Here is a 57,671-nt window from a genome sequence, read left to right as displayed (position 1 = left end):
AACACAATAAACATGAGGCCCCCCACCACACTCTCCAGCCAGCGGAACCCCCGAGCCTGCAAAAGCAAAATGATAAAAACATCAATAATTGTAATTGCCACCCCCCAAGTCAAAGGAATCCCAAACAAAAGATTAATCGCAATCGCCGTCCCTATAACCTCCGCCAAATCCATGGCTGCAATGGCAATTTCGCAAAACAGCCAAAGCAAAAAATTAACCTTAGGACTAAAATGATCCCGACAAGCCTGTGCCAAATCCCGTTCGGTGGCAATTCCTAATTTCAAAGCCAAATGCTGCAAAACAATTGCAAACAGATTGGAAATAAGAATAACCGCAAGCAGTGCATAACCGAATCGTGCTCCTCCCGCAATATCCGTTGCCCAATTTCCCGGATCCATATACCCCACGGCAATCATAAGCCCCGGCCCGAAAAAAGCCAGAAACTTTCGCCAAGATGAGCCCGATTCCGGAATAGGAACGGACGAAAACACCTCCGGCAACGAATTAATATGTTTCTCTCTTCTCCAAGGTTTTTTCATAGTCCAATAATAAAAATGTTAGACAAAACTAACAAATAAAAAACAATATTGCTAAATTTATTTTCCATGCTTGAATTTCCTTATGGCTTTTAGAGAAAGAATTAAATTTCTCTGTAAGGAGTTCGCTCGGCATTTTTTACCGGAATTCACCGAAAATCCTTTTCTTCATTCGCTAATTTTTCCGATATTTGTAGGTCTTATTTCTTACAGAGAAAAAGAGGGCGGCATTGCTAAAAAGGCACCGCTCCAATAAAAAAATAACAAAATTATGAGTCAAAAGCAATATACAGCAAGCAGCATACAGTCCTTGGAGGGGATTGAACACGTGCGCTTAAGACCTTCGATGTACATTGGAGACGTAGGGATCCGAGGGCTTCACCACTTGGTTTATGAAGTTGTGGATAACTCCATTGATGAAGCTTTAGCCGGTTTTTGTGATACCATTACCGTTACCATTCACGAAGGCAATGGCATTTCCGTAAGCGATAACGGACGGGGGATTCCGGTCGATTTCCACGAAAAGGAACAAAAATCGGCATTGGAAGTGGTGATGACCAAAATCGGAGCCGGAGGAAAATTTGATAAAGACTCCTACAAGGTATCGGGAGGTCTTCACGGCGTCGGGGTATCTTGCGTTAATGCCCTTTCCACATCGCTGATTGCCACCGTCCACCGCGACAATAAAATGTACCGTCAAAAATACTCCAAAGGGCGCGCCCTAACGGAGGTGGAAGAAATCGGAAGTACCGAAAAAAGAGGAACGGAAGTATTTTTCCAACCCGACGGGAGTATTTTTCAAGAATTGGTGTATAACTACGATACCTTGGCTGCCCGTCTCCGCGAATTGGCCTACCTTAATAAAGGCATCCGAATCACCTTGACCGACGAACGGGAAAAAGACGAAAACGGAACCCCACGCAGCGAAACCTTCTACTCCGAAGGCGGTCTGAAGGAGTTTGTCGAGTACATCGACGGCAACCGGGAAGCCATTATGGAAAACGTAATCTTCATGGAAGGCGAACGCGAAGGCATCCCCGTGGAAGTAGCCATGCGTTATAACACGTCTTTCAACGAAAACCTTCACTCTTACGTCAACAACATCAATACGCACGAAGGGGGTACGCATTTGGCCGGTTTCCGTCGGGCACTCACCAGAACGCTAAAAAAATTCGCCGATGAATTAGGACTTCCTGCCAAAGAAAAAGTAGAAGTTACCGGGGACGATTTCCGTGAAGGGCTTACGGCTATTATTTCGGTAAAAGTCATGGAACCTCAGTTCGAGGGACAAACCAAAACCAAATTAGGAAACTCCGAGGTTTCCGGTGCAGTGGACAAAATCGTGGGCGAAATGTTGAGCAATTTCTTGGAAGAACACCCGAACGAAGCCAAACAAATCGTCCAAAAAGTAGTCCTCGCAGCCAAAGCCAGACAAGCCGCCAAGAAAGCAAGAGAACTGGTACAGCGCAAGACCCCGATGGGCGGTGCCGGACTTCCAGGAAAACTCTCGGACTGTTCCTCCAAAGACCCTGAAATTTCCGAAATTTTCCTCGTCGAGGGAGACTCAGCAGGAGGAACGGCCAAACAGGGAAGAGACCGTCATTTTCAAGCCATTCTTCCACTAAGAGGTAAAATCCTTAACGTGGAAAAATCCATGCTTCACAAGGTGTACGACAACGAAGAGATTAAAAACATCTACACCGCATTAGGCGTTTCCGTGGGCACCGAAGAAGACAGCAAGGCGCTTAACTTAAGCAAATTAAGATACCACAAAATCGTCATCATGACCGATGCGGACGTGGACGGCTCCCACATTTCCACCCTGATCCTCACTTTCTTCTTCCGTTACATGAAAGAACTGATTGAGCAAGGGTATGTCTACATTGCCTCTCCGCCGCTTTACCTCCTTAAAAAAGGGAATAAAAAAATCTACGCTTGGAACGAAAAAGAGCGCGAACAAAAAACCCTGGAGATGTCCGCCGACGGAAAAGGAGTGGAAGTACAGCGTTACAAAGGTCTCGGAGAAATGAACCCCGAACAGCTTTGGGAAACTACACTTAATCCGGAAAACCGAATCTTAAAACAGGTAACCATCGAAAGTTTGGCCGAAGCAGATAACATCTTCTCCATGCTTATGGGCGATGAAGTTCCGCCAAGACGGGAATTTATCGAGAAAAACGCCGTTTACGCCAATATCGACGCCTAATCTTGTAAACCTTCTAAAAAAACAAAATAAAAATGCCTTCGTTTCGGAAGGCATTTTTTATTTTTGCACCGATGCAACGGGTCGCTTTTATCATTAATCCGAATTCGGCAAAAAAGAACTACCTTCCTTTTCTCAACGAGCTAAAAGCCAAGGTGGATTCACCGAATTATTACGTCTCCGAATCCATTGAAGGTACGGAAGAATTCATCCGTACCCACTTTGATTCAACAGACGTTTTCGTTGCCATAGGAGGCGACGGAACCATCTCTACCGTGGCCCGAAATCTCATCCATACCGATAAAATTTTGGCCATTTTCCCCGCCGGTTCGGGCAACGGTTTTTCCAACGAAACCAACTTCAGAAAAAACCTCGACGAGCTTCTGGAAAAAATCCGCCTCGGAAAGTCCCGAAAAATCGACACGTTCACCGTCAATGGAAAGCTTTCCATCAATGTATCGGGGACAGGTTTTGACGGCAAAGTAGTCAAAGAATTTGAGAAAACCCAACGAGGTTTCAAAAACTACATTAAGGTTTCCATCCAAACATTCTTTAATTACAAACCCATCAAAGTCAAATTCTTAGATCCTGCCTTTCAACAATACAACGGCCGCTACCTGATGCTCAACATCGCCAACACCCGACAATTCGGCAACAACGCCTACATCGCCCCTCACGCCAGTAAAAGTGACGGATTAGTGGATTTGGTTTTGGTAAAAAAGTTTCCTCTTTCGTATTCGTTGTTTTTTGCCTTTCGGATGTTCACCAAACGCCTGAAAAACGACGACTACCTCACTTATCTTCCCGTATCCGAAGTCCGCTTCAAAGTCAGCACCAAAAACTGGCATCTGGATGGGGAATTCAACAAAATAAAATCTCCCATCACCCTAAAAGTTCTTCCCCAAAGCCTGCGGATCCTGACCTAAAAAAGAAAAAGCAGCACAAATCGAAACGTTTGCACTGCTTTTATTGGTATTTTTGACTTAAATTCTTAAATCCAAAAACGACGGATTACCTTTCCAAAACTCTTTTGACGGCCGCCTGAACCGCTTCCGAATCAATACCGTATTTGCGCATTAATTCCGCCGGTGTAGCCGATTCGCCAAAACTATCATTAACCGCCACAAACTCCTGAGGTGTAGGCCTTCTCCTTGCCAGCATACCCGCTACGGATTCGCCCAAACCACCAAGGTAATTATGCTCCTCCGCCGTAACCAAACGTCCCGTTTTCTCTACCGATTTCAAAATAATTTCTTCATCCAACGGTTTAATTGTGTGAATATTAATCACTTCACAAGAAATCCCTTCTTTTTCAAGAGCCTCCGCGGCCAAAAGCGACTCCCAAACCAAATGCCCCGTCGCCACAATCGTCACATCACGCCCTTCCTGCAAAAGAATACCTTTCCCGATTTCAAAAGGCATATCCTCAGGAATAAAAACAGGAACCGAAGGACGTCCAAATCTCAGATAAACCGGACCATCATACTCGGCTATCGCCAAAGTCGCCGCTTTCGTTTGGTTATAATCGCATGGATTAATCACCACCATCCCCGGAAGCATTTTCATCATCCCGATATCCTCCAAAACCTGATGCGTCGCGCCATCTTCCCCCAAAGTCAGCCCCGCATGGGAAGCACAGATTTTCACATTCTTCCCCGAATAAGCCACCGACTGGCGAATCTGATCGTAAACCCGTGAAGTCGAAAAATTCGCAAAAGTTCCCGTAAAAGGAATTTTACCATTAATGGATAGCCCTGCCGCAATTCCAATCATATTGGCTTCGGCAATCCCGACCTGGTAAAAACGCTCCGGGGCTTTCTCAATGAATTTTTCCATTTTTAGCGACCCGATAAGATCGGCACAAAGCGCAACCACATTCGGGTTCTTATCCGCCAATTCTGCCAGTCCGGCACCAAATCCACTGCGGGTATCTTTTTTTTCTGTATAGGTGTATTTCATTTTTAACTCTTTTAATCTAAATTTTCAACGTATTTTTCTACCTTTCCGGCCTCAAAACTGAGGCTTCCGACAGGAAAAGTCAGCCATTACCACAAAAAATCGCCGCCAGTCCTTTCTCCTCTCCTAAATCTAAAACCAATCGAAAGAACGCCGCCGGTAACCGCTCCTTTCTAATTTAATAATCCTGCACCCGGTCTAAAGAAAGCTGATGCAGTGCCTTTTCAAGCTGTTCGTCGTTAGGCGCTTTCCCATGCCAAGCATGCGTCCCCATCATGAAATCCACCCCGTTGCCCATCTCCGTATGCAAAATAATCGCCACCGGCTTCCCTTTACCAGTCTTACTTTTAGCAAACTCAAGTATATTAATAACCGCTTCCAAATCGTTGCCTTTTTTCTCTTCAATCACTTCCCAGCCAAACGCCTTAAGTTTCGCATTAAGATCTCCCAAACTCATCACCTCATCCACATCGCCGTCAATCTGACGGTTATTAGCATCTATGGTTGCAATAAGATTATCCACCTTATGGTGAGCCGCAAACATCAAAGCCTCCCAAATCTGCCCCTCCTGCAATTCCCCATCGCCATGAAGCGAATACACCAAAGAAGCCTCTCCATCCAACTTCTTACCCAAAGCTGCCCCAATCGCCACTGAAAGCCCCTGACCCAAAGATCCCGAAGCAATCCTAACCCCCGGAAGCCCCTCATGCGTCGTAGGATGCCCCTGCAAACGAGAGTCTAACTTACGGAAAGTACCGAGCTCTTCCACCGGAAAGAAGCCAAACCGAGCCAAAGCCGAGTAATAAACCGGCGAAATATGCCCGTTGGACAGAAAAAACAAATCCTCGCCTTTCCCCTCCATGGTAAAAGGCAATTGATAATTCATCACCTTCCCATAAAGTGCCGTAAAATATTCCACACACCCCAAACTTCCTCCCGGATGACCGGAATTAACGGCATGCACCATTCTCAAAATATCCCTTCGGATCTGCGTAGCGAGCCCTCTGAGCTCTTCAATACTTTTACTCATTTAGTTTAAGATTTACCTGAAGGCGAATTTACGATTTTTTATGCGGTTACGGAAGCCGAACCTCTTGAAAAATCAGCAAAAAAGCGTCCCCGAAAAGAACGCTTAAAACCCAATAACCTACTTGGTTGTTTTCTTGCGAATCAGCCATAAGCCGAAGAACGTCAAAAGTCCGTTAATAATCAGAAGCTCCAAACCAACCTGAAAATCCCCCAACAAATGCGCCTGATACTTATCCAAAAAGAACGACACCAAAGGAGCCGCAACACAAACATAAGGCACCCAGCGGTCTTTAACCCCATAACGGGTAAAAATCCCAAAGGCAAAAAGCCCCAAAAGCGGCCCGTAAGTAAACCCTGCCAATTTAAGAATCAACCCAATCATGGAATTGTCATTGATGATTTTAAAAATCACCACCAGCAGCAAAAACGAAAAAGCCACCAGCAAATGAATCCGCTTTCGGAAAGCTTCCTTGCGAGCATTTCCCCAGTCTTTATCTTTCAATCCCAAAATGTCGATGCAAAGAGACGAGGTAAGCGCCGTCATCGCTCCATCCGCACTGGGAAACAATGCCGAAATTAAAGCAATAATAAAGATAATCGAAATAAAAGGCGGCATATGATTAAGCGCAATCTCAGGGAAAAGACGGTCCCCAACCGCCGAAAGCTGCTCCTGCTGTCCGTACAAATGAAGCAACCCGCCCAAAAACAAGAAAAGGGAAATCACCACCAACATCGTAACCCCTAAAGTTACCATGTTTTTTTGACTGTCCTTGAGTTTAGTTACCGAAAGAGATTTCTGCATCATTTCCTGATCAATCCCCGTCATCGTGATAGTAATGAAAGCTCCCGCCAAAATTTGTTTAAAGAAAAAAGCCTTATCGTTCACATCGGTATTAAACACTTCCGTCAACCCGCTATCGGCCATCCGATGAAAACTCTCCACTACCCCAAGCCCCATGTGATTCATAATATAAGCCGAACAAATCACCAAGCCCAAAAGCATCGCCGAGGTTTGCAAAGTATCCGTATAGACAATCGTCTTAACCCCGCCTTCGTAAGTATAAAGAATAATCATCAACAAAATCACCAACGTTGTCACAATGAAAGGCACTCCCAAGCTGTCTAAAATGGTCATCTGCAAAATATTAACCACCAAGTAGAGCCTCGCCGTAGCCCCCACCAGCCTGGAGACAATAAAAATCCATGCCCCAGACTTATAACTCAAACGCCCCATCCGATGCTGCAAATAACCGTAAATGGAGGTCAGTTTCAAACGATAATACAAAGGAAGCAAAACATAAGCAATCACAATATAGCCGATAAAGTACCCCAAAGTAATTTGCAAATAATGAAATTTATCCGCTCCCACCGCCCCCGGAACCGAAACAAAAGTCACCCCCGAAAGTGAGGTCCCTATCATTCCAAAGGCAACCAGCATCCAATTGGACTTTCGGTTACCGATAAAAAAACTATCGTTATTACTGCCTTTTCCCGTGCGGTAAGCCACCCAAAGCAAAAGCGCAAAATAAACGACAATAATTGACAACAATACAATAGGATTCATAGGATCATTTTTTCTAAAAGCACGGCAAATATAGGTTTTTGCAAAGAAACTTTGCCCCCGAATTCATTCAGACGATAAAATACTTCAAACACTCCCGAAAAGAATAGAACTAAACCTCTTCCCGAAAACGGTCGAGACGAACCTCCGCAGGAAGTTCTGCGCCACTCTCCAAGTGGTTGAAAAGAATACGAGAAAAATAACATCCATTAAGAATCCCCCGCGCTCCCAAACCGTTAAAAACATACAAATCCGAAAAGTCCTTATGCGCTCCTATAATCGGACGGCGGTCTTTGACCGTCGGGCGAAATCCGAAGTTTTTGTGCTCTACCCGATAGCTTTTTTCGTAAAATTCCTCCAAACCACGGGTCAACTGATCCACCGCAGACGCGTCAATTTCATGGTGCATTTGTTCACGATCATACGTCCCTCCGTAATAGTAATGCCCGCCGCCTAAAGGAAACAAAAAATGTTTTTTCTTCAATGTATAGCCCTGCTCCAAGCCTTCGGAAAACGAAACCACCAAATGATGCCCTTTATTCGGATGAACGGGAATAGCCGCAAAATAAGGATTAGACCTAACTCCCATTCCTTCCGCAAAAATCAAACGCCCGTAGCGGTAATTTTTATACGTTTTCTCTGAAGCATTAAGCAACTCATAGTCAAAACGTTGAGTCAGCAAATAACCATTTCGGTCTAAATAACCGAGCATATCCGAGAAAAAAGCCGACACATCCAATCGAGCCGACTGCATAACCTGTCCCGAACCGTAAGGGTTTTTCACCCCTTCCAAAGTGGTAAAGGTTTTCGACAAAAAACCTTCCAATTCCTCAGAATCCGATTTTTTCAACCATAGTGCTTTTTCTTTTTCATCATGGAAAAGCCGACGTATATTTTCCTCTATCAAATAGTTCTTCCCCGTATAAACGGTGATTTCCTCAAGGGTTTCTTTCAATTCATTTATCTGCTCTTGGGCTTTCCAAAACGTGGTAAATTTCTTCAATACCACCGGATTTACGATTCCTGCCGAAACCTGCGAAGCGCTTTTCTTTCCTTCCGAAAATAAAACAAAACGCTTGTTTTCCCGAAGCAGACGGTGAGCAAAAAACAACGCCGCATAACCGTCTCCAACCACTATATAATCTACATTTTCCATCCGAAATAAAATAAAAAAACCTGAATAAAGGTACTCAGGTTTTTGGTATTGTCCAAGCCAAAGGCTTAATAATTCCACATATCGTTCTCCATCTGTAGAATCTGAGCCTTAATTCGCTCACTTTCTTCCAGTTGTTCGTCCGCATCCCGAGGAATATAATCGCTAATCACCCCGGTTCCCAAACCGTTATCCGATTTGTAAATAACCGACGAAAAGCGACGAGCATTCAAAATATCATCGTAAGTAATATCCGATGAAAGGTTCTTACTGTTAAAAACCACCGAATTAGCTAACACTTCTCTCGCATCCGGATAAAAAACCCAAAAAAGGTCAATAAGTTCGTCTTTACCCCCGATCGGCTGACCGTCAGGACCGTACTGTCCCATTGTCGATGGATCCTGCCCCATAGCGGCAATCCCCAAAAGACGGTATTTCATTTGAGAATCTCTACGGTCAATATACCACATTCCCTTGATCTTAAGGAGTTTTACATTCTCGGATTTCGTTTCGTATAAATCCGTTCCGGCCTTACGATCTTCTTCAGAAACCGTTTCTCCTGCATTAATCTTGTCAATCAACCAGTCGGAAACCACCGTGTTATGGGTTCTGGACGCAATAGCCTCTGCAGAAAGTTTGGTCGTAAACATCTCATCGTCGTAAACTTCCGTAATCTTCCCGGAATTAACCGCATCCAAAAGAATTTGGTAAAGCGATTTGTTTTGGGTAACCAAACCGTCGGAGTTATGATACAAAGGTTGGTTAAGACGATCGTTCATATCAATAATTTCCCAAACCACCATGCTTTTAAGGATGTCCTTATCCTCTATAAAGCCGTACTCCAATGGGGTGGTCTTGGTCGAAACCAAAGAGTCGCCAACCTTTTTCTGATTGTCCTCTCTCATCTGACGAAACTCCTCAGGGGATTTTGCATTCAGGATGTTCTGAGAAAAGGCCCATCCCGAAACCAAAACCAAAACACTACTTATTATCTTTTTCATATCCTAATTAAGTCTTAATAACGCCTATTCGTGTTAAACAAAACAGGTCTTATTGCACGTTGATTACTACCGGAGGAATCTGTTTCAAAGCCTGACCGCCAAGCCCCGAAGCCGTTGCACTGATATTATAAATGTAGGCCACATCACCGGACTTCAAATTCTTCGTCAAGCCCGCAACCGAACTAAGCGAACTTCCGCTAACCTGCATCCCCGGCTTGCCCGGAACTTTAAACATAAAGCTGTTAACCGTAAAACTAACAGGGAAATCAAAATCAGGCATAGCCACCGAAACCGTCTGATTCGGGATCGAACTTGCCGGAACATTAATCACACTCTGCCCTCTAATCTGTCCTACCGGAGGTGGAATATTTTTGATTCGGAAAGTAAAAGACTTCGAAATCGGACCTTTAGGCCCTTTGCCCGAAATGGTAAGCGAAGCCGTACTACCCGCTCCTGGTGTTACGGTCCATTGGCCTCCACCAGTCTTGGCAACCGTTGCTCCCGTAGCCGTAAGCGTCGTGCTGCTATTATCCGCACCCAAAATAGAACCTGAAACCGGATTAGGAAGTCCGCGATAAAGTACATTCATCTTATCAGCCGATAAGAGAGCTCCACTTTCAAAAGCCACCTCTTTGGCTCCCGCAATCACATTATAGGTGTGAGAATACGGAAGTTTAATCTCTTTTCCGTTGGCGTCCTTAAATGAAATCTGACCACTAAACGTCTGAGTTCCTACCGAGCTGCTGTTCAGGTTAGCTACCCCTACACCGTTTTGCACGGAAAGCCCAGGCATGGACAATCCCGGAACATTGCTAGAGTAGTTTCCTATGGCCACTTTAGCTTGAGCGGGTTCTCCTACGATCACATTCGTCGGTGCCGATACAATCGCCTGGAAAGCGTCAAACTTAATGTTCGCATCCACTTTCTCTTGCAATAACATGACCAAAGCGTCCGATTGAACATTTCTAACCTCGGATTGGATGACCTCCAAATTGGAAAGTGCCGCAATAAGAGGTTGACCGTAAAATTTATACTGCGTCCATCCTTTTCCGTTACGCTTCTCGCCATTGGGAAACTCCGTCACCAAATTGGCATTGGCACGATTCACCACGTTCTTCATTTCGGGAAAGGCACTAAAACTCTGATTCATAAACTGTCTCAAAGCCTCCACCTTATTTTTCAATTCCATAACTGCCTTGGAAGGCTTGTTTTCATTGGATTCATCAAAAAACAAATTGGAAGAAGGTTCGGTATTATTCAAAGCGGTAAAGTTTTCGTCCACCGATTTATTGGAATCATACCCCGCGTTTTTCTTCAACTCCTGCTTTAGGCCTTCAATATACTTTACAATGTCGTCCGCCTGCCCTTTGAGCTGACCGTAGATAACGTTTGCCTGTCCGTAGGTTTCCGGAGAAGACTCCGCCTTGGCCGCCAACGTCCTCTCGAAAATACGATCGTTTTTATATTCTGTTAATGTTCTTGTCTTCGTAAGGGTATCGTTGGTATCATTGTACGAACGAATGATTTCCTGGTCAATCTGGATCGCCAACATGGCAATAAAAACCAGATACATCAGGTTAATCATTTTTTGACGTTGCCCCTGCGCTCCACTACCTGTAGCTGCCATTCAGTTTAGTTTTTATATCTTTTTTAAATAAATTCAATCGCTTAACCTTTCATGGCATTGAGCATTCCGCCATACACTTTGTTGAGGTTATTCAGATTATTGGTCAAACCTTGAAGCTCTTGGTTGAAACGGTCGGACTGTTCCGCTGATTTCTGAAGATCAGCCACGTATTTCTGATGGTATTCGCTTTGTTGCTTACCGTGATCCAACTGCAAAGCATAAAGTGCATTCATGCTTTCCAAATGACTTGCCGCAAGGGTCAACTGATCGTTATATTTACGTGTCGCCGTAGACACATCCACCGTAGTATTGATCTCTTCGACAGAGTTGGAAAACTTATCGATTCCCGCTTTCAATCTTTCAAACAACGAAACATCCAATTTAGCATCAGCCAACATTTTATCTAATTTCTCGGAAAGGCTCACATCCAAACCACTGGTTTCCACCACCGGAGAAACTTTTCTGGGCTTTGGCTGAGCATTAGGATCTAACAACTCAGGATATACTTTCTCCCAAGCGTATTTTTCTTCCGTCGCCGGCGGATTAAAAGCCGATACGAAGAAAATTCCGGCCTCGAAAAGAAGACCTATCCCCAAAATAAGGTTACCACTAATCCCAAAAGGCAAAGGCCAGTGCGTGATTTTGAAAAGGGCTCCTAAAATAACCACCGCTGCTCCAAGGTTGAACAGTAGGTTAAGCGTTTTTTCGTTTAATTTTAACATTTCTTTATTATTATTCTTTTTTTTCTAATTTGAGTCTCTCTATTTATTTGGTTTTTCTTTTGAACTTAGCTGTTCCTTCAGGAATGTCCTGCACCGTTCTGAAACCGATATAACTTCTTGCCGAATCCTTACGCTCCCAGTCGCGATACCCCGTCATCAAAAGATAACCAACATCCTTCCAAGAACCTCCTCGAACCGTTTTTTTCACCTCGCGGTAAGCCTGATTGGACAAATAAGGATTAAGCGTTGAAGAAAACTGATAAGTCGAATTACTGTATGGCGATTCCGTCCATTCAGCCACGTTCCCCGCCATATCGTAAAGACCAAACCCGTTCTTGGCAAATTGTTTTACCGGAGCCGTATAGGTATAAGTCCCTTTTTTCTCGTCTTCGATATAGTTCCCTCGTTTAGGCTTAAAGTTGGCCAAATAACATCCTCGGTCATCAACCAAATTAGGCCCTCCCCAAGGGTACGTCGCATTCTCCAAACCACCCCGCGCTGCATATTCCCACTCCGCTTCCGTAGGCAAACGGAAAGCCATCGGCTTCTGCTTTTTCTTCTTAAGCCTTTCGTTATAGTCGGATTTCGCTTTAGTCTTATAATTGCAGTAAGCCCGCGCCTGATCCCAAGTTACCCCAACAACCGGATAATTTTTATAGGCGCTATGCCAAAAATATCCATCGTATAAAGGTTCATTATAAGCATAATTAAAATCCTTAATCCACACCGTGGTATCAGGATAAACCGCTATGCTTTCTTTCTTAAGGTATTTGGCTCCTCTGGCATTGTCCTTCACCGCAGACTCAATATCCTCCCACTGGTAAGTATACAATAGTTTGCGGGTATCTATAATTCGCTCGTTATTAATTCGCTCGGCTTTAGGAAGATACATGGATTCCAATACTTCCGCATACTGAACGTCCGGATAATCCGAAGTTTTCCAATGCAACGGAACCGACCAATCCAAACGCTTAGATTCGTCATAACCATCCCGTCCGCCTTGAGACTCCAAAAATTCTTGGTAAGGCGTTGCATTTCCGTCTTTATTTGCCAAATAAGCATAATCCGAAATCCCGGTGCCTTTGCCGCTACCTCCTCCGGAACCCGCAGCTTCAGCCAATAATGTTCGAGCAATGGAATCCCTTACATAATTGATAAATAAACGGTACTCGGCATTGGTAACCTCAGTTTCATCCATAAAAAAAGAGGATACCGTTACGGTTTTAGGCATGGCCTTCTCCGGCATATTCGTCATATCCTGATCGGCAAGCCCCATCACAAAAGAACCTCCCGGAATAGCCACCATACCATAAGGCCGTTCTGCCACGAAAGATTTCGACTTTTCCTTAGGAATCAACTCCCCCTTTGTATCCGGCTTACCTGCCGAGCGCCCGCCCTTAGAACAAGAGACAATAAGCGAGGCCGAAGCCAGTATAAGAACTATTTTTTTCATTCTTAGCACTAAATTATGCGGTAAATATATGATATTATTTGATTAAAATGATTCTATTTTAATTTGCAAACGAAAAAAGCATTAAAATATTTTTTCTTCCCCCTAAAAACTTATTCCACCGTAACCGATTTAGCCAGGTTTCGGGGTTGATCGACATTCGCCCCACGATAAACCGCAATATAATACGCCAAAAGCTGCAGCGGCACCGAAGCCACAATCGGAGAAAAACATTCCGAAGTATCGGGAATTTCAATCACATGATCCGCCATATCCCGTACTTGCTCGTCCCCTTTATTGATTACTGCAATAACTTTTCCTTTGCGGGCTTTTATTTCTTGTACGTTACTCACAATCTTATCGTAATGGCCTTTCTTAGGCGCAATAATCACTATCGGCATATTCTCATCAATAAGCGCAATAGGCCCGTGCTTCATCTCTGCCGCCGGATAACCTTCCGCATGGATATAAGAAATCTCCTTCAGTTTCAAAGCGCCCTCAAGCGCCGCAGGATAATTGTACCCTCTTCCCAAGTAAAGGAAATTGGAGGCATCCACATAAGCCTTGGCGATTTCCTTCACATGATCGTGGGTCAAATCCAAAACCTCTTCAATTTTTTTCGGAATACCATCCAGTTCGGTGATAAGACGCATAAATTCCTGATTACTCAACTGCCCGTTATGCTTACCAAGCTTCAAGGCAATAAGCGTCAAAATCGTAAGCTGAGCCGTAAATGCCTTCGTGGAAGCCACCCCGATTTCCGGACCGGCATGCGTGTAAGATCCCGCATCGGTAATCCTTGCAATGGAAGAATCCACCACGTTACAAATCCCATAAATGAAAGCCCCTTTTTCTTTGGCCAACTTCAGTGCCGCCATGGTATCGGCTGTTTCTCCCGATTGAGAAATCGCAATCACCACATCTTTCTCCGTAATAATCGGATTTCGGTAGCGGAACTCCGAAGCGTATTCCACTTCCACCGGAATTCGGGCAAACTCCTCAATGAGGTATTCCCCAATCAAACCAGCATGCCAAGACGTACCACAAGCAATAATAATGATCCGTCCCGCATTATTGAAACGCTCCAAGTGATCCCATATCCCTGCCATCTTGATAATCCCTTCCTCCACTAGCAAGCGTCCTCTCATGGTGTCATTAATGGATTTCGGCTGTTCGAAGATTTCTTTCAACATAAAATGCTCATAACCGCCCTTCTCAATCTGTTCCAAGCTAAGTTTTAATTCCTGAACCACCGCATCCACTTTGGAATTATCCACAATGCTTCTTACTTCGACCCCTTTTTCGAGCGAAATAGTCGCCATATGCCCTTCTTCCAAGTAAATCGCATCCTTTGTAAACTCCACGAAAGGAGACGCATCGGAAGCAATGAAATATTCATTTTCCCCAAGACCAATGGCTAAAGGCGACCCCAAACGGCCCACCACCAAAAGTCCCGGAAAATCATCATGCATCACCGTGATGGCATAAGCGCCATAAACCTCGTTCAAAGCATACCGCACCGCCGTTGGAAAATCAATCTCCGGCTTGGCATCCATGAAATATTGGATCAGATTAACCAACACTTCCGTATCCGTTTCGGAAACAAAAGTATACCCTTTATCCGTAAGCATGGTCTTAATGGTATCGTAATTCTCGATAATCCCATTATGAACCAAAGCAATTTTTCCATTATTGGAAAGGTGAGGATGGGAGTTTCTATCACTCGGAACCCCATGCGTCGCCCAACGAGTATGTCCCATCCCGACATTCGCCTGCCCCTTCAGCTGCTCCGAAATAGCGACCAAGTCATCCACTTTCCCCTTAGTCTTTGCCACAGAGAACGCTTGTCCTTCCGCATCCAATACAATTCCTGCACTATCATATCCTCTATATTCCAAACGTCTAAGACCATTAACCACAATGGTATAAGCATCCTGAAATCCCGTATATCCTACAATTCCGCACATAATTTACTCGTATTATTTGTGTTTTTATTTTTTAGAATAGATAATATGTAACCTCGCTCTGCGCTCATTGGACGCATCCGACCCCACCAAAACCACTCGATTTGGCACATATGCATACCCCGTATACGAAGGCCCTTTGACACTGCTCGTAGACGTAGCGCTTGCCGTGGACATCTCGTAGCCGCCAACCCGAACCAAAATAGCCTTATTTTCAGCATTTTGTTCAATCATTTCTCTAAGTGTCTGCGTAATGGAAATATCATAATAAGACGGGTTACCGGAAATATTCCCTACCTTGATAAAACTGTAAACCGTAGAACCGCTAAAAGCCGTGAAATCTTTAAGAAAAGTGCTCAAATCCTTTGCTCCGGTAGTCGGATCATAATAAGCCGCAGAAAAGGCCGTTGGCTTGTCATAAAGATTATTCCATGACGAAACATCACTGTACAATCTGATTTTAGCAGAAATAATCCCGATTTTGTCATTAACAAATTTTTGACGCAATGCCGCCACGGTTTCCGAAGGAATTTTTATCCCGACCCCAGGGCCTCCAGTTCCCTGAAGGTAAATCTTAGCATCACCGGACTGCGCATTCGGAGCCGACTGAGCAACCACCGCCTGCGACGGAGTTCCCGAACGATTGAATTCAAATTGATTGAACTGGGCATTACTACTACCCAAACTTATCGTATAACTGGCCGACTTGCGCGTCGTTGCTCCATCGGATGTTTGGTCATGCTTATAATAAATGGTGATTTGGGAAGCACTTGGCTGAAAACGCAGGAGGTACCCATCGTTTTCCGCTACCGATAAACGAACGCCCTTAAAATAACGAATGAAATTAGCCACATCGTAAAGCTCTGACTGACCAGCCTTATCTACGATTTTATTTTGAAAAAATGAAGCCTCAAGCGGAACCCGAATAGCCGCAGAACGCTTCAAAAGTTCGCTATTATCCGAATCTTTGGTTACCGTAACCGCACTAATTTGCGAGCCTATAGTAGCCGACCCCAGCAACGTTCCGTAATTAACCGTCTTGTTGGAGTAAACCACATCCGACACCCCGCCCAAAAAGTCATCCACCTCATGAACGTTGATGGTCATTGAAGATTTCGCCTTTCCGTAACGCGTGATGGGATAAGAAGTCACTACCTTTTTAGCCGCCACGTCCCCGTCAGGATAAACGTAATCATCATACGTATTAACAGAAGCCGAATCCGTCGCATAAAGAGGCATAATCTGAAGTACCGCCGAATCCACCACCGCATTGGTGCCAAAGCTGGGATCGTACGTCGATAATCTCGCCTGCGTTACAAAACTGGCACGCTGCATTCCGAACTGGTCATCGCTAAACGCCCCAAGGGTTGCGTACGTCAACTTCGCCGCGTCTGTTCTGGCCGTATCCTGATTACTCACGTTATAAACCAAAACATCCAAAGAGTCCGAAACCCCTTGCGCCGAAGTCCCTTCAAAAAACTGAGTTCCCAGCAAAGTCGCATCCGACTCACAATTCCACAAAACAAAACTCCCTCCACAAAGAATGAGGGAAGTTTTAACAAGATACTTAATATTTTTTATCATTTAATAGTCCGAGTATATTAATACACTTTTCCGATATTTTCAGGCTCTACAAAGTCCGCCTTTTCACTTGCCGAAGATTTATACTGCTCATCCAAAACCTCTTCCAAAAACTCATCGCCCTTCACCACCGCATCGGCATACGCCATGCTTTGAGCCAAGAACTGTCTGGTCGAAGGCGAATCGGAAAGTGCAACTTCCGAAATCTGATCAAAATCCAAAACCGCCTTCACCGTAGGCGACAAAGCCATATCCTCCTCGTTGTAAACGGAAAAAACAAGCTTGGTATTATTGAAATAGTAATCGTTTTTATAAAAAGTTTTCAGATAAATCGGAATAAGCGAAGCCATCCATCCGTTGATATGAATCACATCCGGAACCCAGTTGAGTTTTTTAATGGTCTCAATCACCCCGCGGGCAAAAAACACCGCTCTCTCGCCATTATCTTCAAACGGCTCCCCTTCATCGTTTTTGTAATAAGCCTTTCGTTTGAAATACTCCTCGTTATCAATAAAATAAACCTGCAAACGCTCGCCCGGCAAAGAAGCCACCTTGATAATCAAAGGCTGATCCAAGTCGTTGATAATAATGTTCATCCCCGAAAGACGAATCACCTCGTGCAACTGAAACTTTCTTTCGCTTATCAGCCCAAATCGAGGCATAAAAACCCGAACGTCATTTCCTTCCTGGTGCATTTTCAGCGCCATCTTATTCACCGTTACGGCCATATTGCTCTCCTCCTGATACGGAAACATCTCGGTAGTAACGTACAATATTTTTTGATTCGGCATAATTTATTGTTATGGTTTATAAGCTATAACTCTCTGCAAAATTACAAAATTTTGACCGAACAGAATTCAATTAACACTTTTTTATGAAAAAATCATGCCTCAAAACCCCTTAGGATTAATCTTTGTCATTTTTTTAACTAAATTTGACTCCGATAATTTTTCATCATGAAAATCCTGAGAAACAGCACCGCTCTAAGAGCCTACATCGAACGCAACAGGGAAATGGGCAAAAAAATAGGTTTCGCACCAACCATGGGCGCCCTTCACGACGGACACCTTTCCCTCTATGAACTGGCCAGAAAAGACAACGACATCGTCGTATCTTCCATTTTTGTCAATCCGACCCAGTTCGACAATGCTTCCGATTTGGAAAAATACCCCCGAAATATCGAAGCCGACATTGCACTACTCAAAAACTCAGGCTACGTAGACGCCGTCTACATCCCCTCTATTTCGGATTTATACCCCGAAGGGCTGACTCGAAAATCCTACGATTTCGACGGCTTGGAAAACGAAATGGAAGGCGCCTTCCGCAAAGGCCACTTCGACGGAGTCGGCACCGTGGTGGAAGAACTCTTCTCGCAAGTCCGACCTCACAACGCCTATTTCGGCGAAAAAGACTACCAACAGGTCGCCATCATACGAAAGCTGGTGGAGAAGAAAAAACTCCCCATCACTATTCATTCCGCGCCAATCCACCGCGAAAAAAACGGACTGGCCATGAGCTCGAGAAACGAACGACTGACCCCACACCAAAAGAAAGAAGCCAAAATCATCTACGAAACCCTAAACAAAGCAAACGAATGGTTTCGTGTTCTCTCCATAAAAGAAATTCACGAGCGCGTAAAATCCATCTTCGAAAATCATAAAGATTTCAAACTGGAATATTTCATCATCGCAGACGAACAAACCCTAAAAGAAACCGATTTCTTTTACAAAGACCGCTCTTATCGAGCCTTCATCGCCGTCTATGCCGGCCAAATACGTCTTATCGACAACAAGTCCTTGGATTAAAAAAACGTTTTATTGTTTACCGAATCGGGCGGATTCCTCCGGAATCCGCCCGATTCGGTAAACTCTTATTTCTTCACTATCAGCTATCTCAAAGCCTCAGACAACTCCAGCATTTTTTCGATCGGCTTCAGCGCCTTTAAACGAAGCGACTCTTCCACCACAACCTCCGGAAAACCATACTTCATGCAAAGGTACAGTTGCTCCAACCGTTCAACAACTTCAGTCTCCCGATGGTTTTCACCCCCCTCAAAAACAGAATTAAATCTTTCAGAATCAACCCTTTTTCGCTTCACACAGCAATGTTCAAGCAAAACCATCGCCCTCCCAGTTTTTTCCATAAGGTCTCTCCCCCAATTCTTATCCGACACAAAAATAATCGGCCGCTCCTTCGGTAAAGTACGGATAATCGCTTCCGCATTCGCCCCCGTCACCACCACATCAGCCGCCGCCTTACGCTCGGTATCGCAACTAATCGAAGCAACCACCAGCGCGTCCGGATACTCCGCCATCGCCTTTCTCAGTTCATCGCCTGAAGCTTCATCAGCCCCAAAACCTTCCGTTTCCAAATCGGGAAAAACCACTTTTTTTGAAGGCTGGAGAATCTTCGCCACTTCCGCCATGAAATGAAAATCAAAAAAAACAATCATATCGGCTTGCGTCTCCTTCACCCAACGAGCCAGCTGAAGCGAATCTCCCTCAAAATCAACCAGCTCCCGAACCACTCCCGACTGGCAATAATGCGCCAAAACAACCGCATTCCTTTCCTCCTTTAACGCCCGAATCCCCCGAATCAAATCGTCCCCCCGAGGAATCACCAAATCCTGAATAGCCATGAATTTCTTAACGGGAATCCCCGCTCCAAACCCTTCCGAAGCTTCTTTACTCATAACGCCGTAACGATTAATTTTAAAATTGATTACGAAATAAAATCCTCCACCACCAACCGAACCTCATTCTTAGCCTCTTCCAAATCCGTATTGACCACCACCCGATCAAACCGATCCCGATAAGCCATCTCTTCGCCCGCCTTAGCCACTCTTTCACGAATGGTAGCCTCATCGTCGGTCCCTCGACCTCTTAGCCGACGTTCCAACTCCGCCACCGAAGGCGGCAAAATAAAAACCGACCTCGCCTGATCTCCAAAATACGTCTTAAGAGCAATCCCTCCCTTCACATCCACATCGAATATTACGGTTTTCCCCTGCGACCAAATACGCTCCACCTCCGTCTTAAGCGTGCCATAAAACTTATCCTGATACACCTCCTCGTACTCCACAAAAGCATCCTGCGCAATTTTCTCGCGAAAGACCTCCGGCGTAAGAAAATAGTAATCCTCCCCGTCTTTTTCCTCGCCACGCGGCAAACGGGTTGTACAAGACACCGAAAAAGCCAAATCGGGAACCACATCCAAAACATGCCTAACCAAAGTTGTTTTCCCACTGCCCGACGGCGCCGAAAATATAATCACTTTATTCATTATTGCTCGAGTTTATTAAATCCGATCCTTCTCTTATAACACATTGAGCGTTTGTTCCTTTATCTTCTCCAAATCGTCCTTCATCATAACCACCAATTTCTGAATTTCCGCATGATTAGCCTTGGATCCCAACGTATTGATCTCCCGACCCATTTCTTGTGCAATAAAACCTAATTTCTTTCCATTGAAATCCTCCCCAAGCACCTCCAAGTAATAATTCAAGTGCTGCTCCAAACGAACCTTCTCCTCCGAAACATCCAACTTTTCCGTATAATAAGCCATTTCCTGATAAAAACGGGTTTCATCCACCGTCTCAAAATCCTTCAATACCGTTTGGTAACGTTCTTTTATCGCTACAATCCGCTCCTCCTCATAAAGCGCCACCTGTTTTAACGCCGCCCGAATCCGCTCCACATTACGAACCAACTCCTCCTCAAGAGCTTTCCCCTCCGTCTGACGGAAAACCTTAAGGCGGTCCATAGCCTCACGAATCAAACCTTCCAAAAAAAGCCACTCGTCCTCACTCAGTTCATCCGGACGGGATGAAATTACCTCAGGCATTTTCACGGCCATTTTCAAGTATTCGTATTCGGGAGCATCCTGCGCAATTGCCTTTAATTCTCTGATGTAGGCCCTTACCAACTCTCCGTTAATCCGAACCTCGCTGCAGTCGCCCAAAGTCTCGCAATTGACAAAGCAATCCACCTTACCCCGGAGAAGCCCCTCGTTAAGACGTTTTCTAATATCGAATTCCTTTTCTTTGTAACGAAGAGGAATACGGGTGTTCAAATCAAAACTTTTACTGTTAAGCGATTTGAGATCTACCGTAATTTTTTTTCCTTCATACACGCCTTCGGCTCGGCCGAAACCCGTCATTGATAACACCATAAATTCGTTTTTATTAGATTACAAATTTAATCTATTTAAAATTAATCTTTCCCGCTTCCCTATTCCCGTTTATTTAAAAAGCCTTATTTTTATCCGATGAAAATAAAACTTCTATTCCCCCTCGCTTTGGGCCTCTTGCTAACAGCCTGCAAAGAAGAAACCAACAAAAACACCCAAAATAAGGACTCGTTCTCTCTATCAGCCTCGGACACAGCAGCCGTAGCCAGCGATTCTTTATCCACAAACCCAACAGGCACTCCAAAGCCATTGAACCAAAAAGCCGCTCCCGGCCAAATCGTCTTCCAACAGAACGGAAAAGTCTTAATCGCCTTCGATCATCAGGCACAGAGCGGAACCGTCGTAATCGGGGAAACCACCTACCACCTCAACCGTCTTAATTTCACCGAAAACAACTACGAACTTTTCGGCGAAAAAATCCGAATAAGTGCCGAAAACGGCAGCTTTCAAGACCCTCAAGGCGAATGCCTCCACGGTGTTTTTCCGAAAGTTACGATTGAGTTTAGCGGTCAGACTTCCGTCTTATCAAATATTAACGTCCAAGATTGTCCCGTTTACTAATGGCCATTAGCATCCATCTCGTTTCCAGCAAAGAAGACCGAAAAGAATTTTTGGAATTCCCTTCCAGGCTCTACCGTCACGACGCCAACTACATCCGACCTTTGGATAAAGACGTCGAAGAAGTTTTTGACCCCAAAAAGAATAAGAATTTCCGACACGGCGAATGCCAACGTTTCCTCTTTAAAGACCCCAAAGGTCACACCGTCGGTCGTGTAGCGGTTTTCGTTAACTCAAAATACGAAATGGAACAACCCACCGGTGGTCTGGGCTTTTTCGATTGCATCAACGACCAAAGCACCGCCAATGCCATCTTCGACCACTGCAAGCTATGGCTGGAAAAAAGAGGAATGCAAGCTATGGACGGCTCCATCAACTTTGGAGAAAGAGATAAATTCTGGGGAGTGGTTACCGAAGGGTTTCAAGAACCCCTCTACGGAATGAACTACAACTTCCCCTATTACCAAACCCTTTTTGAAAGTTACGGATTCCAAATCTACTTTAACCAACTTTGCTACAGCCGCCCGATCCACGGAGAAGTCTCCCGGAAATTTACCGTAATGCACGCAAAGCACAGTAAAAACCCCGACATCTCCGCCCGGCCAATGAAAAAAAACCAACTGGAAAAATTCGCAAAAGATTTTACCGAAATTTACAATAAAGCTTGGGCCAGCCACGGCGGAGGAAAACAACTCGAAACCGACAAAACCCTAAAAATATTTCGTAGCATGAAACCCGTCATCAACGAACACATCTCTTGGTTCGTATACCACAAAGAACAACCCATTGCTCTATGGATTAACCTGCCCGATCTGAACCAATGGTTCAAACCTCTAAACGGAAAGCTCGGCCCCGTGGAGAAGCTAAAATTCTTGTGGTTGAAACTCTTTCGAAAAAACACCAAAATGGTAGGCCTAGTTTTCGGCGTCGTCCCCGAATGGCAACGCACCGGCATCGACGGCTACATGATTTGGGAAGGCACGCGCCACCTGAGAAAGCACACCGACTTTGAAACCACCGAACTGCAATGGATTGGCGACTTTAATCCCAAAATGACCAAAATAGCCGAAAATCTCGACACAACCGTCACACGGAAACTGGCCACCTTTCGCTATCTTTTCGATCGAAACAAACCCTTCGAGCGCCATCCAACCCTGAAATAAAAGCCCCTTCTCTAAAACAATTCCCGAGCAATTTTCCGAATGTTATCGCTTTTGCCCATTGAGTAAAAGTGCAAAACGGGAACCCCGTACGCTTTCAACTCTCGGCATTGCGCCACCGCCCATTCAATGCCAATCTGCCTCACAGCAGCATTATCCTTGGCCTCCTGCATCGCCTTTACCAAATCTTCAGGCAAATCAATTTTGAAAGTCTTGGGAAGCAGCGAAAGATGCCCCTTCGTTGCCACCGGTTTAATCCCGGGAATAATCGGCACTTGAATCCCCATCGCCCTAGCCTGCTCCACAAAATCAAAAAACTTCCGGTTATCAAAAAACATCTGCGTCACCACATAGTCTGCCCCCGCATCCACTTTCTCCTTCAACCGCTGTAAATCGTACGCCATTGAAGGCGCCTCGATATGCTTTTCGGGATAGCCCGCCACGCCCACACAAAATTTATTCTCCTCCTGCGTACGCTGCTCATCGGTCAGGTATTTCCCCCGACCAATGTCATTGATATGTCCCACCAAATCACCGGCATGCCCGTGCCCTCCTTCGGTAGGAACAAATCGACTCTGCCCCTTCATCGCATCCCCACGGAGTGCCAAAACATTATCAATCCCCAAATACAAGCAATCCACCAAAAGGTATTCGGTCTCTTCCTTGGTAAAACCACCACACAATACGTGAGGCACCGTATCCACTCCGTATTTGTGCATCAAAGAAGCGCAAATCCCAAGCGTCCCCGGGCGCATCCGCGTCATCTTACGCTCCACCAACCCGTTCCCTTTTTCGATATAAACATACTCTTCCCTGGAAGTCGTTACGTCAATAAACGGAGGATTAAACTCCATCAAAGGATCAATGTTCTTATAAAGATCCTCAATGCCCGTTCCCTTGGTCGGCGGAATAACCTCCACCGAAAAAAGCGTCTTCCCTTCTGCGCGTTTTATATGTTCTGTTATTTTCATTCTCTATTATTTTTTGGCGTATTTCAACACCTCTAAAACCTCATCAATTTTTGTCTATTGGCTAATCCGCCATGTTGGAAGCCAGCCATTTTCGGGCAAAGTCCACTTCTACCCCTTTTCGGGCAGCATAGTCCGCCAGCTGCTCTTCGGTAATCCTTCCCACACCGAAATACTTGGCTTTCGCATTAGCAAAATAATACCCCGAAACCGACGCCGTTGGAAACATTGCCAAACTCTCCGTCAATGAAACCCCAATGGCCTTTTCCACATCCAAAAGCCGCCAAATGGCATGCTTTTCCAAATGATCCGGACAAGCCGGATACCCCGGAGCAGGACGTATCCCCGTATATTTTTCCGCAATTAATTCCTCATTGCCTAAAGCCTCGTCCGGCGCATACCCCCATTCTTGGGTCCGGATCTTATAATGAAGAAACTCGGCATAAGCCTCCGCCAATCGATCCGCCAAAGCCTTAACCATAATCGAAGAATAATCATCGTGATCGGCTTCGTACTGACGAGCCATCTCGTCCGTCCCAAATCCCGTACTAACGCAAAAAGCCCCAACGTAATCCGTTCGCCCCGAAGATTCAGGAGCCACAAAATCGGAAAGAGCCAAGTAATCCTTCCCCTCCGACTTCTTAATCTGCTGACGCAAGGTATGAAATTTCTCAATCGTATTACCCGATTCATCCTTTATCAAAATATCGTCCCGTTCATCCGAATTCGCCGGAAAAATACCATAAACCGCCTTGGCCGTCAATCGCTTTTCCTTCACTATTTTGGCCAACATAACCTGCGCATCGCGGTAGAGTTCGCTCGCCTGCTCACCCACCACCGCATCCGACAAAATATCGGGAAAACGCCCATGCAAATCCCAACTCCGAAAAAACGGAGACCAGTCAATGAAAGGAAGAAGCTCCTCCAACGGCTGATCCTGAACCACCTGAACCGTTTTAACCCGGGGCTGAGGAAGAAACGCTTTCTCCCAATCTATCAAAGGTTTACGACTTCGCGCAAACGCCAAATCCACGTAATCCTTATCCACCTGACGGCTCAAAAATTTTTCGCGAAAATCCGCATACTCGCTTTTAAGTGCCGAAATATACTCCTGATTCCGCTGACTCAGCAACGAACTGACCACATTAACCGCACGCGACGCATCGTTCACATGAACAACCGCATGCTTGTATTTCGGATCAATCTTCACTGCCGTATGCGCCTTGGATGTAGTTGCCCCTCCAATCAACAAAGGGAAACTCAAATTCTGACGCTCCAACTCGTCGGCAATATGCACCATTTCGTCCAAACTCGGCGTAATCAAACCGCTGAGACCAATGACATCCACCTTCTCCTCTATCGCCGCTTGGATAATCTTTTCCGCCGGAACCATCACCCCAAGATCCACAATCTCATAATTGTTACACCCCAAAACCACACTCACAATATTTTTTCCAATGTCGTGAACATCCCCCTTCACCGTCGCCATCAGCACCCGACCGTTCGACTTTTGGGAAGCATCCTTCTCCGCTTCAATAAACGGCTGGAGATAAGCCACCGCCTTCTTCATCACCCGAGCCGACTTAACCACCTGAGGAAGAAACATTTTGCCACTCCCAAACAAATCGCCCACCACTCCCATACCGGTCATCAAATGCCCTTCTATCACCTCCAAAGGACGAGACACTTCCAAACGAGCCTGCTCCACATCCTCCTCCACAAAACGGTCTATCCCCTTCACCAAAGCATACGTAATACGCTCCTGCAAAGGCTGATCCCGCCAAGAGAGGTCTTCTATTTTTTCCTTTTTAACCGCCTTGTGTTTCTCGGAATAATCCAAAAGCCGCTCCGTAGCATCCTCCCTTCGGTCCAACATCACATCCTCCACAAGTTCCAAAAGGTCTTTCGGAATTTCATCGTAAACCTCTAGCATGGCCGGGTTAACAATCCCCATGTTCATCCCCGCCTTAATCGCATGATACAAAAATACCGAATGCATCGCCTCCCTTACCGTATCGTTCCCCCGAAACGAAAACGACACATTGGAAACCCCGCCACTGACCGAAACATATGGAAGATTCTCCCGAACCCATCGCGTCCCTTCAATAAAATCAATGGCATTGCGCCGGTGTTCTTCCATCCCCGTAGCCACCGGAAAAATGTTAAGATCGAAAATAATATCCTGCGCCGGAAAGCCAACCTTATTCACCAAAATATCGTACGAACGCGCCGCAATCGCTATACGCCGCTCCAACGTATCGGCCTGCCCCACCTCATCAAAAGCCATCACCACCGCCGCCGCACCATAACGCTTAATCGCCTTGGCCTGCTTAATAAACTCTTCTTCCCCTCCCTTCAAACTGATCGAATTCACCACGCACTTCCCCTGAACCACCTGAAGACCAGCTTCCAAAATCTCCCATTTGGAAGAATCTATCATAATCGGTATCCGCGCAATATCCGGCTCCGAAGCAATCAGATTGAGAAATTTCACCATGCAGTATTTGCCGTCAATAAGCCCGTCGTCAAAATTGACGTCCAAAATCTGAGCCCCTCCCTCCACCTGATGGCGGGCAATATCCAATGCCTCGGAAAATTTCTCTTCCTTAATCAACCGCAAAAACTTCTTCGACCCCGCTACATTCGTGCGCTCGCCAACATTGATAAAATTGGATTCCGGCGTAACCACCAAGGGCTCAAGGCCAGAAAGTTTCAAATAATTCATTTCTTTTTTCCTAAAACAACCCCTACGCCTTTAGCATAGGTTTCATTAAACACATTAAACGCAGTGTCTTCCAAAAACCGCGTCCTTACCCTTTCCTCATTTCTCTCGGCGAATAACCCTTTACCAACTCGGCAATGGCCCGAATGTGCGCCGGAGTCGTCCCGCAACACCCTCCAATAATGTTCACCAAGCCCTTCTCTACATAATCCCGAATCTGTTCCGCCATCAATTCGGGAGACTCATCGTACTGCCCGAACGCATTAGGCAACCCCGCATTGGGATAAGCCGAAACATAACAATCCGCATTATTGGACAAAGCCTCCAAATAAGGCGTTAGCTGTCGGGCTCCCAAAGCACAATTTAAACCAATACTCAAAAGCGGCATATGTGAAACCGATATCAGAAACGCTTCCGTCGTCTGCCCACTAAGCGTCCGTCCCGAAGCATCCGTAATCGTCCCCGAAACCATCATCGGAATCCGAATGCCTCGCTCCTCCTGAATCTCATCAATGGCAAAAAGAGCCGCCTTAGCGTTAAGCGTATCGAACACCGTTTCCACCAAGAGAATATCCGCCCCTCCGTTCAAAAGCGCTTCCGCCTGCTGTTTATAAGCCCGGCGTAACTCGTCAAACGTAATGGCCCGATACCCCGGATCATTCACGTCAGGCGATAAAGAAGCCGTCTTATTCGTCGGTCCAATTGCCCCGGCCACAAAACGAGGCTTCTCGGGATTCTGCGCCGTAAACTCATCACAAGCCTCCCTCGCAATACGGGCCGACGCCTCGTTAAGCTCCACCACCAAATCCTCCATGTGGTAATCTGCCATCGCAATCGTCGTCGCCGAAAACGTATTGGTCTCGATAATATCCGCCCCGGCCGCCAAATATTCCCGATGAACCGCCCCAATAATGTCGGGACGCGTAATGGAAAGCAAATCGTTATTCCCCTTCACCGGATAAGGCCAGTCCGCAAACCGCTCTCCCCGATAATCCGCCTCCTCCAAACGATAACGCTGAATCATCGTTCCCATCGCACCATCCAAAATAAGAATACAACGCTCCAAAGCACGGTATAATTGTTCTATCCTATCCATTATCTAAAATTATTTTAAAAAAAACTCCAATCTCCATCCCTTGGGATTGGCGAAAAATTTATTTTTTCAAAAAAAACAACCAAAACTCCCAAAAAAAGGAACGCTGAGCCTATCTAATCCAAGGCTTGAGCCAAATCCGCCAAAATATCCTCCACCTCTTCCAAGCCCACCGAACAACGAACCAATCCCGACGTAATCCCCACTTCCAGACGTTCCGCTTCCGACAACTTGGAATGCGTGGTCGAAGCCGGATGCGTCACTATCGTACGCGTATCACCCAAATTCGCCGACAGCGAACACATTTTAATCTTATTCAAAAATCGACGGCCGCCTTCCACACCTCCCTTCACCTCAAACGCCACAATATTGCCTCCGTGCTTCATCTGACGCTTAGCCACCTCATACCCCGGATGCGAACGTAAAAAAGGGTAACGAACCCGCTCCACCTGAGCGTGTCCCTCCAAAAACGTAGCGACTTTAAGCGCATTTTCGCAATGACGATCAACCCTTAACGCTAAAGTTTCCAAACTCTTACTAAGAACCCAAGCATTAAAAGGAGACATCGCCGGCCCCGTATTTCTGGAGAAAAGATAAATCTCCCGAATAAGATCCGAACGCCCCACAGCCACGCCACCAAGCACCCGACCCTGACCGTCCATAAGTTTCGTCGCCGAGTGCACCACCAAGTCCGCACCATAACGAATCGGCTGCTGTAAATATGGCGTCGCAAAACAATTATCCACGATAAAAATAAGCCCATGCTTCTTGGCCAATTGCCCAAAATACTCCAAATCCAAAATCTCAATCGCCGGATTGGTAGGCGTTTCCAAATAAAGCACCTTGGTATTGGGACGAATAAGCGACTCGACCGACAAGGCATCCTCCGCCTTGAAATAAGAAGTCTCAATGTTCCACTTCGGAAAATATTTGGTGAAAAGCGTATGGGTAGAGCCAAAAACCGACTGGCAACTCACCACATGATCCCCCGCACCAAGCAAAGCCGCCAGCGAAGAGTAAATTGCAGCCATCCCCGTCGCAAAAGCATAACCGCTTTCCGCCCCTTCCATTTGCACCACTTTATCAACAAATTCAGTCACGTTAGGATTACTAAAACGGCTGTATAAATTTTTATCTTTCTCCTCGGCAAAACTCGCCCGCATATCCTCCGCATCTTGAAAAACAAAACTGGAAGTCAGGTAAAGCGGTGTCGAATGTTCATCAAACAATGAACGCTCCGTTTGGGTTCTTATCGCCCGGGTTTGAAAATGATCCATCACTTAGGAATTTAATGTTTAATTTTCTTTATTTTTTATTTCGTCTCACTAAGACGCAAAATATCACCGAAAACACCGCGAGCCGTAACTTTAGCTCCCGCACCCGCCCCCATAATCACAATGGGATTTTCGCCGTAACTCTCCGTATAAATCTCAAAAATAGAGTCCGAGCCCTTAAGCTGCCCCAAAGCCGAATGCGAAGGCACCGAAATCAACTGCACATCCAGCTCGCCTTTCTCCTTCTGCAAATCCCCATGCAAATCCCCCACATAACGCAAAACATTCCCCGGCGATTGAGCCGCCCGAAGCCCCTCGTAAACCTCATCCAACTCCTGCAAACGAGATAAAAAGACCGTTTTATCAACCGTTTGTAAAGACTCCGGAATGAGATTTTGGATGCGAATATCCGAAAATTCGTTCACCAAATCCAACTCCCTGGCAAGAATCAAAAGCTTCCTCGCCACATCATTACCCGAAAGATCCTCCCGCGGATCCGGCTCGGTAAAGCCTTTTTCCATCGCTTCCCGAACAACCGACGAAAACAAAGCCTCCCCTTCGGAAAAACGATTAAAAATATAACTCAAAGACCCCGAAAAAACCCCTTTGATGCGCGTGATATTTTCCCCCGAGAGATGGAGCAATTTTATCGTATCAATCAAGGGCAGCCCCGCCCCTACATTCGTTTCGTAATAATACCTTTTCTTATTTTTATGAAGCAACTGCCTGAACCCTCGATACTCCGCAATCGGCAACGTATTGAACAACTTGTTGCTCGAAACCACATCAAACCCGTTATCGACAAACAAAGGGTAATTCTTGATAAACTCCTCGCTCGCCGTATTATCCACAACGATAAGGTTCTCCAAACTGTGATTTTGAGTAAACTCAATCAGTTTTTCAACGTCGAACACCGTTTGGGAAAAATCAATCTTCTGACGCCAATCGCTGCCAAAACCGCCTTTGTCAAGAGCCATTTTTTTGGAATTGGCAATCGCCACAATCTTCAGTTCGATACGCTTACGAATCAGAATATCGTGCGCCGAATCCAACACCTGCTCGATCAACGTTCCTCCCACATTCCCATGGCCAATCAGAGCCAAATGAACCGTCTTGGGTTTTCCGTAAATTTCCGTTTCAATGATATTTTTGGTAATCTCCGTCTGGTTTTGGGTCACTACCAAATTAACTCTTCCCGCCGAAGCCACCTGATTCAGAAGCAAAGGAAAAATCTTATTGCGCTGCAATTCGGAAAAAATCTTATGGTAATTCTCCGAAACAAAACCAATAACCGAAAGCCCCTTAATCGAATAAACCGCCGTAACCACTCCGCTGGCCTTTTCCTCGGCAAACTCCTCCTCCAACAAATGAACCGCTGCCTCCGCATCTTTCTCGTCCACCAAAACCGACGTCCCATTCTCAATGGCCTGCTGGGAAATAACCCCCACGCTAATCCCGCCATCGTTCAAAGCACGGAAAATTCTGGAGTCTACTCCAATTTGCCCCTGAAAATCCTTCCCTTCAAAATTCACCAAAGCCCGGTGATCGTATATCGCTATTTCGTTCTTATCTGTCATTTTTGTCATTCATTATTTGAATTAATATTTCGTTGAGTTGATCGTATTCCATCAAGAAAGCATCGTGCCCGTGCACCGAAGTCATTTCGTGGTAAAACACCGTTTTCCCCGCATTTTTGAGATACTCATAGGTCTCTTTTATTTCAAAAGCCGGATAAAACAAATCGCTATCCACCGCTAAAAGATGAACCCGGACTTCCACCGCCAAAAGAGATTCTTTCGAAACCTCAATAGTGGTCAAAAGATGGTTCATCAATCGGTAAGCCTCCAAACTAAACCGCTCCCTAAGCCGACGCCCATGAAAATCAAGCCAATCCTGAGACTTCAAAACCCCTCCATCCAACCTCGCCCTCCCAAACCGGCGATTGAGCGAAGCCGGCGTACGGTAGCAAAGCATGGCATGCTGGCGGGCTTTTTCCAAAGGCGATTCTTCACTTTCCAAAAGATACCGTTGAATCAGACACTGCGAATGCAACCAATCGCTCGTCTTATAATCCGTAGCAATGGGAACAAACCTTTCCGTCAAATCGTTTTTCAACGCCAGCATCTCCCAACCAATGGAACCGCCAACAGAGCCTCCAATCAGAGCATAAAGACGACGAACCCCCAAATGCTCCAGTCCCGACAAAAAAAGACGGGCCACATCCCTCGTCGTAAAATCCGCATACGAAGGCAGCAAAAAACCGTCATACCCATTACCAGGCACATTAAAACAAATCACCGTATAGCGATCCGTATCCACCGTTTTGCCAGCCCCCACCAAAGCCGTCCACCAACCGCCTTCTCCCGACACCAAAGAGTTCCCAGTCAAAGCATGGTTTATAAGCACCACCGGTGCCGTATGCAACGGGCGCCCAAACACCTGCCAACTAAGAGGTATTTCGTAATTCTTTCCCGATACCGTACTAAATGAAGGTAACGTAAAACTATGCAGCTCCTTTTCCAATTTTTTAAAATTCTAACCAATTAAAAAAATGAAAATGCCACCAAAAATAAAATAGAGTGAATGTCCGTTATCTTTCCCGCCCGAACACGGATAGAATGTAGCACCTTCTCGTTCAAGAAAACAAGGGTTGCTAAGGCTTCTCAGAGTCTAATCTCTCCACCTTTCTTGATAACATTTCCAAATGATGTAAATGAACTAATCCGCCACAAATATAACCTTTTATTTTGATATGGAAAATCATTTTTACGGACCGGACTCGTTTGAAATGAAATTTTACCCCAAAAGATTTTCCTAAATTTGTGCAAAAGATTTTTGCGCATGGGATTCGATTATTTTGACAGAGTTCGACACCTACGTACCGGTATAAGGGTTTACAGTGATTTGCTCATCGAAAAATCACTGGACGTTTGGAACATCAAAACCAGAATAGGCCTGTTTTTCTTTTCCTTAGCCCTCTCCATCGCCGGCGCCTATTTCCTCTCCCCCGAAGAATTTACCCAAGCCCAAACCTACACTCTTTTCGTCCTGTTTTTTGCCATCCTGCTTTGGGCCACCGAAGCCATCCCGCCCTTTGCCGTGGGCATATTCATCTTAGGCTTCCTCATCTACACCATGCGTAACATCGAAGGGGCCACGGTAAGCCCCGAAGTCATATCCAACACCTGGTCCGACAGTGTGATTTGGATTTTTCTCGGCGGTTTTTTCCTGAGTGAAGGCATGCGGAAAACCAATTTGGACATCTCCCTTTTCAAATTTTCGGTCTCCCTTTTCGGCAACCGCCCCAAATTCCTTCTCCTAGGAATTATCGTGGTTACCTCCATCCTCTCGCTCATCATCTCCAATACCGCCACCGCTGCCATGGTGCTGGCCTCCGTGATGCCTCTATTGGATAACGAAGGAAAAAAATCGCCCATCGCCAAAGCCATCCTCATAAGCATCCCCGTAGCAGCTACTTTTGCCGGCATGGCCAGCTTGATTTCTTCTCCCCCCAACCTCATCGTCGTGGACTCTCTAAAATCCAAAGGCTTCGATATTTCCTTTAACGACTGGATGGTTTTGGGACTCCTTCCTGCCGTCCTCCTTTTAGCCGGTTTTTGGTACAGCGTCACCAAAAAATACCTTAAAGACACCCGTCCCGTCGATTTGTCTTTTTTGGACGTCCGCATCATCAAAACCAAAAAAATGAGGCTTCAAAGGCTCTTTGTGATTTCCATCCTGCTGATTACCGTTTTCTTTTGGATGATGGGCCACCAATGGCATATCCCAACCTCCGGAACCGCCCTGATCCCCATCATGTTTCTCCCAATGCTGGGGGTAATTACCGCCGAAGACGTCCGAAAACTACCTTGGGACACCCTCATGCTCGTAGCCGGAGGATTGGCTTTAGGTATTGCCATCAAAGAACTCTTAGCGCCTTATTTTTCCACCTACCTCTCCAGTTTTCAATTCAATAAAATCGTTATGATGATGATCTTCGGGGTAACTACCATCATCTTCTCGAACATCATGAGCAGTACGGCTACCGCCACCATCATCATCAACATCGCCGCCGTGGTACTGCCTGCCTCTCAAATTCTTCCCGTTGCTCTCGTGGTGGGTTTATGCTCTTCGTGCGGGCTTTTTCTCCCCGTTTCCACTCCACCCAATGCCATCGTGTTCGGTACGGGAATGCTGAAGCAGTCGGATTTTCATCTCGGAGGAATTTACGGTGGCGTCGTAGGACTAGCCATCGCCATCTTGTGGATTCTGTTTCTGGATTACTTTACCCCATTCACGACCTCCTTAATCATGGGATAACCCACAAACCCGCTTCAGCAAAAACATTCCAAAAGGCATTTGGTAAAATTATTTTACCTTCGCAGATTAAAATGCCGAAAAATGAATGCTGAAAAAGAACGACTAAACCACCCCGAGTGGAAAACTTGGGGACCTTATATTAGCAACAGACAATGGGGAACCGTAAGGGAAGATTACAGTACCGACGGCAATGCATGGGGCTACACCACCTACCACGATGCCCTAAGCCGAACCTACCGCTGGAGCGAAGACGGCATCGCCGGAATATGCGACGACAAACAAAGACTTTGCTTCGCCTTCGCCTTTTGGAACCGAAAAGATCCGTTTATTAAGGAACGCTTTTTCGGGCTCAGTAATCATCAAGGAAACCACGGGGAAGACCTCAAAGAAATCTTCTATTATCTGGACAATACCCCCACCCACTCCTACATGAAGATGGTATACAAATACCCCATCATGGCTTTCCCTTACGACGAACTCATCCACGAAAATGCCCAACGGGGAAAAACCGATCCGGAATACGAACTCGCCGACACGGGTATTCTGAACGACAGCAAATACTTCGACCTCTTCATCGAGTATGCCAAAATAAACCACGACGACATCTTGATTCGCGTAACCGCCATTAACCGCAGCAAAGAAAAAGCCCCGCTAGTGATCCTTCCAACCCTATGGTACCGCAACAACTGGGCATGGGGCTACGGCAACTACAAACCCAACCTAAAAAGCAGCCGCCCCAGCGAAATCGCTATTGAACACGACGGCATCGAAATGAAAAAATTCTATGCCCGTACCCCCGATACCCAAGCTTTATTCTGCGAAAACGAAACCAATACCCCGAAGCTATTCGATACGCCATCGGAAAATCTTTTCTTTAAAGACGGTATCAACGACCATATCGTTCACGGCCAAGCAAGCATCAACCCCGAAAACCACGGCACAAAAGCCGCTTTTTTGATCGAAACCGAACTGAATCCCGGAGAAAGCAAAACCTTTGATTTCCGGTTAAGTCCCCACGACATGGACAATGCCTTTTACGATTTCGACGAAGTATTTGACACCCGAAAAAAAGAAAGCAACGCCTTTTACGCCGAACTCCAAAAGGACCTGACCAACGAAGAAGAAAAAAACATCCAAAGACAAGCCTTTGCCGGTCTTTTATGGAACAAACAATTTTATTACTACAACCTCTCCAAATGGTTGAAAGGCGACCCCAATTACCCCGTACAAAGAAACTTTGAACACCACGTAAGAAACAGAGATTGGGCGCATATGCAGAACAAAGATATCATTTCCATGCCGGACAAATGGGAGTATCCTTGGTTCGCCACCTGGGATTTGGCGTTCCATTGCGTTCCTTTTGCCCTATTGGATGCCGATTTTGCAAAGCATCAACTCAAACTCCTGACCAAAGAATGGTACATCCATCCCAACGGCCAACTGCCCGCTTACGAATGGGATTTCAGCGATGTTAATCCGCCCGTTCACGCCTGGTCCACCTTCAGGGTATTTAAAATTGACGAAAAATTCAACGGAAAACCCGATCTCGTTTTTCTAGAGAGCGTCTTTCAAAAACTCCTGCTCAATTTCACTTGGTGGGTAAACCGAAAAGACAAAACCGGAAAAAACATCTTCGGCGGAGGATTCCTAGGTTTGGACAATATCGGAGCCTTTGACCGAAACATGGAACTCCCCAACGGCCAACACCTTGAGCAAGCCGACGGAACCAGCTGGATGGCCATGTTCGCCCTGAATATGATGCGCATTTCCATGGAGCTTGCCCTCTACAACCCCGTCTACGAAGACATGGCGATAAAATTTTTCGAACACTACCTCTATATCGCCGAAGCCATGGAAAACATCACCCAAAAAGAAGGCGGACTATGGGATGAACAAGACGGCTTTTTCTACGACGTCCTGCAAAACAAACACGGACAACCCATCACCATGAAGCTCCGAAGCATCGTCGGATTAATCCCCATGTTTGCCGTTGAAATCATCGACCACAAAATGCTGGAGCGCCTCCCCAATTTCACTTCGCGGATGGACTGGATTTTGAAAAACAAACCCCAACTCGCCAACCTCGTTTCCCATTGGGAAGTGGAGGGCAAAGGAAGAAAACACCTCCTGAGCATCCTGAGAAAAACCCGTTTGAAAAAAATCCTTTCAAGAATGCTGGACGAGAAAGAATTTCTCTCCGACTACGGCATCCGTTCCATGTCAAAAATCTATGAAAACGCCCCGTTCGAATTCGAAATCGACGGAAACAAATACACCGTAAACTATCTTCCCGCCGAAAGCGACAGCCGCATGTTCGGAGGCAACAGCAACTGGAGAGGTCCGATATGGTTCCCCATCAATTTCCTCATCGTGGAAAGCCTCCAGCGTTTCCATTATTACTATGACGACAGTCTTCAAGTGGAATTTCCCACAGGAAGCGGCGAAGTAAAAAACCTGGAATACATCGCCCAAAACCTTAGCGAACGACTCCAAGCCCTTTTCAAAAAAGATTCGGACGGAAAACGCCCCTTCAACGGAGGTCGTCCGCTGTTCGATCACGACGAACACTTCCGAGATTACATCATGTTTTACGAATATTTTCACGGAGACAACGGGCGAGGCGTAGGCGCCTCCCATCAAACCGGATGGACCGCCACCGTAGCCAAACTCATCCACCCAAGACTGCAATAAATAAAAAAGGACGCCTCATAAAAGCGTCCTTTTTTTAGTCATAGCCGAGCTCGCAACTTAAAGAACCTCTGCCCCATTCACAAACACACGGTAAACCACCTCCACGTTAGGCTCCAAAGTCTTCGATACCGAACAGTATTTATCAAACGATAATTCTGCCGCCTTCAAAGCCTTGGAAGGTTCAACCTCGCCATCAATAAAAAATTTAACCGTCATCTTTTTGAAGGGCTTAGCTTCTCCTTCCTGCAAACGCTCGCCTTCCACCTCCGCCGAAAAAGAAGCAATAGACTGGCGTTGCTTCTTCAAAATAGAAACCACGTCAATCCCGCTGCATCCTGCCACAGCCATCATCACACTCTCCATAGGCGAAACCCCCTTGGCATTCGCCTGACTCGTATTATCCAACAAAATTGAGTTACCCGCACTATTTGTGCATTCGAATAAAAAATTATCGTCGATTCGGTTAAGCTTAATAATCATTTCTACAATTTAGAGTTAAGTTAATATTCCTTATTACAGCATCCCTCGGGATTTAATTTCCAAATATTTATTAATAACCTCAATGTTAAGGTTTTCCGGCTTCGTATAAACCGCGGATATCCCGTACTTACGAAGCTCCTGAATAATCAGTTTTTTCTCGTACTCAAACTTCTCGGCAATAATTTTATCGTAAATTGCCTGCTCCGTCTTAGGATGAGAATCCAAAAGCTCCTGCAGTTCCGTATTCTTAAAGAACACCACGACCAGCAAATGATTTTTGGCTATGCCTCGAAGATAATTCATTTGACGGCGAAGTCCGTCCAAGGTTTCAAAATTAGTAAACAAAAGCATAAGGCTCCGCTGTCCCACACTCATACGGACATCCTGATAAAGACGACCAAAATCACTCTCCTCAAAATTCGTTTGCACCTTATACAGCGTCTCGGAAATTTTACGAAGCTGATCCGGTTTGTGATCCGCCGCCACCTTGTTCTCCGCCTTTCGGGCAAAAGTCATCACGCCCGCACGATCCCCTTTGCGAAGCACAATATGAGAAAGCGCCATCACCGCATTAATCGAATAGTCCAAAAGACTAAGCCCCTCAAAAGGCATTTGCATCGTTCGCCCCTTGTCCACCAAAAGGTAAATGCGCTGGGATTTTTCGTCCTGATACTGGTTAACCATCAAACGATTCTGTTTCGAGGTGGCCTTCCAGTTAATGGTCCGAATATCATCCCCTTGAACATATTCTTTGATTTGTTCAAATTCCAAAGTATGCCCCAAACGCCGAATTTTCTTGATTCCACCAAGTAAAAACTCGTTCTGAAGCGCCATAAGCTCATATTTCCGCAAATGAACAAACGACGGATAACAAGGCAAAGCCTCCGACCTCCCAAAAACAAAACGCCTGGCCAAAAGCCCCAAAGGCGAACTCACAAAAACATTAAGCCCTCCAAACTCATAAACCCCGCGAGACTTAGGGTAAAGCTCGTATTGAAAAGTCCCTCCACTCCTTGCTTTAAGAGTCATTTCCATGAAAAAGTCTCTTTTCTGAAACTGAAAAGGAAGCTCGTCAATCCCTCTGACCTTTACCGCAAAAGGATAGCGACTCATCAAATCAATCTTAACCGTATTGGCATCCCCATTGGAAAGTTTCTCCGGTAAAAGACGCTCCGCCTTCACCAAAGCATCCCGCCCGAAAAACAAAAGCATCGCATCCGCCAAAACCAAAACAAGAATACCAAAAAGCAACGCATGAGCCCCCCAAAGCCCCTGAGGATAAAAGAAAGCCAAAACATACCCAAGCCCGGCAATAAACAAGGCCAAATACAAGCGGCTATTGACAAATAAATTTTTCAAAATACAGTCCTATAGTCCAACCCAATCCCTATCTCGGAATTTCTATACTTTCCACAATTTGACGGATAATCTCATCAGCCGTCAAACCTTCCATTTCCCGCTCCGGCGAAACCATGATCCGATGCCTCAACACCGCATAACTGGCTTCCCTAATATCTTCAGGCGTCACAAAATCCCGACCCCGAACCGCCGCAAAAGCCTTTGAAGCAGTAAGAAGAGCCAAACTCGCTCTCGGCGAAGCCCCTAAATACAAAAACTGATTTTCGCGGGTATTAACTACAATTTTTGCAATGTACTCCAAAAGATGAGGCTCCACCACCACTTCCTGAACCTTCTTTTGATAAGCCTTCAACTGAGCCGAAGTCATCACCGGTTTTACCACCGTCGTCTTATCCTCCAACCGGTTATCGTGCTGATTCTGAATAATGCTAATCTCCTGGGCCAAATCCGGATAGCCTACATTAATTTTAAACAAAAACCGGTCAAGCTGCGCCTCCGGCAAACGATAAGTTCCCTCATGTTCAACCGGATTTTGAGTCGCAATGACCAAAAACGGCTCCTGCATCTCATAACGCACCCCGTCCATCGTTATCTGCCGCTCTTCCATCACCTCAAACAACGCCGCCTGCGTCTTAGCCGGCGAACGGTTAATCTCGTCAATCAAAACAAACCCCGAAAAAATCGGCCCTTTCTTGAACTCGAATTCCGACGTCTTCATATTGAAAACCGACGTCCCCAAAATATCCGATGGCATCAGATCCGGCGTAAACTGAATCCGACTGAAATCCACCTCTACCGCACGGGCCAGCAGCTTTGCCGTCACCGTTTTAGCCACACCGGGAACCCCATCGATAAGAACATGACCATTAGACAAAAGCGCAACCAAAAGATGCTCCACCATCGGCGTCTGCCCCACAATCACTTTCGCAATCTCCGCTTTTACCTTATCCAAACTCATCCGCATTTCCTCCATATCAATCCGAGAAACAAATTCCGAAGCCCCCTCTTGCGAAGAAAGCCCCGCCTGAGTTCCATGATGTTGTTCAAAATTTTCCATTTTTCTTATGCTTATTTTTTTATTTCTAACGGCCACTACGGATTCAAAATTCCGTCCAGCAAATCGTTAATCCTCCCCAAATCCTCCCGTCGAACCAATGCCTGAGGATCTTGTGCTTTCTTAATCAAAAGAACCGCCTCTTTTATTTTTTCGGTAGGCGCCCCTGTTTTTAAATGCAGCTTTTGAACAAAGTCTTCGTCCAAACGCCTCGTATCCAAAAACAACTCCTGCCGCACACGGTAAAGAAAATACTGCGATTTTTTCGCCATCATGTCATGAAAATCACCCTCCTGAAGATACAAATTCCCTATACTCTGTACAAACTCCAACGATTTGTTTTTCAACGGTTCAATCACCGGTATAACGCGCTGCTTACGCTTAGCCGTAAAAAACACAAACACCAGCAAGCCCACCAAAAACAGCCACCAAGCATACCTAAGCGGAGGATTATTCAGGATATAGCGCATGGGCGAATTCGACTCTCCCAACGATGCCCCACCCTGCACAAACCAAACCGTACGACGAGCAGGCAGATAGGAAAACACATCCTGCAAATACCTCTCACTGCCTTTCTGCTCCAGCAGGTAGTAATTCGTTAAAAAAAGCGGCTCCGAGTGAAGATAAAAAACGCCTTTCCCATAATTAACCTTAATGAAATTAGCCTGATCCGTATTATTTTTCTCCTTTATCTTCCCCAAAATTTGATGCCTCTGGTCAATCGACACAAACCCTTGCCCGGAAGGCAGTTTATCCAAAACCAAAGAATCCGCCCCCCACTTCACATCCGTCAGCGCAAGCGTTTGGGTTTCCTCAAAAGCAATATTCGACTGATGAAACTTCAGCGCATTGCTGAGTGTCTCGGAAAAATCCTCCGAAATCAACATGACCGAAGCCCCCTTAGACGCCTGATCCAAAATTTTCGTCCAAGACATTTCGTCTATCGATGAGGCGATGACCAAAATATTATGATCCGACTCCGTCTTCTGCTTACTGTAGTAATCGAAAGGAGATTGCATCTGACGCTCCAACCGATTTCCAAACAAACGGTCCGCCTCCCGATCAAAAACATAAAGACCGAAAGGCGTTTTCTCACCAACATCAAAGTTCTTGCGCCAATCTATCACCTCGGATTTTCCCAACTGCAACACCACAAGAAGCCCCAGCATCACCGCAAACAAAACCAAATATAATTTGAACGTCTTATTCATGTTTTCCTTTCTCTCCTTGTTTTTAGATTACAAAATCCGAAAAATCCGCCGCGTATTTTTCATACTGACTCCGCTCAAGGGAAAATTCTCCGTACCAAACATAATCAAACACCCTCGAAAGTCGCGCAAAATCCCGCTGTTTAGGATGGCCGGCTAATTCCTCCACATAATCCCTATTGGTTTTATCCGGCATCCATTCCAAAACCCCTCTGTCCGTCATCTTCTTTAGCACGTAAAGAAACTGGTAGCGCACAGCCCTACGAAAATCCCCCTTACGCTCATAAGCCAAAATTTGCTCCGGAAAGTTAATCTCATGAATATTTTCGTCCAACACCTGCCCCTCCGATACAACCGTCGCATTTTTCCGCCCCCAAAACCATCCCCCTTGCTTGCCATAAAAATAACGAACCAAAAAGTAAATCACCAATCCCGTAATAACCACCGCCAAAATTCGAACAACCCATTCGGCCAATTTACCAGCTTCAAAAGGAGCTCGATCCCCAAAAATAAAATGAAGAAGTTTATTCAGACGTCGCTCGATTTTTTCCCAAAGCGACTCCTTTGGTTTAACACTTCTGTAATCGTATTCCTCGCCCTTGTAACGCGCTCTAAAATCGGCGTCCAACACTCTCGCTTCCACTTTGCTCTCCGTAGTCGGATGCTCTGCCAACAAAGAATCCGCCGGCAAAAGCCTAAAGGATGATGAGGAGTCTACAACCCCACTCCCCTGCCCGTAACAAAGCAAAGTACCGCAGAAAAAAACAAAGAAAAACAACCTGCTAAAACGCATTGCCTATAGTTTCTATTTCGTCGATTTGTTTCGTCCGGTGCAAGTCCTCCCGACTATCGTAATACATCAGCCCCGCATTAACGTAAATAAGATTGGAAAGAATAAACGAAACCAAAATACCCACACCGTAAATCACCACCAGCAAAATCACCATCAGCATAGACTCATCGCCTTCAAAGGATGAAGTACTATTGGGAAACAAAACATTCCCTCCCAAAAGCAAGAATATAGGAATCGTGGTAAAAACCGAAGTGATTACCTGAATAATCATATACAGCGAAAGGCTGGAACCCACGTATTTCCAAAACGGTCCCTTTCGGCGAACATCCCTGTAAGAGTATTGCGCTTTGACCGCATAACTCAAAGAAGCAAAAAAGCCCCTTTTGGTGTGCAGGTAATCGAAAATAATGAAATTAGTCGTATTAAGCATCAAAGGCAAAAGCAACAGCAACAGAAAAAGACCAATAATAATGAATATCAAAAGGTAAGCAATACCGAACACTATCATCATTATCGGAAAAACAACAAAACATAAGCCGAGAAACATCACCAGCAAACGCCCGAAATTCCGTTTGAGATCGCCCAAAATCTGATCGGCCGTTATCACCTTATTTCCCGTCTCGGACAAACGCTTCATATAGAACACCGGATAAGAATAATTAACCAGCATCAACGCCAAGAAAAGCAGAAAAAGCAATCCCGTCACCAAAATCAACATCCACTGATTTTCCTGAAAATAGGATTCGAAATAGTAGTTTTGCCCCGCAACGTTTCCTTCAAAAATCTGGGCAAAAAATTCACCGTAACCCACCGCAAATAAAGCCACCATGGCGATCAAAAGAAGCCCATTAATCAAAAAATAGTTTTTAAAATAATTTTTTCCGTTCTCTTTAAAAAAAGCAAACGTGTCCCCTACCAAGGCTCCAAAATCCCTGTGTTTATAAAATTCCATGCGATTTAATTTTTTTCACGACCCGAAAAGGATATACAAAATAGTAATATGCTATCAAAAATAGACAACCGAAAATAATAGTCAAACTAAGCCCTAACGGCATTTGCATGGCATAACGGGTCACATACCCTTCAATAATGCCAGCCGTAACCGTAAAAGGAACCGTACTAAGAAACAATTTGAAAGAATCCCTAAACCCCATCTTAAACGAAGCCAATCGGGAATACGATTTGGGAAAAAGAATGGAAGCTCCTAAAACCAATCCTGCCGCCGCTTCCACAACCATACTGAAAATTTCGAAAACCCCATGCAACCAAATCCCCTTTGCACTGGCGCCAAGCACACCGTACTCGTGAAAAAAATACTGAAATGCCCCCAACATGATGGCGTTCTGAAGCAAAACAAACAACGTCCCCACACCGCCGAAAATACCATACGTGTACATTTTGGCGCCGACAACCAGGTTATTGGCTGTAATTCCCACGGCACTTCCCCAATTGGACCCGCTGCTGTAGACGTCTATAGGGTTGCCTTTTTTGATATTCTCAATGGTCATATTGACATAAGAATCTCCCAAAATAAGATTAACAAACGTCTTGTCGTTTGCCGCCGAGATAACTCCTATCAAAGTAAAAATAAAGAAAAATGCAAAGGCCGTATACAGAAAATAACGGTACTGATAAACCAACAGCGGCACTTCCGTTTCAAAAAAATACCGCAGCCGATTGCGCTCCATTCGGCGGGTTTTGTAAATTTTCTGAAAAATGCGGGCGCTAAGATCATTCAAATAAACCGTCACCTTACTTTTGGGGTAATACGTCTGCGCATAAGCCAAATCATTCACCAAATTAATGTACAATGACGACAAGTCGTCGGGATTTTTTTTCACTTTTCCCTGAACGACTTGCTCGATTCCCAACCATTTTTCTTTATTTTGCTTTATAAAAGCGACCTCTCTCATAACTATGCTGCTAAAATAGTAAAAATATGAATTCCATCGTCATAAATACGTCTCAAAATGTAGGCATCAATTTCCATATTGCCAGCATCGGCGAAAGAATGCTTGCTTTCGTCATCGACATGCTCATTAAAGGGGCTTATTTGTTGTTCATGTACCTTCTTTTGTTTCAATTTTTGAAACTTCAAAACTATTTCCATCTCGAAGACGAATGGTCCGTCGCCGCCTTCCTGATTATCCTTACCTTGCCCATCCACCTCTACACCTTGGTCTGCGAAAGTCTGATGGAAGGCCAAACTTTCGGAAAAAAAATAACCAAAATAAAGGTGGTGAAAATCGACGGTTATCAAGCCAGTTTTGGGGATTATCTTATGCGGTGGATTTTCCGCCTTGTCGATATCTATTCCAACGGAGGCGTGGTGGGACTTCTTTCGGCCATCATCTCGAAACACAACCAAAGATTGGGCGACTTAGCCACCGGAACCGCCGTTATTTCCCTAAAACACAAAGCCGCCATTTCCCAAACCATCTTGGAAAACCTTACCGAAGATTACCAGCCCTCATTCCCACAGGTTTTGGCTCTGAGCGACAACGATCTTAGAATCATCAAAGACCATTACCAAAAAGCCCTGAAAAACGACGACAACATCATCATCAACAAACTGACCCAAAAAATCGTAGAAACCCTAAAACTGGATGCCGAAAAAATACCGTTGACCCAGCGGCAATTCATTGCCACCATCATAAAAGATTACAGCTACTATACCGGAAAAGATGCCGCAGAGGGCAAACCACAATCGTTACAGACCAAATAATCAAAAACCTAAATAAGAATTATGACATTCACCAATCACCAATCCGGCAACGGAGGCTTCATCACATTAGAAAACAGCACCGAAGAGGTGGGGCGTCTTACTTACACCCTTTTTCCCGAAGAAAATAAAATAGTGGTTTCCTTCGTCCTGGTACATCCTCAGTTCGAAGGGCAAGGCATGGGGAAATTATTAGTGGAAGAAAGCATTAAGTTCGCCCGTGAAAACCAATGGAAAATCTACCCTCATTGTTCTTACGCCCGTTCGGTAATGACCCGAATGGAAGGTTTGGACGATTTGTTACTCCTAAACTAACAAAACGCCGGCATGCGTTGCATGCCGGCGTTTTTATCACTCTTTTATCATTCGTTAATCCTGAGTCTAAAGCTGGTTCATCAGGGCTTCCGTAATTTCCATATTGTGGTAAACGTTTTGCACGTCATCGTCTTCCTCGAAACGTTCCAACATCTTCATATTCGCTTTAAACTGCTCTTCGTTCACCTCTTTGGTGTTGTTAGGAATCCGTTGAAGTTCAGCACTTTTGGCCTCAATACCAAGTTCATCCAATTTATGGGAAAGCGACCCAAAATCCTCAAAAGCCGTCGTCACCATAACTTCCTCCTCATCCGAATCGATTTCCTCGGCTCCACCGTCAATCATTTCCATTTCAAAATCGTCCCAATCCATGGTGATTTTCGATTTTTCGATGGTAAAAATCCCTTTTCGGTCAAAAATAAAAGCCAATTCTCCATTCTTCCCGAGATTACCGTCAAATTTATTAAATACCGCTCTCACATTGGCCACCGTCCTGGTCGTGTTATTCGTAGTGCACTCCACAAAAAAAGCCACGCCGCCCTGGCCGTACCCTTCATAAGTAACTTCTTCATAATTTTCCGCATCGGCTCCGCTGGCCTTCTTTATCGCCCGCTCTACATTATCTTTCGGCATATTCGCCCCTTTGGCATTCTGAATGCAGCGCCGTAACGCCGGGTTGGAATCCGGATCCGGTCCGCCGGCTTTCACCGCTAACGCAATATCCTTACCGATCTTAGAAAATGTTTTGGCCATCTTGTCCCAACGGGCCATTTTGGAAGCCTTCCTGTATTCAAACGCGCGTCCCATAGTTCAAAATTTAGACGGCAAAAATAATGAAATTTTGAACACCGCGAAAAAATGTTTCCTCCTCAAAAAAGAACAAAACCTAAGTCCCCTTTCCAATCTTCACAAAAAAGAATAGCCTTACTTTATTTGCCCGAACCCAACGTAATTTCCAAATCCGAATTCACCTCCTTTACCGAAGTGTATTTCGCATCGCAAATGGACGTGGTTAAAGTGTACTTTCCTTTGTCCAGTAAAATATAATTATCGTTCTGCGCCGGCACTGTCAGATTATAGAACTTTTTTCCGCTGATTTTCAGAACCAAATTGCATTTCGAACGATTTCGGATATGCAAATACGCCTGCCGACTATTGGAATTATTGTTAAGCAAATGCGTGAGGATTTCGGCGGTACGCTGGTCTTTTTCACTCACTCCCGATCCTTTTTTCGCTTGCGAAGCCACCTCTTTTCTGTTAATCGGTTCCACCTTGGGTTTGGCCACCGCACTGTTTCCGCCATTAATCATCGCATAGAGTTTCCGTTTAAACTCAGGGGTTTTCTCGTGATCCGGATTGTTTTTAACAAAGTTAGCCACCACCTTGGGATCCGTGGTTTTTTCCACCTGCTCCACCGTATAATTTTGAGCAGAAAAAGCCACCGAAAAGAACACGACCATCAAAAAAAGTATTTTCTCAAACATCCTCGAAAAGTTTTAGATTTAGAGATTGAACGCAAAAAGTCCGTTTTTAGTTTACGTTTAATTTATTATCTTTGCAGCGCTCAAAAACGAGGCCAATATAGTCTAAATATTTTTAAACAAATAAATACCAATATGTACACACCAGTAGCTGCAGACGTAGCAAAACTAAGAAACACGACAGGTGCAGGAATGATGGACTGCAAAAAAGCACTAACCGAAGCCGAAGGCGATTTTGAAAAAGCCATCGAAATCCTTAGAAAAAAAGGACAAAAAGTAGCTGCGAACAGAGCCGATAGAGAATCTACCGAAGGTGCCGTAATCGCAAAAGTAAACGAAGATAAAACCAAAGGGGTGGTTATCGCCCTTAACTGTGAAACCGATTTCGTAGCCAAAAACGAAGATTTCGTAAAATTGGCGCACGATCTTGCCGAGCTTGCACTTGGAAAAACCAAAGAAGAATTCTTGGCGGCCGACTATAAAGGCATCACTGTAGCCGAAAAACTAACCGAACAAACCGGAGTAATCGGTGAAAAAATCGAGGTTGGTTCTTTTGAAACAATCGAAGGAGCGTTCTTGGGAGCTTACATCCACGCCGGAAACAAAATTGCAGCTATCACAGCGCTTTCGTCTAACGTAGACGGTGCCGAAGAAGCCGCAAAATCCGTATCCATGCAGGTAGCCGCAATGAACCCTATCGCCTTGGACGAAACCAAAGTTTCTCAGGAAACCATCGACAAAGAATTGGAAATCGAGAAAGAACTCCTTATCAAAGAAGGTAAGCCTGAAAACATCATTGAAAACATCCTTAAAGGAAAACTTCAAAGATTCTACAAAGACAACACTTTGGTTCACCAGGCTTTCATTAAAGACGGAAACCAGTCTGTAGCAGACTACGTTAAATCCGTTAATGGAGACCTTAAAGTTACCGACTTTATCCGAGTGGCTCTTGCTTAATAACCGCTAGAGCACCAATCAACTTAAAAAACTCCGCCCTTTCCAGGGTGGAGTTTTTTTTTCGGCTATTGCTTTATTATCAGTACCTTTGAGGCATTCTAAAATCTAAAGAAATTGAAAAAAATATTCGCTTTTGTTTTAGTTTTATGTTCTTTGGTCTTTCGTGCCCAATTGGATACGGAGCACTGGTTTGCGCCGATGGGCAGCAACTACCCCTCAAATTCTAATAATAACTTTCAGGCCGTTTACCTTTCCACACCAGAACCTTCTCCGTTCGATGTGCAGATCTACAACCACAATATCTTAGTGGCCACCGTTACCCTTAGCAAAGACCATCCTGCCATCTACGAAATCCCCCGAAACCTGATTATTACGGAAAGTGCCGAAGAAAAAATGACCGTTTCCACCAAAGGGCTGCATTTGGTGGGCCCCAAACGCTTCTTTGCCAATCTCCGTTTTTCCGTCAGAAATCACGCCGAATTCGTCACATCCAAAGGCATAGCCGCTCTCGGAACGTCTTTTTTTGCTGCCATGCCCAAACTCTCCCCCGGTAACTCCAACTACATGCTGGGAATTATTGCCACCGAAGACCAAACCACCATCCAACTCTCAGGCTACGACCAACAACTTGTTTTCGTAAACGAGCAGACCCTTCCCGCCACCACAACCATTACCCTGAACCGCGGACAGTCCTATATTTTTGAAGCCAACAACGATAAAGGCAATAATGCTTCAACCAACGGATTAATCGGAGTCAAAATCACCAGTAACAAACCCATAAGCCTCACCAACGGAGTGTTCAGCGGGCAAATTACCTCCAGAGGTTTCGATATTTTCATGGACCAGTCGGTACCCACCAATCGGGTCGGAACCGAGTATGTTATTGTGAACGGAAACGCCGCCCTGCCCTCCGAAATGGAAAAAACATTGGTTATCGCCACCGAAGACCAAACCGAAGTTTACCTTAATGGACAGACCACCCCGTTTACCGTCTTGAACGAAGGCGAATTTGCATTCATCGGCAGTGAACATTACCTTCTCCCCAGCGGATCGAGCAGCCTGTACAACCTCTACGTCCGTTCGACTAAAAACATTGTGGTCTATCAAATTTTAGCCGGTAGCAGCGAGATTCCCGAAGCCTCGGGAGGATTCAATTTCATCCCTCAGCTCAGTTGTTTTCTTCCCAATACCATCGACCAACTGGGAAACATTGACGAAAACCGAAGCTACTCCACCGGCGGATTAAACCAAACCCACACCACAAAAATGAATATTATCGCCCAAAAAGGCGCCAAAGTTTCCCTTTTTCAGAACAATGCACTCCGAACCGACGGTTTCGGCCCCTACCCCGTGGAAGGAACGGACGTTTGGGAAACTTACACCTACCTGAATGTTTCGGGCAATATCACCGTAAAAGCCGACAAACCCGTTACAGCCGGCATCGTAGGAGGAAGCCAAAATGTAGGTTACGGCGGTTTTTTTGCCGGTTTTTCTTCGGTTCCCGTCATTACCAAAACGGGCGATTGTTATCACGGCGTTCTCCTTCAGGTGGACGACTCTTACGACAATTACCAATGGTATAAAGACGACATTCTACTCAGCGGCGAAAACCGTTACTTCCTCCGTCCCGAGGATTACGGCAGTGGAATCTACTCCGTTAGAATCACCAAATACGGTTGCGACAGCAAAACGACAGAAGCTTATGTCTACACCTCTTGCTCTCCCATCACCGAAGCCCATTACAACCAAGGAACTTGTAACTCTTTAGAGTTCCTGCCGGTCTTTAGCGCCTCCGCTCAGTCGCCCGTTCCCGAAAAAACCAAAATCATTGTGGCTCCGCGTTACGGAATCGTCTCCCTCGGTTCAAATGGCAGCATTCTGTACACGCCCGATGAAAATTTATCCGCCGATACCACCGATACTTTTGTTTACTCCATCGAAGGCAACGGCTCTCCGGCCGACTCGGAATTCTTCAGAGTTTTTGTCCATTTGAAAACCCTCGCCGCCAAAGCAGCGGCTCTAAACGCCTGCGAAAACGCTGATGGTAAGGCCATTTTCGATTTAACCTCTGCCGAAGTAACTTCGGATACCTCCGCAAGCATCGCATACTACACCGATCAAACCGCAACCCAAGCCATTGGTAATCCGTCAGCCTACCCAAGCCCCTCCGGGACGGTTTATGCCCGAATAACCTCAACGTTGGGCTGTTCGGTTACTGTTCCTGTCCAACTTACGGCTTACCCAATGCCCCAAGTGGATACTTCCGGCTTCGATGGAAGCATTTGCGATGACGATTTCGACGGAAAAGCCACCGTCCGATTTTCCGACATCACCCCGAGCATCGTCCCTAACGCCAATGCTTTCCAAGTAAATTATTACGATGCCCTTAACCCCTCCGTGAAATTGGACGACCTTTTTGAATTCTCCAAACCCACCGAAATCATCGTCGAAGTGATCAGCCCCAACGGATGTCCTCCCGCCCAAACCCAATTCGCCCTAACGCTAAAGGAAAGAATCCCCCTCAAAAACGTTGAGCCTATAACGCTTTGCGACAATAACCGAAGCGGACAAATCCATATCCGACTCGGGGATTACGTCGAAAATTTCCACGACCATCTCCTCCCGACGTTCTACGCCTCGTTAGACCACGCCCAAAAGAAAATAAACCCCATCCCCGAAGATCAAACCCTTACGGGAAACCAATCCTTCTTCCTCCGTTTTGAAAGCAACGACTATTGCCCCCAAATCGGCGTTCTGTCGTTCATCTTAAAACAACCCAATCCCTCATCCTCATTAAAAAATACCACCATCTGCCCTCAAAGCCTAACCTCTCTCGACGCCGGGGATGGCTTCGACGCTTACCTCTGGAGCAACGGAAGCACAGAGCCCGTCCTTCATAACGTACCGGTAGGAAACTATTACGTTGATCTCTTCTCCAACGGATGCGTCTTCCGACAATACGTGGACGTCCTGCCCGCCGAAACCCCTAAAATCAGCCACGTGGATGTGGACGGACAGTCCGTAACCCTCCACCCTCAAGGCGGAACGCCGCCCTACCTCTTTTCCATCAACGGAAAAGACTGGAGCGAAACCCCCGTATTCCATCAAGTGCAACGGGGAACCCACACCGCCTTCCTAAAAGACACCAATAACTGCCTAATCGCAGAAAAAGAATTCATTATCCTTAACCTCATCAACGTTATCACACCCAACGGCGATGGAAAAAACGACCGCCTCGATTACGCCGATCTCAAAATCAAAAAAGACGTCTCCATCCAAATCTTCGACCGGTTCGGAAAACTCATCGCCCAAATCAAAAACAACCCCCTCTATTGGGACGGAACCAGCGCCGGAAGACCCGTCCCTACAGACACCTACTGGTACCTCATCCAATGGACCGAACCCGAAACCCTCGAACAAAAAAAATTCTCCGGATGGGTCCTCGTGAAAAACCGGTAAAAACCCAAATAAATCCCCTATTTTTACAAAAAATAATCCATGCGAAATCTTTATAGCCTCCTATTCCTCTGTCTTACCTCCTGGATTTATTGCCAACTGGACACCGAGCATTGGTTTGCTCCCATGTACATGACCTCCAGCAACGGAAAAGACGAAATAAGGCTTTACCTCTCCACAAACGAAGCCAATCCTTTTTACGTCAAGATTGAAAACAACAACCAAATTTTGGATTCGGTGCAAATCCAAAAAGGCCAACCGAAAGCCGTCGTATTGCCGTTCAACAAAATGGTAAGCACCGAAGAAAGCACTTCCCCTTCCACCCTAGGGTTGCACGTTTTCGGAGAAAAAAAGTTTTTTGCCAATCTCCGCTTCTCCCAAGTCAACCACGCCGAAATCATCACAAGTAAGGGGCGCGCCGGGCTGGGACAACACTTCTTTGTCGCTTACGCTCCTTTTGCTACGTAGCTCTCACCACTAAATTACACCGTCGGTATCATTGCCACCGAAGACCATACCCAAGTGAAGCTCTTCGGCCAAGAAATATCCCTCAACCGTGGAGAATCTTACCTCCTCGGCGGCGCCCCTATGGACAACAGCCGAATCGGAAGCGAAATTATCGCCAACAAACCCATCGCCGTAACCAACGGAAACTACAACGGCCAATATGTGGACACCTTCTCCGGCTCCGACATTCTCATGGATCAGAACATCCCCGTCGAAAGGCTCGGCCGAGAGTTTATCCTGATGAGCGGAAACGGCGATATTGATAGCGGAATGGAATCAGCCCTTCTCATCGCCACCGAAAACAATACCCAAATTTTCTTTAACGACGCCCCTTCCCCTTACGCCACATTAAACAAAGGCGAATACCTTCTACTGCCCTCCTCTGCATTTATCGTAAAAAATAATACCCCCACCATTGCCTACATTCGCGCTTCCGCCAACATTTCGGTTTTTCAGCTTTTGTCGGGTTCGGGATCCTTGGCGGCCGGAGGCTTCAACTACATCCCCCCGCTGAATTGCTACCTCCCCAAAATCATTGACGAAATTGCCTTCATTGACGAAAACCCCGGCTATATTATCCTTAACAGAACCGAACAGTACATCACCCACCACCACACCAAACTTAACATCATTTCGCAAAAAGGAGCCACCGTCAACATGAGCATCAACGGAAATCCGCCCACCCTCCTTAACGGAGTGTACGGCCCCTACAACGTTCCGGGAAGCGAAGAATGGGTTACTTTTTCCGTTCCCAATATTTCGGGAACCGTAACCATCACCTCCAACCGCGCCGTAACCGCCGGCATTGCGGCAGGAAGCGAACATATCGGCTACGGAGGTTATTTTGCCGGAGCTTCGTCCATGCCCATCATTACCAAAACGGGCGAATGCCTGCCCGGCATCACCTTGGAAGTCGATGACACTTTTGAAGCCTACCAATGGCAAAAATTAAACCCCGAAACCAATACCTTCGAGGATCTCCCCTCAGCCAACACCTATCGCTATACGCCTACCCAAGTCGGAGAATTCCGCTGCGTATTGGGAACAAGTAGTTGCGGAAAAATTAATTCGCCCGCCTTTAAGGTGCTTTCCTGTACCACCAACTCCTCCACCCAATACGCCCTCTGCAGCCCTCTCACGATAACCCCAACGTTCACCCAATCCGGACAATCGCCCAATGCATCCTCCTTTAAAGTCATTGAATCGCCTCTTCGAGGAAGCCTATCGTTTGATCAGGGACGGATAACTTATACCCCCAATGCCGATGCTCCTCCGGGGACAAGCGACCGCTTTAGCTATTACCTTGAGGGCGAGGATCGCTATCCCGATTCTGAAATCTTCGTGGTGAATCTTGCACTGGAAAACATCGCCTTGAAAAATGCAACTCTGAAGTCTTGCCTCACCGGCGATACGGCTATCTTTAATCTTTTGGAGGCCGAAATCAATAGCGATTCTTCTCTTTCCGTGGACTATTTTGAAAACTTAGAAGATGCCCAAACCAAAAACTTGGAAAAAAAGATAAAAACCCCCGAACGTTACACCACCTCGTTGGCGAAAGTATATGCCTTGGCCCAAAAAGGAACATTTTGCCATTCGATTGCCGAAATCACGCTCGAAAAATACCTCTCGCCCCAAGCCGATGCTTCCGGCTTCGATGGAAGCTTTTGCGATGACGATTTCGACGGAAAAGCCACCGTCCGATTTTCCGACATCACCCCGAGCATCGTCCCTAACGCCAATGCCTTCCAAGTAAATTATTACGATGCCCTTAACCCCTCCGTGAAATTGGACGACCTTTTCGAATTCTCCAAACCCACCGAAATCATCGTCGAAGTGATCAGCCCCAACGGATGTCCTCCCGCCCAAACCCGATTCACCCTAACATTCAAGGAAAGGCTACCGCTCAAAAACGTTGAGCCTATAACGCTTTGCGACAATAACCGAAGCGGACAAATCCATATCCGACTCGGGGATTACGCCGAAAATTTCCACGACCATCTCCTCCCGACGTTCTACGCCTCGTTAGACCACGCCCAAAAGAAAATAAACCCCATCCCCGAAGACCAACCCCTGACGGGAAACCAATCCTTCTTCCTCCGTTTTGAAAGCAACGACTATTGTCCCCAAATCGGCGTTCTGTCGTTCATCTTAAAACAACCCAATCCCTCATCCTCATTAAAAAATACCACCATCTGCCCTCAAAGCCTAACCTCTCTCGACGCCGGGGATGGCTTCGACGCTTACCTCTGGAGCAACGGAAGCACAGAGCCCGTCCTTCATAACGTACCGGTAGGAAACTATTACGTTGATCTCTTCTCCAACGGATGCGTCTTCCGACAATACGTGGACGTCCTGCCCGCCGAAACCCCTAAAATCAGCCACGTGGATGTGGACGGACAGTCCGTAACCCTCCACCCTCAAGGCGGAACGCCGCCCTACCTCTTTTCCATCAACGGAAAAGACTGGAGCGAAAACCCCGTATTCCATCAAGTGCAACGGGGAACCCACACCGCCTTCCTAAAAGACGCCAATCAATGCCTAATCGCAGAAAAAGAATTCATTATCCTTAACCTCATCAACGTTATCACGCCCAACGGCGATGGAAAAAACGACCGCCTCGATTACGCCGATCTCAAAATCAAAAAAGACGTCTCCATCCAAATCTTCGACCGGTTCGGAAAACTCATCGCCCAAATCAAAAACAACCCCCTCCATTGGGACGGAACCAGCGCCGGAAGACCCGTCCCTACAGACACCTACTGGTACCTCATCCAATGGACCGAACCCGAAACCCTCGAACAAAAAAAATTCTCCGGATGGGTCCTCGTGAAAAACCGGTAAACGCCAAGCGTCATATTTAAGTTATTTTAGCAAAAACGGGTTACTTTTTAATATAACTTTAACCTTATCCGGCGATCCAAAAGGCTCGGATTGGAAAGAAATAATAGTACTTTTGTAACGCGTTATGAGGAAGATTCTTTTTTTACTGCTCATTGTTTCGCTCTCGAAACTTCAGGCCCAAACCTTCAGCGGCCAGGTTTTTATGCGCGAAAATGCCTCCCTGTATCTCAATCAGGTGTACGTGACCAACCTCACCGAGCAGAAAACCGTCCTTTCCAACTACAACGGCGAGTTTCAAATTAACGCCAAGGCGGGCGACGTCATCCGTTTTACCTCCATCATCAGCGAGCGAAAGGACATCCAACTCACCAACGCACTGCTCGGCACCAAGATGAACCTCATCGAGCTGAAACCCGGCTACTACGAAATAAAAGAAGTTATTATCGGATGGAAGCCCAGCGGAAACCTCAAAAAAGACGTGCTCTCCCTGAAACATCACGAAAAAGAAATGAAAATTGCCGCCATCATCGGTCTTCCCCAGCCCAAAAGCCATCCCCAACCAACGGCTGGTCCCTTGGCTGCCTTCCAAGGCGGAGGCCTCTCTTTCAGCCTGAGCAGCTTATACGACATGATCTCCGGCGAACACAAGAAAAAACAACGCCTCTACGAATACGAGCGGATGCAACGCAATGTTACCGCCATGAAAGAATACTTCGGGGAAGCCTATTTCACCAATATCAAAATCCCCAAAAACATGATTGACAACTTTTTGCAATTCGTGTATGCCTCCGACAATATCGCCCTGCTTATCGAAAACCAAAACATCGAAGCCACGGCCGTCTATATCGAAAAATACCTCCCCATCTACCAAAAACGCCTGCGTCACTCCAATTTGACCCAAATCGCCAACTAATTGACTTTTTTGCCTTACCTTTGCGGCCTGAAAATTTGAAGCAATGGGAAAGAAAAACAAATTGGCTCGCTTTGCAGAAAACAAACTGCTTCCTAACGTCATCCAACCCACCAGAGACGAGGCGCTTGAGGGCTTTCACCTGAAAGGGCAATGGCGAAGGGATCATTTCAAAAACGACCATCCCATCGTTCTGGAATTAGGCTGTGGCAAAGGCGAATACAGCGTGGGACTGGCCCAAGCCTTTCCCGATAAAAACTTCATCGGTGTGGATATTAAAGGTGCTCGCTTTTGGTTCGGTGCCAAGCAGGCTCTAAACGAAAACCTGAACAACGTGGCTTTCCTGCGCACGCAAATTGAACTGATCGATTGTTTCTTCGAGCCCAACGAGGTGGACGAAATATGGATTACCTTCCCCGATCCGCAAATCAAATACCGCCGAACCAAACACCGCATGACGCATCCCGATTTTCTGGAACGCTACCGCCGTATCCTAAAGCCCGGCGGCGTCATCCACCTGAAAACCGATTCGGAATTTTTGCACGGCTACACGCTGGGGTTGCTTCAAGGGCTGGGGCACGAAATCCTTACCGCCCATCACGACATCTACGGTGCCGCCGAATACCAACCCGACACCCCGCTGCTGAAAGACATCCGAACCTATTACGAAGAACTCTTCTCTTCCAAAGGTAAAACCATTACCTACATCAAGTTTCGGCTGAAATAAAACAACCCCCGTTCATCGTACGATGAACGGGGGTTCCTTTTGGAGTAAAACCGCGATTTACTTCACAATGAATTTGCCCTTAATGCTGTGCTGAGCCCCTTGAATCACCAAGAAATAAGCCCCCGGCGTTAAAGACGACACGGCAATCTGTTTTTGAGTATGGCTAAGGCTTCCCGAAAGCACCTGCTGCCCCGACATCCCGATAATTTGGAAGGTGTTTTCCCCTTTCATCACCTCGGGAAGATCGATATTCAGGACTTCCGACGTAGGGTTCGGGTAATTCCTAAGGTCGATTTTTTCCACCTCCCCGGTTCCCAAACTCACATCGCAAGAACCGATTTGAGTGTATTCTGCCGACGCCCCCGTGGTATGGAACAAATAGAAACATCCCATCTCAAACTTTAATGCCTGCATAAACCCATTGGCAAAATTATCCGCATGGTACATGTCTATCGCCAAAACCCTCCCGTCATAAAGCGAACGCACCGTTGACCCCTTGGTATGCCCTATAATCACCCGTTGCACCCCAAACTTTTGCAATATAGCCTCCACCTGCTCCTGCGTAAGCGCATTTCTGGCCATCCCCCGGTACCAATAGATTCCGTTGCTTCCGTTCACCGTGGCGCAGGCGCCTCGGCATTCCTGCCAGTTCATCCGCGTACGCCCCATATCATTCAGCTGCTGGTAAGAGGTAAACACATTAGCCACCTGAGGACTAATCCCGGCATGCATCACCGCATAATCCCCTAATTTAATAATGATGTTTTTGGTTCTCAGCCAGCGCCCTATTTCCGAATTAGGCCCGTACAAATCCAGCATGCGATGCCCCATCAGCTGCGAATTGGTAAAATACTTCCCTTCGATATAACGCCAATCGTCCACCATATTCATCATCTCATGATTACCGATAATCAGGTGAACTTTGCCCCCTTGGGCCGCAGCCTCGGTCTCCAGCTTATACAGCAACCAAAGGGATTCGGTCACATTCACCCCCCGATCGAACAAGTCCCCCGAGATCACCAAATGCCCATTTCCATAAATCCAATTAAAATTTTCATCCATAACCCCCTCGCCCAACAAAACCATGCTAAGCGATTCGATATGATTGTCAAAATCCGAAATCACCAAGAACTTGGACGGCGTCTCCGAAAAAACCGAAGGCTCCACCTGAAGATCAGGCTTTAGCGAAAACGTGAAACTCTTGCCGCCCCACTCGGGCATACGGCAGGTAAAGGCCACCCCCTCCGCCGAGTCGTACGTCCGGGTAACCAGCCCCTCGGGCGTTACCTCCTTCACCACCACCTTATCGTTCTCATAAAAGATGTAAGGCCCGTCCTGACTGTAGCGGTAGGTCGGCGTAAAAAAACAATCGAACGCCAAATCCGTATCTTTCGGTGTAGTGTTATGCACCGAAATTGCCAACTGATTTTCCCCGTCCACAAAGTAAGATTTATCCAACGTATAGGTAATAAACTCGTTTTGCAAGAGGTCGTTAATCTTTTGGTAAGCCGTGGAGGTATGGGTAATTTCGCCAAAGGGCATCAGCTCCGTACGAAGCACTTCTTTGCCATTGATGTAAAGCACCGCCGCATCATCATGCTTTAGATGGATAAAAATTTTATCCAAAGCCTCCACCGCCTCCACGTGCACTTTTTTCCTAAAGTAATAGGCCGCTTGCCCCGTTGTTAATACAGTGGCTTCGTCCTTTTGACCAAACCCCATCTTGCCGGACCCCGACGCCCAAGAGGCGTCGTCAAACGCCGCCAACGTCCATTCCTTTACCGGCGCCAACTCGCCGTCGTAATACTTCCATTCGCTGCCTTGGGAGAAGAACAAGCCCTCCGCTTTTTCGGTACCGTCCCCCGCCTGCCCTGCGAGAGCCCTTTGTAGCGTTCGGGTGTCTTGCACGGGTGCTGCCGCACTGCCCAAAGCAACGCACAGCGCCAAAGATGTAATAATAGACCTCATGTGTAAGTAATTTGATTAGGTTTTCCGCCGACAAAACTATAACAATCCCTCCTCCTCCGCTTAAAGGCAACATTATATTTTCTTTAAGCTAACGTTAATACCGCTCCTCTCCCCACCCCAAACCTCCGCAAGTTTTACCCAAAACCTCCGCAGGTTTTACACCAAACGCCCGCAGGTTTCTAAAGAAACCTGCGGGCGTTTTTTTTAAGCCTTATAAATTAGGAGCGGTTCATTTTACTTTTTCGAACCCTGCCGCCTTCATACTGTTCAGGATGCGTTTACCGGGGCGATAGTTTACGCCTACCGATTTAATAAGACTTTGGGTAAAATCTTTCTCTGTGGCTGCCCCACCGCTGCTTAAGGTAGGGTAAAGCGTTCCCAACTTCTCCAAACGAACGATTTTGCTATCCGCCAAAGCGTTTTGGATGACGTTTTCCAAAGCAATAATAACCGCCTTGATATCGGCTTCACTAAGGGCCGAGAATTTTTCGATTTGTTTGGTAAGGTCGTCAATACCGATTTCTCCGTCGGTAATGGCGTTGGCGTACCACTTTTTCTCGCCGCCGCCGGTTACACCGGGCTGACCTCTTTCGATGACTTTGAATTTAACTGCCATAGTATTTGGTTTTTTATTGGTTTTAGAAAATGATTTTAGAACTTTTTTTAACGGGGCTTTGTCTGCCAACGCTCTTGGGAAGGGCATTGGCAGGGGGGCGCTCCGTTTGGTTTTTGGGGTGGCCTTTTTGGGGAGGCCCCCAGGGTCTCCCCCTGCAACCCCCTGGGGTTGCGGGCAGCCCCTCCCCAAGCCCTTAGGCGGCGGGCCGGCGGCAAACAGATGTGAACGCTCACCTAATCCTGAAGACAGCGGAGCGAGTGCCCCCAGCTGCGATCGCTGCTATTGTGCGGGCTGCTCCCGATATCCCTAAAGCCCAAGTGCCAAGCGGAGGACGAAAGATGAGGTGAAGATGACCAATACCAACCGCTATCGGTTCCCGGAGCAGGATACCAACCCGTAGTACGTTCCCAGTCCCCAGCATAGGTGAGCTTTAAAGGGCTTGCAAACCAACCTGCCGCATTCTTAGAGGTAAGCAAATTCTGGTAAGCCTCCCATTCTACTCGGGTAGGCACGTGATAAC

The 57,671-nt window shown here is 46.1% G+C and carries 47 protein-coding genes, 1 pseudogene and 1 riboswitch (1 of these 49 running past the window's edge); of the genes and pseudogenes, 15 read left to right on the top strand and 33 right to left on the bottom strand.

The window, feature by feature from the left end:
- Window positions 1-539 carry the 5' portion of an Nramp family divalent metal transporter gene (locus tag VQ048_RS00240; RefSeq protein ID WP_327609679.1) on the bottom strand. The gene continues 778 nt to the left of window position 1, outside the view, so 539 of the gene's 1,317 nt are visible here — the first part of the coding sequence; its start codon is at window positions 537-539; its stop codon lies off the left edge, out of view.
- A gap of 268 nt (window positions 540-807) precedes the next feature.
- Here VQ048_RS00240 and gyrB point away from each other — a divergent pair, with 268 nt between their 5' ends.
- Together gyrB and VQ048_RS00230 are read left to right on the top strand one after the other, a co-directional pair.
- Window positions 808-2,742: a DNA topoisomerase (ATP-hydrolyzing) subunit B gene (gene gyrB / locus VQ048_RS00235; RefSeq protein WP_327609678.1), complete on the top strand. Its 1,935-nt coding sequence runs from the start codon at window positions 808-810 to the stop codon at window positions 2,740-2,742.
- Window positions 2,743-2,813: 71 nt separating this feature from the next.
- Window positions 2,814-3,665, top strand: a complete 852-nt coding sequence (locus tag VQ048_RS00230) for a diacylglycerol/lipid kinase family protein (RefSeq protein WP_327609915.1) — start codon at window positions 2,814-2,816, stop codon at window positions 3,663-3,665.
- 85 nt (window positions 3,666-3,750) lie between these two features.
- On the opposite strand, the gene VQ048_RS00225 is transcribed toward VQ048_RS00230, so the two are convergent.
- From VQ048_RS00225 to VQ048_RS00175, 11 genes are all read right to left on the bottom strand, one after another.
- Window positions 3,751-4,698 carry a transketolase family protein gene (locus VQ048_RS00225; RefSeq protein ID WP_327609677.1) on the bottom strand — a complete coding sequence of 316 codons (948 nt, stop codon included), beginning with the start codon at window positions 4,696-4,698 and terminating at the stop codon, window positions 3,751-3,753.
- 175 nt (window positions 4,699-4,873) lie between these two features.
- Window positions 4,874-5,725, bottom strand: coding sequence for a transketolase (locus VQ048_RS00220; RefSeq protein ID WP_327609676.1), 852 nt, complete (start codon window positions 5,723-5,725; stop codon window positions 4,874-4,876).
- Window positions 5,726-5,842: 117 nt separating this feature from the next.
- Window positions 5,843-7,288, bottom strand: coding sequence for a sodium:solute symporter (locus VQ048_RS00215; RefSeq protein WP_327609675.1), 1,446 nt, complete (start codon window positions 7,286-7,288; stop codon window positions 5,843-5,845).
- Window positions 7,289-7,397: 109 nt separating this feature from the next.
- Window positions 7,398-8,441 (bottom strand): NAD(P)/FAD-dependent oxidoreductase, encoded by a 1,044-nt coding sequence (locus tag VQ048_RS00210; RefSeq protein WP_327609674.1) that lies wholly within the window; start codon window positions 8,439-8,441, stop codon window positions 7,398-7,400.
- A 65-nt stretch (window positions 8,442-8,506) separates the two neighbouring features.
- Entirely contained in the window at window positions 8,507-9,439 is a 933-nt protein-coding gene (porN, locus tag VQ048_RS00205; protein WP_327609673.1) for a type IX secretion system ring subunit PorN/GldN, read from the bottom strand.
- Between the two features lie 49 nt (window positions 9,440-9,488).
- Window positions 9,489-11,066 (bottom strand): type IX secretion system motor protein PorM/GldM, encoded by a 1,578-nt coding sequence (porM, locus tag VQ048_RS00200; protein ID WP_327609672.1) that lies wholly within the window; start codon window positions 11,064-11,066, stop codon window positions 9,489-9,491.
- Between the two features lie 41 nt (window positions 11,067-11,107).
- Entirely contained in the window at window positions 11,108-11,788 is a 681-nt protein-coding gene (porL, locus tag VQ048_RS00195; protein WP_327609671.1) for a type IX secretion system motor protein PorL/GldL, read from the bottom strand.
- A 43-nt stretch (window positions 11,789-11,831) separates the two neighbouring features.
- Window positions 11,832-13,241, bottom strand: coding sequence for a T9SS ring complex lipoprotein PorK/GldK (porK, locus tag VQ048_RS00190; RefSeq protein ID WP_327609670.1), 1,410 nt, complete (start codon window positions 13,239-13,241; stop codon window positions 11,832-11,834).
- Window positions 13,242-13,351: 110 nt separating this feature from the next.
- Window positions 13,352-15,205, bottom strand: a complete 1,854-nt coding sequence (glmS, locus tag VQ048_RS00185; RefSeq protein ID WP_327609669.1) for a glutamine--fructose-6-phosphate transaminase (isomerizing) — start codon at window positions 15,203-15,205, stop codon at window positions 13,352-13,354.
- A gap of 24 nt (window positions 15,206-15,229) precedes the next feature.
- A complete protein-coding gene (locus tag VQ048_RS00180) occupies window positions 15,230-16,786 on the bottom strand; it encodes a DUF4270 domain-containing protein (protein ID WP_327609668.1) in 1,557 nt (518 codons plus the stop codon).
- A gap of 17 nt (window positions 16,787-16,803) precedes the next feature.
- A complete protein-coding gene (locus tag VQ048_RS00175) occupies window positions 16,804-17,574 on the bottom strand; it encodes a glycogen/starch synthase (protein WP_327609667.1) in 771 nt (256 codons plus the stop codon).
- A gap of 165 nt (window positions 17,575-17,739) precedes the next feature.
- Between VQ048_RS00175 and panC the strand changes: the two genes are divergently transcribed.
- On the top strand, window positions 17,740-18,588 hold the full coding sequence (gene panC / locus VQ048_RS00170; protein WP_327609666.1) for a pantoate--beta-alanine ligase: 849 nt from the start codon (window positions 17,740-17,742) through the stop codon (window positions 18,586-18,588).
- An 83-nt stretch (window positions 18,589-18,671) separates the two neighbouring features.
- Here panC and nadA read toward each other — a convergent pair whose 3' ends face one another.
- Genes nadA through VQ048_RS00155 form a run of 3 tightly spaced genes read right to left on the bottom strand, consistent with a single transcriptional unit; the run spans window position 18,672 to window position 20,953 of the window.
- Window positions 18,672-19,475, bottom strand: coding sequence for a quinolinate synthase NadA (gene nadA / locus VQ048_RS00165; protein ID WP_327609665.1), 804 nt, complete (start codon window positions 19,473-19,475; stop codon window positions 18,672-18,674).
- A 29-nt stretch (window positions 19,476-19,504) separates the two neighbouring features.
- The gene (gene gmk / locus VQ048_RS00160) at window positions 19,505-20,065 is read right to left on the bottom strand and encodes a guanylate kinase (RefSeq protein WP_327609664.1); all 561 of its coding nucleotides are present in this window, start codon (window positions 20,063-20,065) and stop codon (window positions 19,505-19,507) included.
- 33 nt (window positions 20,066-20,098) lie between these two features.
- Window positions 20,099-20,953, bottom strand: a complete 855-nt coding sequence (locus tag VQ048_RS00155) for a YicC/YloC family endoribonuclease (RefSeq protein WP_327609663.1) — start codon at window positions 20,951-20,953, stop codon at window positions 20,099-20,101.
- Between the two features lie 96 nt (window positions 20,954-21,049).
- Between VQ048_RS00155 and VQ048_RS00150 the strand changes: the two genes are divergently transcribed.
- Both VQ048_RS00150 and VQ048_RS00145 read left to right on the top strand, forming a co-directional pair.
- A complete protein-coding gene (locus tag VQ048_RS00150) occupies window positions 21,050-21,532 on the top strand; it encodes a hypothetical protein (protein WP_327609662.1) in 483 nt (160 codons plus the stop codon).
- Complete coding sequence (locus VQ048_RS00145; protein WP_327609661.1) at window positions 21,532-22,692, top strand: hypothetical protein; 1,161 nt, start codon at window positions 21,532-21,534, stop codon at window positions 22,690-22,692. Before VQ048_RS00150 ends, VQ048_RS00145 begins: the two co-directional genes overlap by 1 nt.
- Before the next feature lie 11 nt (window positions 22,693-22,703).
- Here the strand turns inward: VQ048_RS00145 and metF are convergent, their stop codons facing one another.
- The 6 genes from metF to VQ048_RS00115 all read right to left on the bottom strand — a co-directional run bounded on the left by metF (window position 22,704) and on the right by VQ048_RS00115 (window position 31,269).
- Entirely contained in the window at window positions 22,704-23,660 is a 957-nt protein-coding gene (gene metF, locus VQ048_RS00140) for a methylenetetrahydrofolate reductase [NAD(P)H] (RefSeq protein WP_327609660.1), read from the bottom strand.
- 61 nt (window positions 23,661-23,721) lie between these two features.
- The gene (metH, locus tag VQ048_RS00135) at window positions 23,722-26,382 is read right to left on the bottom strand and encodes a methionine synthase (protein WP_327609659.1); all 2,661 of its coding nucleotides are present in this window, start codon (window positions 26,380-26,382) and stop codon (window positions 23,722-23,724) included.
- Between the two features lie 85 nt (window positions 26,383-26,467).
- Window positions 26,468-27,475 carry a homocysteine S-methyltransferase family protein gene (locus tag VQ048_RS00130; RefSeq protein WP_327609658.1) on the bottom strand — a complete coding sequence of 336 codons (1,008 nt, stop codon included), beginning with the start codon at window positions 27,473-27,475 and terminating at the stop codon, window positions 26,468-26,470.
- A 113-nt stretch (window positions 27,476-27,588) separates the two neighbouring features.
- Window positions 27,589-28,749, bottom strand: a complete 1,161-nt coding sequence (locus VQ048_RS00125) for a trans-sulfuration enzyme family protein (RefSeq protein ID WP_327609657.1) — start codon at window positions 28,747-28,749, stop codon at window positions 27,589-27,591.
- 35 nt (window positions 28,750-28,784) lie between these two features.
- On the bottom strand, window positions 28,785-30,323 hold the full coding sequence (locus tag VQ048_RS00120) for an ACT domain-containing protein (protein ID WP_327609656.1): 1,539 nt from the start codon (window positions 30,321-30,323) through the stop codon (window positions 28,785-28,787).
- Window positions 30,313-31,269, bottom strand: a complete 957-nt coding sequence (locus tag VQ048_RS00115; RefSeq protein ID WP_327609655.1) for an alpha/beta fold hydrolase — start codon at window positions 31,267-31,269, stop codon at window positions 30,313-30,315. Before VQ048_RS00115 ends, VQ048_RS00120 begins: the two co-directional genes overlap by 11 nt.
- Window positions 31,270-31,333: 64 nt before the next feature.
- Window positions 31,334-31,444: riboswitch (SAM riboswitch) on the bottom strand.
- A 143-nt stretch (window positions 31,445-31,587) separates the two neighbouring features.
- Here VQ048_RS00115 and VQ048_RS00110 point away from each other — a divergent pair.
- Window positions 31,588-33,066, top strand: coding sequence for an SLC13 family permease (locus VQ048_RS00110; protein ID WP_327609654.1), 1,479 nt, complete (start codon window positions 31,588-31,590; stop codon window positions 33,064-33,066).
- 81 nt (window positions 33,067-33,147) lie between these two features.
- Window positions 33,148-35,757: an MGH1-like glycoside hydrolase domain-containing protein gene (locus VQ048_RS00105; RefSeq protein ID WP_327609653.1), complete on the top strand. Its 2,610-nt coding sequence runs from the start codon at window positions 33,148-33,150 to the stop codon at window positions 35,755-35,757.
- Window positions 35,758-35,814: 57 nt separating this feature from the next.
- Here VQ048_RS00105 and VQ048_RS00100 read toward each other — a convergent pair whose 3' ends face one another.
- The 7 genes from VQ048_RS00100 to VQ048_RS00070 are packed head-to-tail and all read right to left on the bottom strand — an operon-like array spanning window position 35,815 to window position 42,564.
- Window positions 35,815-36,237 carry an OsmC family protein gene (locus tag VQ048_RS00100; RefSeq protein WP_327609652.1) on the bottom strand — a complete coding sequence of 141 codons (423 nt, stop codon included), beginning with the start codon at window positions 36,235-36,237 and terminating at the stop codon, window positions 35,815-35,817.
- Between the two features lie 33 nt (window positions 36,238-36,270).
- Entirely contained in the window at window positions 36,271-37,596 is a 1,326-nt protein-coding gene (locus VQ048_RS00095; protein WP_327609651.1) for a DUF58 domain-containing protein, read from the bottom strand.
- A 28-nt stretch (window positions 37,597-37,624) separates the two neighbouring features.
- Window positions 37,625-38,653: an AAA family ATPase gene (locus VQ048_RS00090; protein ID WP_442872801.1), complete on the bottom strand. Its 1,029-nt coding sequence runs from the start codon at window positions 38,651-38,653 to the stop codon at window positions 37,625-37,627.
- Window positions 38,654-38,688: 35 nt separating this feature from the next.
- On the bottom strand, window positions 38,689-39,861 hold the full coding sequence (locus tag VQ048_RS00085; protein ID WP_327609650.1) for a DUF4350 domain-containing protein: 1,173 nt from the start codon (window positions 39,859-39,861) through the stop codon (window positions 38,689-38,691).
- Between the two features lie 22 nt (window positions 39,862-39,883).
- A complete protein-coding gene (locus tag VQ048_RS00080; RefSeq protein ID WP_327609649.1) occupies window positions 39,884-40,651 on the bottom strand; it encodes a DUF4129 domain-containing protein in 768 nt (255 codons plus the stop codon).
- Entirely contained in the window at window positions 40,641-41,603 is a 963-nt protein-coding gene (locus VQ048_RS00075; RefSeq protein ID WP_327609648.1) for a DUF4013 domain-containing protein, read from the bottom strand. The genes VQ048_RS00080 and VQ048_RS00075 overlap by 11 nt, the downstream gene beginning before the upstream one ends.
- A complete protein-coding gene (locus VQ048_RS00070) occupies window positions 41,590-42,564 on the bottom strand; it encodes a stage II sporulation protein M (RefSeq protein WP_327609647.1) in 975 nt (324 codons plus the stop codon). The genes VQ048_RS00075 and VQ048_RS00070 overlap by 14 nt, the downstream gene beginning before the upstream one ends.
- A gap of 26 nt (window positions 42,565-42,590) precedes the next feature.
- Here VQ048_RS00070 and VQ048_RS00065 point away from each other — a divergent pair, with 26 nt between their 5' ends.
- Window positions 42,591-43,376, top strand: coding sequence for an RDD family protein (locus tag VQ048_RS00065; RefSeq protein ID WP_327609646.1), 786 nt, complete (start codon window positions 42,591-42,593; stop codon window positions 43,374-43,376).
- 21 nt (window positions 43,377-43,397) lie between these two features.
- Window positions 43,398-43,688 (top strand): GNAT family N-acetyltransferase, encoded by a 291-nt coding sequence (locus VQ048_RS00060; protein WP_327609645.1) that lies wholly within the window; start codon window positions 43,398-43,400, stop codon window positions 43,686-43,688.
- Window positions 43,689-43,754: 66 nt separating this feature from the next.
- Here VQ048_RS00060 and VQ048_RS00055 read toward each other — a convergent pair whose 3' ends face one another.
- Both VQ048_RS00055 and VQ048_RS00050 read right to left on the bottom strand, forming a co-directional pair.
- Entirely contained in the window at window positions 43,755-44,495 is a 741-nt protein-coding gene (locus VQ048_RS00055; RefSeq protein ID WP_327609644.1) for a YebC/PmpR family DNA-binding transcriptional regulator, read from the bottom strand.
- 122 nt (window positions 44,496-44,617) lie between these two features.
- Entirely contained in the window at window positions 44,618-45,172 is a 555-nt protein-coding gene (locus tag VQ048_RS00050) for a DUF6759 domain-containing protein (protein WP_327609643.1), read from the bottom strand.
- Between the two features lie 132 nt (window positions 45,173-45,304).
- On the opposite strand from VQ048_RS00050, the gene tsf reads away from it, so the two are divergent.
- The 6 genes from tsf (at window position 45,305) to trmB (ending at window position 54,567) form a co-directional block, all read left to right on the top strand.
- Window positions 45,305-46,126 carry a translation elongation factor Ts gene (gene tsf, locus VQ048_RS00045; protein ID WP_327609642.1) on the top strand — a complete coding sequence of 274 codons (822 nt, stop codon included), beginning with the start codon at window positions 45,305-45,307 and terminating at the stop codon, window positions 46,124-46,126.
- A 114-nt stretch (window positions 46,127-46,240) separates the two neighbouring features.
- Window positions 46,241-49,585 carry an FIDD domain-containing protein gene (locus VQ048_RS00040; protein WP_327609641.1) on the top strand — a complete coding sequence of 1,115 codons (3,345 nt, stop codon included), beginning with the start codon at window positions 46,241-46,243 and terminating at the stop codon, window positions 49,583-49,585.
- Window positions 49,586-49,624: 39 nt separating this feature from the next.
- Window positions 49,625-50,050, top strand: a complete 426-nt coding sequence (locus tag VQ048_RS00035; RefSeq protein WP_327609640.1) for a hypothetical protein — start codon at window positions 49,625-49,627, stop codon at window positions 50,048-50,050.
- Between the two features lie 27 nt (window positions 50,051-50,077).
- A complete protein-coding gene (locus VQ048_RS00030) occupies window positions 50,078-52,930 on the top strand; it encodes a T9SS type B sorting domain-containing protein (protein ID WP_327609913.1) in 2,853 nt (950 codons plus the stop codon).
- A 124-nt stretch (window positions 52,931-53,054) separates the two neighbouring features.
- Window positions 53,055-53,843: a hypothetical protein gene (locus tag VQ048_RS00025; protein ID WP_327609639.1), complete on the top strand. Its 789-nt coding sequence runs from the start codon at window positions 53,055-53,057 to the stop codon at window positions 53,841-53,843.
- Window positions 53,844-53,886: 43 nt separating this feature from the next.
- Window positions 53,887-54,567 carry a tRNA (guanosine(46)-N7)-methyltransferase TrmB gene (trmB, locus tag VQ048_RS00020; RefSeq protein ID WP_327609638.1) on the top strand — a complete coding sequence of 227 codons (681 nt, stop codon included), beginning with the start codon at window positions 53,887-53,889 and terminating at the stop codon, window positions 54,565-54,567.
- Between the two features lie 57 nt (window positions 54,568-54,624).
- Here trmB and VQ048_RS00015 read toward each other — a convergent pair whose 3' ends face one another.
- From VQ048_RS00015 to VQ048_RS00005, 3 genes and pseudogenes are all read right to left on the bottom strand, one after another.
- Window positions 54,625-56,535 (bottom strand): T9SS type A sorting domain-containing protein, encoded by a 1,911-nt coding sequence (locus VQ048_RS00015; protein WP_327609637.1) that lies wholly within the window; start codon window positions 56,533-56,535, stop codon window positions 54,625-54,627.
- A gap of 229 nt (window positions 56,536-56,764) precedes the next feature.
- Entirely contained in the window at window positions 56,765-57,151 is a 387-nt protein-coding gene (locus tag VQ048_RS00010) for an HU family DNA-binding protein (protein WP_327609636.1), read from the bottom strand.
- A gap of 233 nt (window positions 57,152-57,384) precedes the next feature.
- Window positions 57,385-57,671: pseudogene (locus VQ048_RS00005) on the bottom strand (hypothetical protein); the annotation flags it as partial.

The organism is Bergeyella anatis (assembly GCF_036016955.1).
Taxonomy (GTDB): Bacteria; Bacteroidota; Bacteroidia; order Flavobacteriales; family Weeksellaceae; genus JAYWXI01.
The sequence above is the reverse complement of the archived record's forward strand: the minus strand, read 5'-3'. Positions and strand labels throughout refer to the sequence as shown.

Excerpts from the sequence above, each read along its gene's own strand:
- VQ048_RS00075 (WP_327609648.1), bottom strand. The coding sequence starts at position 41,603 with ATGGAATTTTATAAACACAGGGATTTTGGAGCCTTGGTAGGGGACACG.
- VQ048_RS00215 (WP_327609675.1), bottom strand. The coding sequence starts at position 7,288 with ATGAATCCTATTGTATTGTTGTCAATTATTGTCGTTTATTTTGCGCTT.
- gmk (WP_327609664.1), bottom strand. The coding sequence starts at position 20,065 with ATGAATAAAGTGATTATATTTTCGGCGCCGTCGGGCAGTGGGAAAACA.
- VQ048_RS00060 (WP_327609645.1), top strand. The coding sequence starts at position 43,398 with ATGACATTCACCAATCACCAATCCGGCAACGGAGGCTTCATCACATTA.
- VQ048_RS00015 (WP_327609637.1), bottom strand. The coding sequence starts at position 56,535 with ATGAGGTCTATTATTACATCTTTGGCGCTGTGCGTTGCTTTGGGCAGT.
- metH (WP_327609659.1), bottom strand. The coding sequence starts at position 26,382 with ATGAATTATTTGAAACTTTCTGGCCTTGAGCCCTTGGTGGTTACGCCG.
- VQ048_RS00035 (WP_327609640.1), top strand. The coding sequence starts at position 49,625 with ATGCGAAATCTTTATAGCCTCCTATTCCTCTGTCTTACCTCCTGGATT.
- VQ048_RS00090 (WP_442872801.1), bottom strand. The coding sequence starts at position 38,653 with ATGGAAAATTTTGAACAACATCATGGAACTCAGGCGGGGCTTTCTTCG.
- metF (WP_327609660.1), bottom strand. The coding sequence starts at position 23,660 with ATGAAAATAACAGAACATATAAAACGCGCAGAAGGGAAGACGCTTTTT.
- VQ048_RS00120 (WP_327609656.1), bottom strand. The coding sequence starts at position 30,323 with ATGACAGATAAGAACGAAATAGCGATATACGATCACCGGGCTTTGGTG.
- VQ048_RS00010 (WP_327609636.1), bottom strand. The coding sequence starts at position 57,151 with ATGGCAGTTAAATTCAAAGTCATCGAAAGAGGTCAGCCCGGTGTAACC.
- VQ048_RS00080 (WP_327609649.1), bottom strand. The coding sequence starts at position 40,651 with ATGCGTTTTAGCAGGTTGTTTTTCTTTGTTTTTTTCTGCGGTACTTTG.
- VQ048_RS00150 (WP_327609662.1), top strand. The coding sequence starts at position 21,050 with ATGAAAATAAAACTTCTATTCCCCCTCGCTTTGGGCCTCTTGCTAACA.
- VQ048_RS00085 (WP_327609650.1), bottom strand. The coding sequence starts at position 39,861 with ATGAATAAGACGTTCAAATTATATTTGGTTTTGTTTGCGGTGATGCTG.
- VQ048_RS00180 (WP_327609668.1), bottom strand. The coding sequence starts at position 16,786 with ATGATAAAAAATATTAAGTATCTTGTTAAAACTTCCCTCATTCTTTGT.
- porN (WP_327609673.1), bottom strand. The coding sequence starts at position 9,439 with ATGAAAAAGATAATAAGTAGTGTTTTGGTTTTGGTTTCGGGATGGGCC.
- porK (WP_327609670.1), bottom strand. The coding sequence starts at position 13,241 with ATGAAAAAAATAGTTCTTATACTGGCTTCGGCCTCGCTTATTGTCTCT.
- porL (WP_327609671.1), bottom strand. The coding sequence starts at position 11,788 with ATGTTAAAATTAAACGAAAAAACGCTTAACCTACTGTTCAACCTTGGA.
- tsf (WP_327609642.1), top strand. The coding sequence starts at position 45,305 with ATGTACACACCAGTAGCTGCAGACGTAGCAAAACTAAGAAACACGACA.
- VQ048_RS00210 (WP_327609674.1), bottom strand. The coding sequence starts at position 8,441 with ATGGAAAATGTAGATTATATAGTGGTTGGAGACGGTTATGCGGCGTTG.
- VQ048_RS00225 (WP_327609677.1), bottom strand. The coding sequence starts at position 4,698 with ATGAAATACACCTATACAGAAAAAAAAGATACCCGCAGTGGATTTGGT.
- VQ048_RS00145 (WP_327609661.1), top strand. The coding sequence starts at position 21,532 with ATGGCCATTAGCATCCATCTCGTTTCCAGCAAAGAAGACCGAAAAGAA.
- VQ048_RS00070 (WP_327609647.1), bottom strand. The coding sequence starts at position 42,564 with ATGAGAGAGGTCGCTTTTATAAAGCAAAATAAAGAAAAATGGTTGGGA.
- trmB (WP_327609638.1), top strand. The coding sequence starts at position 53,887 with ATGGGAAAGAAAAACAAATTGGCTCGCTTTGCAGAAAACAAACTGCTT.
- porM (WP_327609672.1), bottom strand. The coding sequence starts at position 11,066 with ATGGCAGCTACAGGTAGTGGAGCGCAGGGGCAACGTCAAAAAATGATT.
- VQ048_RS00220 (WP_327609676.1), bottom strand. The coding sequence starts at position 5,725 with ATGAGTAAAAGTATTGAAGAGCTCAGAGGGCTCGCTACGCAGATCCGA.
- VQ048_RS00155 (WP_327609663.1), bottom strand. The coding sequence starts at position 20,953 with ATGGTGTTATCAATGACGGGTTTCGGCCGAGCCGAAGGCGTGTATGAA.
- VQ048_RS00110 (WP_327609654.1), top strand. The coding sequence starts at position 31,588 with ATGGGATTCGATTATTTTGACAGAGTTCGACACCTACGTACCGGTATA.
- gyrB (WP_327609678.1), top strand. The coding sequence starts at position 808 with ATGAGTCAAAAGCAATATACAGCAAGCAGCATACAGTCCTTGGAGGGG.
- panC (WP_327609666.1), top strand. The coding sequence starts at position 17,740 with ATGAAAATCCTGAGAAACAGCACCGCTCTAAGAGCCTACATCGAACGC.
- VQ048_RS00055 (WP_327609644.1), bottom strand. The coding sequence starts at position 44,495 with ATGGGACGCGCGTTTGAATACAGGAAGGCTTCCAAAATGGCCCGTTGG.
- VQ048_RS00025 (WP_327609639.1), top strand. The coding sequence starts at position 53,055 with ATGAGGAAGATTCTTTTTTTACTGCTCATTGTTTCGCTCTCGAAACTT.
- VQ048_RS00130 (WP_327609658.1), bottom strand. The coding sequence starts at position 27,475 with ATGGATAGGATAGAACAATTATACCGTGCTTTGGAGCGTTGTATTCTT.
- VQ048_RS00230 (WP_327609915.1), top strand. The coding sequence starts at position 2,814 with ATGCAACGGGTCGCTTTTATCATTAATCCGAATTCGGCAAAAAAGAAC.
- VQ048_RS00175 (WP_327609667.1), bottom strand. The coding sequence starts at position 17,574 with ATGCCGAATCAAAAAATATTGTACGTTACTACCGAGATGTTTCCGTAT.
- VQ048_RS00125 (WP_327609657.1), bottom strand. The coding sequence starts at position 28,749 with ATGGATCATTTTCAAACCCGGGCGATAAGAACCCAAACGGAGCGTTCA.
- VQ048_RS00105 (WP_327609653.1), top strand. The coding sequence starts at position 33,148 with ATGAATGCTGAAAAAGAACGACTAAACCACCCCGAGTGGAAAACTTGG.
- nadA (WP_327609665.1), bottom strand. The coding sequence starts at position 19,475 with ATGAGTAAAGAAGCTTCGGAAGGGTTTGGAGCGGGGATTCCCGTTAAG.
- VQ048_RS00100 (WP_327609652.1), bottom strand. The coding sequence starts at position 36,237 with ATGATTATTAAGCTTAACCGAATCGACGATAATTTTTTATTCGAATGC.
- glmS (WP_327609669.1), bottom strand. The coding sequence starts at position 15,205 with ATGTGCGGAATTGTAGGATATACGGGATTTCAGGATGCTTATACCATT.
- VQ048_RS00050 (WP_327609643.1), bottom strand. The coding sequence starts at position 45,172 with ATGTTTGAGAAAATACTTTTTTTGATGGTCGTGTTCTTTTCGGTGGCT.
- VQ048_RS00065 (WP_327609646.1), top strand. The coding sequence starts at position 42,591 with ATGAATTCCATCGTCATAAATACGTCTCAAAATGTAGGCATCAATTTC.